The organism is Photobacterium sagamiensis, assembly GCF_050337085.1.
Classification (GTDB): Bacteria; Pseudomonadota; Gammaproteobacteria; order Enterobacterales; family Vibrionaceae; genus Photobacterium; species Photobacterium sagamiensis.
In genome coordinates this window covers 57,672-115,342 of sequence record NZ_JAKJSP010000019.1, presented here as the reverse complement: position 1 = coordinate 115,342, position 57,671 = coordinate 57,672, and the positions used below count along the sequence as shown (strand labels likewise).

The window sequence follows — 57,671 nt, the reverse complement described above, 5'->3', positions numbered from 1 at the left end:
TTGGTTGGCAAGACCAATCTGAAACAATTAACGGCTTTATTAGGGCAAGTCGATGTGGTCTTAGCCCCGGATACCGGCCCTGCGCACTTGGCCACAACCCAGGGAACACCGGTTATTGGGCTGTATGCTCACAGTAACCCATACAGAACCGGGCCTTACAACAGCCTGGATCACATGGCGAGCGTTTACGATCAACACGCCGAACAACAACACGGCAAATCGGTTGGTGCCCTGCCTTGGGGAACCCGGGTTAAGGGCGAAGACTTAATGAAAGACATCAGTGTCGAAAAGGTAAAATCCATACTCGATAGCCTGATCTCACCATCGGTTTAGCACTAAACAAATTATTTTTTTAACGGAAGATCACCATGACAACACGCGTTATCTACCCGGGTACTTTTGATCCTATCACCAATGGACATCTTGACTTAATTGAGCGGGCTGCCGCTATGTTTGACCATGTGGTGGTCGGTATTGCAGCCAGCCCCAGTAAGAAGCCACTGTTTGATCTGCAAGAGCGTGTCACACTCACCCAAGCCATCACCAAGCATTTATCCAACGTTGAAGTCGTTGGTTTTTCTGGTCTTCTGGTCGATTTCGCCAAGGAATCTAATGCTAATATCTTAGTCCGCGGCTTACGCGCGGTATCTGACTTTGAGTATGAATTCCAGCTGGCGAACATGAACCGCCGCCTGATGCCAGAATTAGAAACCGTCTTTCTGACTCCATCCGAAGAGAATTCTTTCCTTTCTTCAACGATTGTTAAAGAAGTCGCACTGCACAAAGGTGATGTGAGCCAATTCGTAGACCCCCGCATTACCGGTGCGCTTAACGCCAAGCTGCATAAAAAGTAGATCTGATACCAACTGGTATGAATCCGCATTCAAAAAAGGAGGCAATAGCCTCCTTTTTGTTTCTACACTTCATGTTATTAGATCATCAGCACTTATAAAATGCACGATACCAATCAACAAAAGCTTTAACGCCTTCTTTCACTTTCACCGCGGGTTGATAACCGGTGGCGTTAAATAAATCGTCAGTATCGGCATAGGTTGCATACACATCGCCTGGCTGCATCGGCATAAAGTTTTTCTTCGCTTCAATCCCTAACGCCTCTTCCAGCGCTTCAATAAAGTCCATCAGCTTCACCGGGCTGCCATGGCCAATGTTATACACTTTATATGGTGCCGAGCTGGTTGCGGGTGAACCCGCTTCAACCGTCCAGTCATTGTTCTTTTCCGGGATCACATCCTGAATGCGGATAATGCCTTCAACAATATCATCGATGTAGGTGAAATCACGGCGCATATCGCCATTGTTATACACATCGATGCCTTTGCCTTCGACAATCGCATTGGTAAATTTGAACAACGCCATATCAGGACGTCCCCAGGGACCGTAGACCGTAAAGAAACGCAGGCCTGTGGTGGGAACACCATACAAATGCGAATAAGTATGGGCCATCAACTCATTGGATTTCTTCGTTGCGGCATACAATGAAATCGGATGATCCACACTGTCACTGGTATTAAACGGCATCTTTTGGTTCAGACCGTATACCGAACTTGAAGAGGCATAAACCAGATGTTTGACTTTATTATGGCGACACCCTTCAAGCACAGCCAAATGGCCGACTAAATTACTATCGGCATAGGCCATCGGGTTATCAATGGAGTAACGAACTCCTGCCTGGGCTGCCAGATGAATAACACGATCAAACTGCTGCTCAGCAAACAAAGCCGCCATGCCGTCACGATCAGCTAAATCCAGCTCGATAAAGGTGAATTTTTCATGAGCCGCACGCTCAAGACGCGCATGCTTGAGTGAGACATCGTAGTAATCATTCAGATTATCGATACCAATGACATCATGGCCCTGCTCACAAAGGCGCTCAGTCACCGCGCTACCAATAAAACCAGCTGCACCCGTTACGAGATATTTCATACTTTACCTGTCTTTTCATTTGCTGCTCATCTCGATGCTATTTCATTGAACAGCAAAGAGATGAACAGTGACATTTTGTCCTTAAATCACGGGACGAATACTGTCACCGCGGCCAATCGCGTAATAACTAAAACCACGCTCCTGCATTAATGCCGGCTCAAATAAGTTACGGCCATCAACAATCACTTTTTCTTTTAACGTCGTCGCAATGAAATCAAAGTCCGGGGCGCGGAAATTCGTCCACTCGGTACAGATCACCAACGCATCGGCACCTTGCAATGCCGCTTCTTTGGTTCCCATAAGCAACAGATCGTCACGATTGCCATAAATACGCTGACACTCTTCCATCGCTTCGGGATCAAACGCCTGAACTGTCGCTCCCGCCTGCCACAGTGACTCCATTAACACGCGGCTGGACGCCTCACGCATATCATCGGTATTGGGTTTAAAGGAAAGTCCCCAAACCGCAATCGTTTTATCTTTAAGATCAGAATTAAAATGGTGGTCCAGATTCGCCATTAGCTTATCTTTCTGGCGGTAGTTAACTCGTTCTACCGCTTCCAGCAATTCAGATTGATAGCCAATCCCCTGAGACGTGCGTACGAGTGCCTGCACATCTTTCGGGAAGCACGAACCACCATAACCACAACCCGGATAAATAAAATGGTAACCAATGCGCGGATCAGAACCGATGCCTTTGCGAACCTGCTCGATATCCGCTCCCAGCTTTTCCGCCAGGTTCGACATCTCGTTCATAAATGAAATCTTGGTGGCCAGCATGCAGTTTGCAGCATATTTGGTGAGCTCGGCTGACCGAACATCCATAAAGATGATCTTGTCGTGGTTGCGATTAAAAGGCGCATACAGCTCGCGCATCAGTTTTTCAACCCGCTCAGAATCCGTACCAATAACAATGCGATCGGGTTTACGGCAATCCGCAACCGCAGCACCTTCTTTTAAAAATTCAGGGTTAGAGGCAACATCAAAACCAATCTCGGCGCCACGCTCTGCAAGCGCTTTTACCATATAGGCCTGTACTTTGTCTGCGGTACCGACCGGTACTGTCGATTTATCGATGATCACTTTGTAATCATCCATATATTTGGCAATCGTGCCGGCAACCGCTAACACATACTGCAGATCAGCAGAGCCATCTTCATCTGGTGGCGTACCGACAGCAATAAACTGCATTTGGCCATGTTTAACGCCAAGTTCAGCATCCGTGGTGAAGGTGATCCGGCCTGATTCATAATTTTCTTTGACCAGCGGTGTCAGACCCGGTTCATAAATCGGAATAATACCCTGCTTCAGGTTCTCAACCTTGTTCTGATCAATATCGACACACACCACTTCATGGCCAACTTCCGCCAGAACGGCAGCCTGAACCAGGCCAACATACCCAATACCAAAAACTGTAACTTTCATGCTCTGTTCCCAAAATAATTAAAGCGGTTTTGCACCAACAACGCTAATGGCGACTAACCAACTGGCAGCTAAACCATTGGCGACTAAGAGCAACCGACACGTATCATTTGACGTCACGACTGGCCATTAAGCGGTAGATTATACGGTGCCGACATCATGAATACATCGATAATTATCTTTGTTCATAACATCTTAAATTCTATTTTTGACAGTGACTGCAATACACCGTGGCACGCTGACCTATCTTAATGTCGCTCAATAGCTTTTCGCATCGAGGGCAAGGCTCGCCACCTTTTCCATATACCTGTAATTCTTGGGCAAAATACCCCGGCTTGCCATCCGCATTTTTAAAGTCTTTCAAGGTGGTACCACCTTGCTCAATGGCAAACGCCAATACGGCTTTAATTTCAGCCACTAAGATCGCAATACGTTGCGGCGAGATATTACCGGCAGCACGTTTCGGGTGAATTCCGGCACTGAACAGCGATTCATTGGCATAGATATTACCCACCCCGACCACGACCTGGTTATCCATGATCAATTGTTTGATCGCGGTACGCTTACCTTGCGATCTCTCAAACAGGTACTCGGCAGTAAATCCATCACTCAGTGGCTCTGGCCCCAGCTTACTGAGTACCGGATGCTGTAGCTCCGGTTGCTCCCATAACCAGGCACCGAAACGACGTGGATCGTTATAACGCAGCACTTCACCACTCGAGAGCACCAAATCTACGTGATCATGTTTTTCCGCTGGTATGGATGCCGGTAAGATCCGTAAACTGCCTGACATGCCTAAATGAATAATCGCGTATCCGACATCTGTCTGTAACAACAGATACTTCGCCCGGCGACTGATGCTGCGGATCACCTGCCCTTCAATCTGCCGAATATCTTCAGGGATCGGCCAGCGTAAACGTGAATTTCGAATAATAATTTGTGTCACCGTCTGACCTACCACATGAGGCGTGATCCCCATCCGGCTCACTTCTACTTCAGGTAATTCAGGCATAGCTGTTCTCGTAACGTCATCGGTCAGTCAGGAAATAAATAAGCATCATCGACAGAGATTGCCAGCCATCTACCTTGCCAGCCCTGCAACAACCAGAACTGAGGCAATTGATACACAGTCACACGTATCGGCTCTTCTGTCATCGTCAACCAGATCTCGACGGTACGCGGTGCTGTTAACTGAGGCTTCAACTGCGTCATGGTCTCTTGGTCGACGGCAGTACCCGCAATAGTTTGCCAGCGATTGACAACAGCCGGCAGATTCGACTGCATAGACGGTTCAGCGACCCATTGACCACCTTGCAACATAAGCTGATAGTGCGGAAGTACTAGCTGAGTGATCACCGCCTGCTCAGGCAGTAAGCGCTGTAAAGCAGGTGATGGCGAGGACGTCGTTGATGAAGATGATGCGTTTGATAAACGTTCTTTTATCAGCTCAGGAAGCTGCACCATTGCCATAAAACCAACAACGGCAACAATGATGACATTATTCCATCCACGGCGTGATAGTTTCATCCAGGCTCTCCTTGGCCCTCAGGTTCTAGGTAATAATATGATCTTGAATCATAACATTATAGCAATTGTATAAAAGCAAAGACAAAAAGGAAGGAAACTCATTTTAAGGGCAAATTTCAGGTATAAAAAAACCCAGCCTAAACTGGGTTTTTATCAAAGAATTTCAAATCAATTACTTGATTTTAGCTTCTTTGTACATAACGTGCTTACGAACAACTGGATCAAATTTCTTGATCTCAAATTTGCCCGGCATGTTACGCTTGTTCTTGTCGGTAGTGTAGAAGTGTCCTGTACCAGCAGATGATACTAGGCGGATCTTCTCACGAATGCCTTTAGCCATTTTTTAAACTCTCTCTTTAAACGTTCTCGCCGCGAACACGCATCTCTGCAAGAACGATATCAATACCTTTCTTGTCGATGATACGCATACCTTTCGCAGAAAGACGCAGTTTAACGAAGCGTTTTTCGCCTTCTACCCAGAAACGATGAGTTTGCAGGTTCGGCAGAAAACGACGCTTGGTGGCATTACGTGCGTGTGAACGGTTGTTACCCGTTACAGGACGCTTGCCAGTTACTTGGCATACTCGGGACATTGCTGTCTTCTCCAAATCGTTTCAGCTCGATATCTACCGTGGTTAATTCAATGCAAAAAAGTGTTTTCACATATAACCACAGCTATCAAAGGTCGCGCATTATACTAAGTCAAAACCAGTTGCTCAAGTCCCGAGCGATCCTTTCTCATCTTTTTCCGCAAAATTAGCTCAATTTATAGCCAACCTCGCTCTGCGAAAGAGACAATCTCTCCATCACCGACAACAAAATGATCTAGGACACGAATATCGACTAAACCTAGCGCATCGCTGATTCTTCGAGTAATTCGACGGTCTGCTTGACTAGGTTCAGCTACGCCTGACGGGTGATTATGCGCTAAAATGAGTGCGGCTGCATTAAATTCTAACGATCTTTTTACCACTTCCCTTGGATACACAGACGCAGAATCGATCGTTCCTTCAAATAAAACCTCTCCGGAAATGACCCGATGCTGGTTATCAAGAAATAAAACATAGAAGGCTTCGCGGTGCCGATCTCGCAATAGCTGGCTTAAATAATGCCTTGTCTGTTGCGGGCTAGTCAGTGCATCACCTTTCGTCAGCGTCTCTTCCAAATGACGATGGCTCATTTCCAATACCGCCTGCAACTGAGCATATTTTGCCGGACCCAGCCCCTTGTGACAGCAAAAAGCTTTTTTATCGGCCGCTAATAATGCCCTGAGTGAGCCAAACTCGTTGAGCAGGTAAGTCGCCAGCTCAATCGCATTCATCCCGGGCAGACCGGTACGTAAAAAAATGGCGAGTAGCTCGGCATCAGATAAGGCTTTGGCGCCCCGAGATAATAGTTTTTCCCGGGGTCGAGATTCGGCTGGCAGTAGCTTTAATGACATAAACACCTCTTAGGTAATCGCCTCAGAAGATGTGTTTTCATTATCAAATTCAACTTACGCATTCTGTTGTGGGAAAATCTTCGCAGTTTATTTTCACGCTTACATTACACTCGCCCTCAATCTACGATCTTGCCCGCTCATTCGTTCTTAACGTACCGGTATCCATATCAAACCCGCCATCAGAACCTTCTCTAACGATGAATCAGCCCTCCTTTAGTGTTATCTTGTGCTGCAGTATTGGGCCTGTTTATCTTTCAACATTGCAGCTGAAAGATAAACAGACCCTAGTGTTAAGCAAAGCTTTTTGGTTTAGATAAATTTTGATTTAGACAGAATTTTGATTTGGGTAAAACAATGCAAACACTGGCAGGAAAAAAAATACTTCTGGGTATAAGTGGCGGGATTGCGGCTTATAAGTGCGCAGAACTGACACGTCGCCTGATTGAGCGTGGTGCCGAAGTACGCGTGGTCATGACTAAAGCGGCACAAGAATTTATCACGCCCCTGACCATGCAGGCGGTTTCCGGCAAACCGGTTTCCGATAGTTTATTCGATCCCGCCGCCGAAGCATCGATGGGACATATCGAGCTGGCAAAGTGGGCTGACTTGGTGCTATTAGCACCTGCTACCGCAGACTTAATTGCGCGGATCAGTGCCGGTATGGGTAATGATTTGTTGGCCACTTTATGCCTTGCGACAGATTCTCCGATCGCCGTTGCGCCCGCAATGAATCAGCAGATGTACGGCAACATCGCCACCCAGGAAAATATTGCCACCTTAAAACGCCGGGGGTTCCACATCTGGGGGCCCGCCAGTGGTGAGCAAGCCTGTGGTGATGTTGGCCCGGGGCGCATGCTGGAGCCCATGCAATTAGTGCATCTTGCTGAAGATTTTTTCCAGCCAGCCGATTTAGCCGGCCTGAAAATTGCCATTACCGCAGGCCCGACCCGCGAGGCGATTGATCCGGTCCGTTACCTGACCAACCACAGCTCGGGAAAAATGGGTTATGCCATTGCCGCCGCCGCCGCTCAGCGCGGCGCTCAGGTCACTCTGATCAGCGGCCCGGTTAATCTGGCCACGCCTGCCGGCGTCACCCGTATTGATATCAACAGTGCCGAACAAATGCACCAGACGGCAATGAAGCACGCCGTTAAGCATGATATTTTCATCTCTTGCGCTGCCGTTGCCGACTTCCGCCCTGCAGACGTTGCCGAGCAGAAGGTGAAGAAACAATCTGATCAGGATGAAATGGTACTGCGGTTAGTCAAAAATCCGGATATTGTTGCCACCGTCGCAGCACTGCCCCACCAGCGCCCCTTTACCGTAGGGTTTGCAGCTGAAACCCAGGATGTGGAACAATACGCCCGCGGCAAATTAACCCGTAAGAATTTAGATTTGATTTGCGCCAATGATGTCGCCCGACAGGGTCAGGGCTTTAATAGTGACAGCAATGCACTGCACCTGTACTGGCCTGCTGGCGACAAAGCCCTTCCACTTAGCTCAAAAAGTGAACTGGGACAACAACTGATAACAGAAATCACCGCGCTTTATAAAGAGAAAAAGCATGAAAAAAATTGATCTGAAAATCCTCGACCCACGTGTCGGTAACGAATTCCCTCTGCCAGCCTATGCGACTGAAGGCTCTGCAGGTCTGGATCTGCGTGCTTGTCTGGATGAAGCGCTGGTTGTCGAACCGGGTCAGACCCATTTAGTACCAACCGGTCTGGCGATCCACATTGCCGACCAGAGCCTTGCCGCAATAATTCTGCCGCGTTCAGGTCTGGGCCATAAGCACGGCATCGTACTGGGTAACCTGGTTGGCCTTATCGACTCTGACTACCAGGGCCAGCTCATGGTCTCGGTATGGAACCGAGGCCACAGCACATTTACCATCGAAGCTGGCGACCGTATTGCCCAATTAGTTTTCGTCCCTGTGGTACAGGCTGAATTTAATATCGTCTCTGACTTTGATTCCAGCGATCGCGGCGAAGGCGGCTTCGGGCATTCAGGCCGTAGCTAACAAGCAATCTCCGGATAAAAAAACACTCGTAATGTGATTAGCAATTAAACGAGTGATATCAAATATAAAGCGCAGCCCTACAGGTTGCGCTTTTTTTGTCGATAAAGAGATCACTATCTACAGCTTGCGCTTTTCACAACGCAGCAGCATCGCTAAGATAGACGGGTTTCACGCTGTCGTAAGGCAGTACCATTCGAAAAGGAACGGTTATTCATGGCTGGCAACAAAAAAAACAATCGTCGCGAAGAGATCCTGCAAGCGCTGGCACAAATGCTGGAATCGACCCAAGGCAGCCAACGCATTACAACAGCAAAACTGGCGGCACAAGTCGGCGTGTCTGAAGCTGCACTGTACCGGCACTTCCCAAGCAAAGCTCGCATGTTTGAAGGCTTGATTGAGTTTATTGAAGATTCAATCACTACCCGCATCAACCGTATCCTGGATGACGAAAAAGATACCATGAACCGCTTGCGCATGGTGCTGCAGCTCGTTCTGGTTTTTGCTGAACGCAACCCGGGACTGACCCGCATTATGACCGGCCATGCCCTGATGTTTGAGCAAGACCGTCTGCAATCACGGATCAACCAGTTGTTTGAACGGATTGAAACCCAGATACGTCAGGTTCTGCGCGAGCGTAAACTGCGCGAAGGGAAAGGCTTTCCGGTCGATGAGAGTATTTTAGCCGCTCAGCTGTTAGGTCAGGTTGAAGGCAGCCTGAACCGCTATGTTCGCTCCAGCTTCAAATACAAGCCAACCGAAAATTTTGACGACTACTGGCAACTGCTCAGTGCGCAGCTCGGTTAGAAACAGTAGCGAGTAACGAGAGCCTAGTTACTCGATTCTCGAGATAAAAAAAGCGAGAGGTGAATGCCTCTCGCTTTTTTGTTACTGGTCCTGTGGTCAGGCTCTCCGAGCCGTCATAGGGAATCAAGCTTTAGCTCTTTCTCGAAACTCAAAACTAGAACCTCGACGCCACTTATCCATAGAGCCTCAGGGCCATAGTTCCGCTCTTCCCGCTCTTTTTATACCCCATATTCCGCGCGGTAGGCTTTCACTGTTGCTAGGTGGGCGTCCATACCGTCTTGCTCTGCCAGGTAAGTCACCACATCGCCCAGCGATACGATTGAGATAACCGCGCAGCCGAAGTCACGCTCCACTTCCTGAATCGCAGACAACTCACCTTTGCCTTTTTCCTGACGGTCAATCGCAACTAACACACCGGCCAGATCCGCACCGTTGGCCTTAATGATTTCCATCGACTCACGGATTGCAGTCCCGGCCGTGATCACATCATCAACCAGCATAATGCGGCCTTCCAGCGCGCTACCGACCAGGTTGCCACCTTCACCGTGGTTCTTCGCTTCTTTACGGTTAAAGCAATACGGTGTGTCCACATCGTGGTGATCCGCCAGCGCAACGGCGGTGGTTGTCGCAATGGGAATACCTTTGTACGCAGGGCCGAACAGCACATCATAATCGATACCCGCATCCACCAAGGCTTCAGCGTAAAAACGGCCAAGGCGTGCTAAATCACGACCGGTGTTGAACAGACCCGCATTGAAAAAATACGGACTCTGACGGCCAGATTTCAGAGTAAACTCACCAAACTTCAATACCCCTTTTTCCAGGGCAAATTCGATGAACTGACGCTGATATGCTTTCATGGTATCTCCTTAACATTGCTATCTAGGTATTTCGATTTACGCGCTAACTTTATCGAATTCATTGATTCGACAAATTTTAGACAAAAAAAAGCGACTCAATAGAGCCGCTCAATAATTAGCTTTCCAATGCCGTTCTCTGCATCGTGATAATGTCGGCAATGCCGTCTTTCGCCAGGGCGAGCATGGCCAATAATTCTTCGTGGCTGAAGGCTTCTCCTTCTGCCGTCCCCTGGATCTCGATCATCTTGCCTTCTTCGGTCATGACCACATTCATGTCGGTTTCTGCCGCCGCGTCTTCAAGATACTCAAGATCGCAAATTGCTTCACCGTTATAGATACCGACAGAAACAGCAGCCACCATGCCTTTTAACGGGCTCTTTTTCAGGCTGCCTTTTTCAATCATATAATTAATCGCATCAACCAGCGCAACCATCGCACCGGTAATAGAAGCCGTACGCGTGCCGCCATCAGCCTGGATAACGTCACAGTCTACCGTGATCATCTGCTCACCCAGCGCTTCCAGATCAACCGCAGCACGCAGGCTACGTGCAATCAGACGCTGGATTTCCATGGTGCGACCACCCTGCTTGCCACTGGATGCTTCACGGCGGTTACGCGTGTGCGTCGCGCGCGGCAGCATGCCATATTCTGCAGTAACCCAGCCTTGTCCTTTGCCTTTTAACCAGCGAGGTACATTTTCTTCCACACTTGCGGTACAGATCACTTTGGTATCGCCGAACTCGACTAATACTGAACCTTCAGCATGTGCTGTGAAGTTACGGGTGATCGTAATTGGACGTACTTGACTGGTGCTTCTTCCGCTTGGACGCATCGGGGGTTTACCTTTAGCTGGGCTATATTAACCGGCGATTATAGCCAGTTATCTAGCGCAGTGCACGCGAATCCCTACCCCTCCATACCGCAACGAAATAAGAAGCACCGTATTGCGCTTCATTTCTTTTATAATCAATGGTGAGTATAATCAGCGCTATCTGGTAACTACGCACCTATTCTTTCTATTACGCTTCCTGCTGTATGCCAGTAAGCTTAATAAGTAGTTACATTCCATCTTATAAAAAGGGCCAACAGCCAATGATCCATAGCATGACCGCCTATGCCCGTCGCGAAGTAAAAGGCGACTGGGGCACTGCCGTTTGGGAAATCCGCTCTGTTAATCAACGTTATCTGGAAACGTATTTACGTATGCCAGAGCAATTCCGTGGTTTAGAGCCGGTATTGCGCGAGCGTTTTCGTAAGCGTCTGGCCCGCGGTAAAGTTGAATGTAACCTGCGTTTTGAAGCCAATCAGGATGCAAGCAGTGAACTCACCATCAATGAAGATCTGGCTAAACAGGTCATCAAAGCTGCCAAGTGGGTAAAAGAGACGGCGGGTGAAGGCAATATTGGTCCTTTTCAGGTACTGAACTGGCCTGGCGTGATGGAAGCGCCGGAGCAAGATCTGGATGCCATCAACAAAGATTTGCTAGCAGGTTTTGATGCGGCCATCACCGACTTCATCGCAGCACGCGCCAGTGAAGGCGAAAATATGAAAGAGCTGATCGTACAGCGTCTTGACGCTATCTCGATTGAAGCCGAAAAAGTGCGTCAACGCATGCCTGAAATCATTAGCTGGCAGCGCGAACGTCTGACGACCCGCTTTGAAGACGCAAAAGTAGAACTGGATCCTAGCCGCATTGAGCAAGAGCTGGTTATGATGGCACAAAAAAGTGATGTCGCAGAAGAGCTGGATCGCCTCGATTCTCACGTTAAAGAAACTCAGAAGATCATGAAAAAAGGGGGCGCATGTGGCCGTCGTCTGGATTTCATGATGCAGGAATTTAACCGCGAAGCGAACACCTTGGCATCAAAATCGATCAGCACCGACATCACCGCATCGGCGGTTGAGCTGAAAGTACTGATTGAGCAGATGCGCGAGCAGATCCAGAACATCGAATAATCGATAGCCACAATGCTATCGCATCTTAATCGTGTAGAAGGCAGGCTGATGTACTGCCTTTTTTATTATCGCTGACAACTTTGAAATTAAAGTAAAAACCAGCCAAGCTTAAGCTATTGGCAATATGTCGCCGATTCATTTCATATTGACGACAAAAAAGATGAAATTTCAAGCAATCAGCTAATTTCAATTTTGTGCAGTTCGTGATAATCTGCGCGCCCTTCTATCACTGAGTGAAAACAGGCAATGAGCAAAGGTACTCTATACATCGTGTCGGCACCAAGTGGCGCTGGTAAATCAAGTTTGATTAATGCACTTCTTGAAACTAACCCGACCTATGACATGAAAGTATCCGTATCCCACACCACACGCGGTATGCGCCCAGGTGAGGAACATGGTGTTCATTACAATTTCATCAGCGTTGAAGAATTTACTGATCTGGCTGATAAAGGTTTATTCCTTGAACATGCAGAAGTATTTGGTAATTACTACGGTACGTCTCGTCCCTGGATTGAAGAACAGCTTAATAAAGGTATTGATGTCTTCTTAGATATCGATTGGCAGGGCGCGCGACAAATTCGCAAGCAGATGCCAGCCGCGAAAAGCCTCTTCATTTTACCTCCTTCAAAAGAGGAGCTAGAGCGCCGCCTTAACACTCGCGGTCAGGACAACGAAGCTGTCATTGCACGTCGCATGCAAGAAGCGCGTTCAGAAATTTCTCATTACAACGAATACGATTATGTGATCGTTAATGATGATTTCGATGCCGCACTGATGGACTTTAAGTCCATTATCCGTGCAGAACGATTGAAGCAAGACAAGCAAACTGCTAAATATAACAGTATGCTGAATGCACTACTGGCAGAACAGTAAGTATTTTTGTACAATTTTCCATCTTTTTATATAACCACTGGAGTCCTCCATGGCACGCGTAACCGTTCAAGATGCAGTTGATAAAATTGGCAACCGTTTCGATCTGATCCAAGTAGCTTCACGCCGCGCTCGTCAAATGCAAACTGGCGGTAAGGATCCACTGGTTCCGGAAGAAAACGACAAGTATACAGTGATTGCCCTTCGTGAAATCGAAGAAGGCCTGATCACTAAAAACATTCTCGATGCTCGCGAGCGTCAGGAAGTTCAAGAGCAAGAAGCAGCAGAGCTAGCAGCTGTTAGCGCTATTGCAGGCGACCACCGTTAATTCAGGGAACCGGGCGAATTGTATCTTTTTGATAGCCTGAAAGAAGTCGCAATCGATTACCTGCCAGAGCCTCAGATAGAGGCTCTTCGGCAGGCGTATCTCGTTGCGCGAGATGCTCACGAAGGGCAAACCCGCTCAAGTGGCGAACCTTACATTATCCACCCGATTGCCGTCTCCCGTATTCTTGCTGAAATGCGCCTCGACTACGAGACGTTAATGGCAGCCCTGCTCCACGACGTTATCGAAGATACTGAAGTTACCAAAGACGATCTCGATGGCCGCTTTGGTTCGACCGTCGCGGAATTGGTTGACGGGGTATCGAAGCTGGACAAGCTGAAGTTCCGCGATCGTAAAGAAGCACAGGCAGAGAACTTCCGCAAAATGATCATGGCAATGGCCCATGACATCCGCGTTATTCTGATCAAGCTGGCTGACCGCACGCACAACATGCGCACCTTAGGTGCCCTGCGTCCGGACAAACGCCGCCGTATTGCCCGTGAAACCTTAGAGATCTTCTCTCCCCTTGCCCACCGCTTAGGTATTCATAACATAAAAACCGAACTCGAAGAGTTAGGTTTTGAAGCACTTTATCCTAATCGTTACCGGGTGTTGAAAGAGGTCGTTGCTTCCGCACGGGGCAACCGTAAAGAAATGATCAACAAGATCCACGCTGAAATCGAGGGACGTCTCGAAGATGCGGGGATCGAAGGCAAAGTCTTAGGCCGCGAGAAAAACCTGTATTCCATCTATAACAAGATGAAAAACAAAGAACAGCGTTTCCATACTATTATGGATATCTACGCTTTTCGGGTCTTGGTCAAAGATTTGGATACCAGTTATCGCGTATTGGGCCAGGTGCACAACCTGTACAAACCACGCCCGAGCCGGATGAAAGACTATATTGCTATCCCGAAAGCCAATGGCTACCAGTCACTCCATACTTCTTTAGTCGGCCCCCACGGGGTACCCGTTGAAGTCCAGATCCGTACCGAGGACATGGACCAAATGGCAGACAAAGGGGTAGCCGCTCACTGGGCTTACAAAAAAAATGGGGAAAGCTCAGGTACCACTGCGCAGGTTAAAGCCCAGCGCTGGATGCAAAGCCTGCTTGAGTTGCAACAAAGTGCCGGCAGCTCATTTGAATTCATTGAAAATGTTAAATCCGATCTGTTCCCGGATGAAATTTACGTCTTTACCCCGAAAGGCCGCATTGTGGAGCTGCCTGTCGGTGCCACAGCCGTCGACTTTGCGTATGCGGTACATACCGACGTGGGCAATGCCTGTGTCGGCGCACGCGTTGATCGCCAACCGTACCCACTGAGTAAACGGCTGAAAAACGGTCAGACCATTGATATTATCAGTGCCCCGGGAGCTCGCCCGAATGCCGCATGGCTGAACTATGTGGTGACCTCCCGTGCCCGTACCAAGATCCGCCAGGTACTGAAAACCATGCGTCGCACAGAGTCGATCACCTTAGGTCGCCGTCTGCTCAACCATGCCCTTGGTGAACTCAGTATTGATCAAGTCGATCCTGAGACAATGACTCAGTTACTGGCAGATCAACGTCTCGATAGTGTTGATGACTTATTAGCAGATATCGGTTTAGGCGAGTTAATGAGCGTGGTCGTTGCCCGTCGTTTACTCGATAAGAACAGTGATGTTAGCAGCACCCGAGAAACCGGCCGCCGGATGGCAATTCGCGGTGCTGATGGCATTTTGCTGACCTTTGCCAATTGCTGTCACCCGATCAATGGCGACCCGATCATGGCTCACGTCAGCCCGGGTAAAGGCTTGGTTATTCACCGTGAAGAGTGCGCAAATATTCGTGGTTACCAGCGCGAACCGGATAAGTACATGCCGGCAGAATGGAGCGAAGACTTTGAGCAGGAATTCATCACCAATTTAAAAGTCGACATGCAAAACCATCAGGGTGCACTGGCGGCGTTAACCAATACTATCGCTGCAACCGGCTCCAACATTCAAGGTCTTGCGACCGAAGAAAAAGATGGTCGTCTGTACACCGTGACGGTACGCCTGACCACCAAAGGGCGGATTCATTTAGCCAATATCATGCGCCGTATTCGTGTGATGCCCAATGTGGTTCGTGTGTCACGTCAAAAAAATTAATGTCCAGGAGCGAGTTTCTAGAAACTAGAATCTAGAAACTCGCACCTAGATACTAGATATTTAAGATCTCAACCCTCGCCCCTCAAACAAAACACTAAACTGCTTATGACTCCTGATCGTTACCAACGGATCCACTCAGTTCTGGCTACCCGCCAGCCCGATTTAACCGTATGCATGGAAGAAGTGCATAAACCGAATAACGTGTCAGCCATTATTCGTACGGCTGATGCGGTCGGGGTTCACAAAGTCCATGCCGTCTGGCCAAAAGACAATATGCGGATACTCAGTCATACCTCGGCCGGGGCACGTAACTGGGTCGAATTAGAAACTCACGACAACATGGTTGAAGCTATCAGTCAGCTTAAAACCCAGGGTATGCAGGTACTGGCAACCCACCTGTCAGACACCGCGATTGATTTTCGTGACGTCGATTACACCAAGCCGACCGCAATTATTTTGGGTGGCGAGAAAAACGGGATCACCGCTGAAGCACTGGCAATAGCGGATCAGGACATCATCATTCCGATGGTGGGTATGGTACAGTCGCTTAACGTCTCGGTTGCCAGCGCCCTGATCCTGTATGAAGCACAACGTCAGCGTCAGCTTGCGGGCATGTACGAACGAGAAACCACCCTATTGCCAGACGACGTTGTTCATCGCATTCTGTTTGAGCGCGGTCATCCGGTATTAGCCAAAGTCGCCCGTCGCAAAGGTCTGCCTTATCCGCCACTCGATAGCGAAGGTCAAATTATCGCCGATGAGGCATGGTGGGCTACTATGCAGGCTATTGAGCCAAAGAAGAAAAAAACCAAATAAGGATCAGCAAGAGCAATGAGCGGAAAGTTATTAGAGACCATCGCCCTGATGGAACTGTCCGGGGTTGGCGCTAAAATGGCAGAAAAGTTGGAAAAAGTGGGCCTGTTTACGGTTCAGGATCTGCTTTTCCACCTGCCGCTCCGCTATGAAGATCGTACCCGCATCTGGCCTATCGCCAATGTCATGCCGGGTCAGCACCTTGCCGTTCAGGGCGAAGTGGTCAGTAACAGCATCAGCTTTGGCAAGCGTCGCATGCTAACGGTCAAAATTGCTGATGACACCGGCTCTGCTACCTTACGTTTTTTCAATTTCAATGCGGCAATGAAAAACAGTTTATCGGAAGGTAAACAGGTCAAAGCCTATGGCGAAATAAAACGCGGCAAATACGGGTTGGAAATCATCCATCCTGACTACTCTGTTTTTTCTGAACCAACCAAGCTTACCGTCGAAGAAACCCTGACCCCGGTTTACCCCACTACCGAAGGATTACGCCAGCTAACCTTGCGTAATCTGACGGATCAAGCGCTGAATTTACTCGATAAAGCCGCCGTCACGGAACTGTTGCCAGATGGTTTATACGATCGCCAGATGACCATGGCACAAGCGCTTCATGTGATGCACAGGCCAACACCGGATGTATCGCTGGACCAGTTGGAAGAAGGCAAACACCCCGCTCAGCATCGGTTGATTTTAGAAGAGCTGCTGGCTCAGAACCTGTCGATGCTGGCACTGCGCACGAAAAGTCAGCAACATAATGCCTGGCCGCTCGCCCCAAGCGACAACTTGAAAAATCAGCTCTTTGCCAACCTGCCATTCAGCCCGACCGGGGCCCAGCAACGCGTTGTCGCCGACATCGAAGCTGATCTGGCACAGGCCAAACCGATGATGCGCTTAGTCCAGGGGGATGTGGGATCAGGGAAAACCCTGGTCGCCGCACTGGCTGCCCTGCGGGCAATCGAACACGGCTATCAGGTTGCCTTAATGGCCCCGACAGAACTACTGGCCGAACAGCATGCGCAAAACTTTGCCCAGTGGCTGAATCCGATGGATATTCAGGTTGGCTGGTTAGCCGGTAAGCTCAAGGGCAAGGCCCGCGAAGCTGAACTGGCCCGGATTGAAAGCGGCGAAGCCAAAATGGTGGTCGGTACCCATGCCCTGTTCCAGGAACAAGTCGTGTTTAATAATCTGGCACTGGTCATTATCGATGAGCAACACCGTTTTGGTGTCCATCAGCGATTAGAGCTGCGGGAAAAAGGCGCGAATGAGGGCCGTTACCCTCACCAGCTGATCATGACGGCAACCCCGATCCCCCGGACGCTCGCCATGACCGCCTATGCCGATCTTGAAACCTCGGTGATAGACGAATTACCACCGGGCCGAACACCGATCCAGACCGTGGCTCTGCCGGATTCCCGTCGTGCTGAAATCGTTGAACGTATTCGTTCCGCTTGCCTTAATGAAGGCCGCCAGGCGTATTGGGTCTGTACCCTTATCGATGAATCAGAAGTCTTAGAAGCGCAAGCCGCTTCCGATACCGCTGACGAGCTCACGGCATTACTGCCAGAGCTAAAAGTGGGTTTAGTGCATGGCCGCATGAAGGCTGCAGAAAAACAAGCCGTGATGCAGCGTTTCAAAGTCGGTGAACTGCATTTACTCGTCGCAACAACTGTCATTGAAGTCGGTGTCGATGTCCCCAACGCCAGTCTGATGGTCATTGAAAATCCCGAGCGTTTAGGCCTGGCCCAGCTCCACCAGCTCCGCGGCCGTGTCGGTCGGGGGAAAGTCGCCAGCCACTGTGTATTGCTTTATCACGCCCCCCTTTCGAAGACAGCCCAAAAGCGCCTCGGTGTATTACGCGAGAGCAGCGATGGCTTTGTTATCGCACAACGTGACTTAGAAATTCGAGGGCCGGGTGAACTGTTAGGTACAAAACAAACCGGTATCGCTGATTTTAAAATCGCCGATCTTGTTCGTGACCAGCACCTTATTCCGCAAGTACAAAAACTGGCTCACTACCTTCATGATAAATACCCGAGCAATGCCAAGGCTATTGTTCAACGCTGGCTGGGACAGCGAGAAAACTATTCGAATGCTTAACTAAGGCAGACTACCTCATATTGAGCCAGCTTGATTTCATAGTCTGGTCGAAAACAGGAAAACAGATAGTTTTCGGCAAGTATTTAGATCCATATAAGCAACATTAATCTTCAGTGTGATCTGCATTTCCCAGTGAATATAAGCACTCTGGCACATCTATTACCATTTCTCCCACTTCACCCTAATTGCCACTAAAGTGAAATTTTATCACCACCAAACAACGCAATCGTTTGCTATTTACAGAAAGATAATTAAAATAGCGCACAAATTTCACCCACTTTCACTTCTCCTTGTGTTGGTCTGGATCTGAGTAACAGCAATCACAGAACTATCCGGCTTTCACGTATTGATGCCCATTCAGCGCATCCGATCGGGATAAAGAAGTAAATCCAAGGAAAACAACGGCCATGACCCGCCAGCACAGCAACATTGAAACACCGCGCAATTCTGATCTGATCTATCGTTTAGAAGATCGGCCGCCACTGCCGGAAACACTCTTTGCTGCCACCCAGCACCTATTGGCAATGTTTGTTGCGGTGATCACCCCGTCGCTGATCATTTGCCAGGCACTTGGCTTACCCGCCAGCGACACCAATACCATTGTAAGTATGTCCTTGTTCGCCTCCGGGATTGCCTCGTTTATCCAAATTCGCACCTTTGGCCCGGTGGGCTCTGGCTTGCTGTCGATTCAGGGCACCAGTTTCAACTTTCTAGGCCCGATCATTGGCGCCGGCTTGGCATTAAAAGCCGGCGGGGCCGATATTCCAACCATGATGGCGGCTATCTTCGGTACGATTCTGGTTGCCTCACTCACAGAAGTGTTTATTTCACGCATATTGCAACACGCCCAGCGTATTATCACCCCGCTAGTCTCAGGTATTGTGGTCACCCTAATCGGTCTCACCCTGATCCAGATCGGCTTAACCTCTATGGGCGGTGGCTATGCTGCCATTGAAAACGGCAGCTTCGGCAGCCCGGATAACTTAATGCTGGCGGGTACGGTATTAGGCTTCATCGTATTGTTGAACCGAGTAAAGAACCCCTACCTGCGCGTATCGTCCATTGTGATTGCGATGGCAGCCGGCACTTTGCTGGCATGGTTTACCGGCATGCTGGACACTTCTCGCACAACAGAAAGTGCTTTAATCGCAATTCCGATGCCAATGCAATACGGCTTAGGGTTTGACTGGGGTCTGCTGATCCCACTGGTTATTGTTTTCGCCATCACTTCGCTGGAAGCGATCGGTGATATCACGGCAACCTCAGAAACTTCAGAGCAACCTGTGGCTGGTCCGGTTTATCTTAAACGCATCAAGGGCGGCGTACTGGCTGACGGTATTAACTCGGCCCTGGCATCGGTCCTGAACAGCYTCCCTAATTCAACCTTCAGCCAGAACAACGGTATTATCCAGCTGACGGGTGTTGCCAGCCGCTATATCGGTTACTTCGTGGCAGGAATGCTGGTACTGCTTGGCCTGTTTCCGGGAGTCGCGAACTTAGTGCAGCTGATCCCGGAGCCGGTATTAGGCGGTGCAACCATCGTAATGTTCGGCACCATTGCCGCTTCCGGGATACGTATTATCTCGCGCTGCGAGCTCGACCGTCGCGCCATTCTGATCATGGCGCTGTCATTTTCTATGGGGCTGGGTATTGCTCAGAAACCTGAAATTCTGCAGTTCATGCCCGATTGGGTGAAAGGCATCTTATCTTCCGGCATGGCTGCCGGCGGGATCACTGCGATTATCCTGAACCTGGTGTTGCCGGAAGAGCAGTAAGATTAATAAAAAGCGAGTGTCGAGATCCCAGGATCTCGACACTCGCAACTTGTCTCTCTACTTCTTCGCTATCAGCGGCAGGCTGATTTGTACTTTCAGCCCCCCTTCACTGCGGTTGCTCACCACAATGCTACCTTCATGCTGATCAACAATGCGTTGCACAATGGCTAACCCCAGTCCGGTTCCTTCCGCCTCACTGCCGCGGGCAGAATCGCCACGGGTCAGCGGCTGGAACATCCGTGAAACCTGATCCGGTTCAATCCCCGGCCCATCATCTTCAACACTGTACCAGACTGATTTACGATCAGCAGAAGTACCACTGGCTATCTTAACCCAGCCGTTACCATAGCGGATCGCATTGACCACCAGGTTAGCGGCTAATCGCTTCATCGCAACACTATTGGCTTCGACGATGCCGGGAATATCATCCAGATCAAGCTCAATTTCCCGCTCGTAGCCCCCTTCGCTTTCCGCCACTTCTTGCAGCAAGTCATTTAAGTCAATCGCTTCGACCGCCTGCTTTTTGGTGGATTTCAGATAGTCCATAAACTGACTGATGATGTCATTACACTCTTCCGTGTCTTTGATCATACTGTCGGCAAGGTAGCTATCTTCGGGCGACATCATTTCCGTGGCCAGACGAATACGGGTCAACGGCGTACGTAAATCATGACTGACTCCGGCCAGTAACAAGGCCCGGTCATCTTCCAGCTGTTTAATCCCTTCCGCCATCCGGTTAAAAGCTTTGGTCACCGCGCGGATCTCCGACGCTCCTTTCTCCGGCAAATGTGGCGGGATCTCCCCTCGTGCCACTTGCAACGCCGCTTTTTCCAGCGCCACCAGCGGCCGGTTCTGCATCCGGATAAACAGCCAGCCACCGGCAATCACCATAAAGGCAATCATCAGGCTGTAACGAAACAGTGGCGAGAAATCCTCTTCCTGCAATTCCGAGAGCGGGATCCGCATCAGAAAGCCCGGCATCGCATCACACTTCATCCACAGCACATAACTCTCTGCACCCAGCACTAAGCGTACTTCGGTCGGCGCATTCAGTTCACGGCTCATCTCTTCACTCAGGTATTCCACTTCGGTCGCCTGATGGTACTCAGCATTATCAGGGCCATCGACAGCATGCAGGGTAACCCCGAGCTGCTCAAGCAACTGGCGGCGTACCGGCGTATCAAGATGGAAAGTATTACCGTCGGCTAAATCCAGATCTTCTTTGAGCATCAGCCGCACTTCATAGGCAATAATGCGATTGAACTGCTGCAGACCGGGTAGCAACGCGTAGTTCACTACCGCGAGGTAAGAGAAAATCTGGCTTGCGATAAGCAAGCCTGTAAGCAAAATGATGGTACGGGCAAACGTACTGCGGGGAGAGATCCGCATGGATTACGCCTCATCACCATCAGGAACAAATACATAGCCTAAACCCCATACGGTCTGAATATAACGCGGACGGCTCGGGTCTTCTTCAACCATGCGGCGCAGACGTGAGATCTGGACGTCAATCGAGCGTTCCATTGCCGAGTATTCACGACCACGTGCCATGTTCATCAGCTTATCGCGCGACATCGGTTCACGCGCATTGGTGACCAGCGCCTTCAGTACCGCGAATTCACCCGAGGTTAATGGCATGGGTTCTTCGTCACGAAACATTTCACGCGTGCCAAGATTCAGTCGGAAGTCACCAAATTTAATCACTTTGCTATCAACACTTGGCGCACCCGGCGCTTCAATCGTCTGACGGCGCAGTACCGCACGAATGCGCGCCAGCAGTTCACGCGGGTTAAACGGTTTCGGCAGGTAATCATCCGCCCCGACCTCAAGGCCGACAATACGGTCAACCTCGTCACCTTTCGCGGTTAGCATCAGGATAGGCAACATGTTGTTGGCATTACGCAGGCGGCGACAAATCGACAGGCCATCTTCACCCGGCAGCATTAAGTCAAGCACCATCAAGTGAAAGGTTTCACGGGATAACAGACGATCCATTTGCTCACTGTTCGCTACGCTGCGCACCTGGAAACCTTGTTCCGACAAGTAACGCTCCAGCAAGGCACGTAAACGCATGTCATCATCAACAACCAGAATCTTATAATTTTCCTGCATATTTCACCTTACCTGCATCGATCTTGTTATCGAGCTCAGCTGCTATTTTACTCAACTCCAGCGCCTTGGTGCTGAATCGATCGCTAAATCACGGTCAAAAATTGTTACTGATTATGTCCGGCGGCTCATCGATATCATAGTACCGAAGCAAACCTGCGTTCTAAGCTACCTTAATTTATGGAAATTATCCAAATCACTCCTCATACTATTTCCTATCGCAATGATTGACGCCCTCGGCAAACCGTTACAATATCTATCCAGGAAAAAACAGAGACTCAGGATCAGACAATGAAAACCAACTTAATCACCCGCGAAGGGTACGACAAGCTTAAACAAGAGCTGGACTACCTCTGGCAAGAAAAACGTCCTGAGATCACCAAAAAAGTCACTTGGGCGGCCAGCCTTGGTGACCGAAGTGAAAACGCAGACTACAAATATAACAAGCAGTTACTGCGAGAAATAGACCGCCGTGTACGTTACCTGCGCAAACGCCTCGACATCGTCAAAGTGGTTGATTACTCCCCCCAGCAAGACGGCAAAGTATTCTTTGGTGCCTGGGTTGAAATTGAAAATGAAGACGGTGACAGCAAAGCGTTCCGTATCGTGGGCCCCGATGAAATCTACGGCCGTAATGACTACATCTCTATCGACTCGCCTATGGCCCGCGCGTTATTAAAAAAAGAAGTCGATGAAGAAGCCGAAGTCAATACACCCCAGGGGAAAAAACTGTGGTTCATCAACAGCATCAAATATAACTAAGCGCTGCAGCCTATAAATGGTTTGCCCGGGTCGATGCGCCCGGCCCCCCCGCCACCTGCCACCACCAATGAAAAATACATCATCTTCGCTATCCTTAGTTCAGGCATATCCCTTGCTGTTTGCCCGCAGTGATGAACCGGATGCGTAATGGTCACCAAAAGCCATGACGTTTATGCGTATGCAAATCCGATAACGTTTGGAGACATGAGATGTCCGACTTAACGAACATTGTGAAAGCAGAACATACACCGATACAGCAATCGACCACCGAAAAACTGGGGCTGGATAATCCAGCACTGTGGATGAGCGGCGGTTTCATTGCGTTATTTGTCGTACTGGCTCTTTACGACAACGTACTCCTGTCATCCATCGTCAATTCAGGATTCACCTGGGCCGTTAAGGTGTTTGGTCCTTACTGGCAAGTGCTGCTACTGATTACTTTTCTGATCAGCGTGGTATTAGCCGCTGGCAGAACCGGCCATGTCAGGCTTGGCGCGCTGGACAGCCCCGAAATTGACGGCTTTCGCTGGATGGCCATTATTCTTTGCACCCTGCTGGCCGGTGGCGGGGTGTTCTGGGCTGCCGCCGAACCGATTGCGCATTTTGTCAGCCCACCGCCGCTATATGGTGCGCAGGAGAATCTTCAGCAAGCCGCGGTTAATGCCCTGTCGCAATCATTCATGCACTGGGGATTCCTCGCCTGGGCAATCCTCGGCAGCTTAACCTCCATCGTATTAATGCACCTGCACTATGATAAAGGCTTACCACTACAACCGCGTACGCTGCTTTATCCAATATTGGGAGAACGCGCGCTTAACGGCTTAACAGGGGCATTCATTGATGCCTGCTGCATCATCGCGGTGGCTGCCGGTACAATTGGTCCCATTGGCTTCCTTGGTCTGCAAATCAGCTTTGCCCTCAATGCGTTGTTTGGCATCCCGGACGGTTTTACCACGCAATTCATCGTTGTCCTTTCTGCTATTGCTATCTATACCATTTCGGCATTGAGCGGATTAAACCGCGGTATTCAGATCCTCAGCCGTTATAACGTGATCCTCGCGGTCGGCCTGATGGCATATATCTTAATCTTCGGCCCGACCAGCTTTCTCGTTAACAGCTACCTGCAGGGCGTTGGCACCATGCTGGATAACTTTATTCCTATGGCCACTTATCGTGGTGATGAAAGCTGGCTGGGCTGGTGGACCGTCTTTTTCTGGGGCTGGTTCATTGGTTACGGTCCGATGATGGCCATTTTTATTGCCCGTATCTCACGCGGCCGCACCATTCGCCAGCTGGTGATGGCAATCAGTATTGTGGCACCGTTTATCACCTGTTTCTGGTTTACCGTGGTCGGGGGATCAGGGGTTGCATTTGAAATTGCCGAACCGGGCTCAGTCAGTAAGGCCTTTGAGGGGTTTAACTTACCCGGAGCACTGCTTGCGATCACCCAGCAACTGCCCATGCCAATGCTGATCTCTATTCTGTTTTTGATCCTGACCACCATCTTCATCGTGACCACGGGAGATTCGATGACCTACACCATCAGCGTTGTGGTCAGCGGTGATACCGAGCCCAATGCCATTATTCGGATTTTTTGGGGGGTGATGATGGGAGTAACGGCAATCATCCTGATCTCCTTAGGCTCTGGCGGCGTTTCGGCACTCCAGTCCTTTATCGTCATCACCGCGGTCCCCGTTTCTTTGATCTTACTGCCATCACTTTGGAATGCTCCGCAGATGGCAATAAAAATGGCGAAGGAACAAGGTTTATAACGATCAGTATTGTTCGTAGCCTAATCCTCCGTAGAATGGAGCGGTTAACGACAACCAAGAGATACCAACGGATGAGCAACTCTATCAATCAGATAATTGCCAGCGAACTGAATGTTCGTCACGAGCAAGTTACCGCGGCAGTTACTCTGTTGGATGACGGTAATACCGTTCCTTTCATTGCCCGTTACCGTAAGGAAGTCACCAACGGGCTGGATGATACTCAGTTACGTAATCTGGAATCCCGTCTGGGCTACCTGCGTGAACTGGATGACCGCCGTAAGGTAATCCTGAAATCCATTACCGAGCAAGGGAAGCTAACCCCGCAGCTAGAAGCTGACATTCACTCTGCTGACAGCAAAACCCGGCTGGAAGATCTGTACCTGCCTTACAAACAAAAGCGCCGTACCAAAGGTCAGATAGCTATTGAAGCGGGACTGGAGCCGCTGGCAGATACCTTATGGCAGCAACCAGAAAATGACCCTGCAGCCACCGCCGAGCAATATCTCAGTGCCGACAAAGGCATTAGCGACACCAAAGCAGCCCTGGATGGCGCACGTGCCATCCTGATGGAGCGCTTTGCCGAAGATGCCGGCCTGCTGGACAAGATCCGTCGCCAACTGCAGGCCAATGCCGAACTCACTTCACGCATGGTCGATGGCAAAGAGCAGGAAGGTGCGAAGTTTAAAGATTACTTCGAACATAACGAACGACTGACAAACGTCCCGTCACACCGCGCACTTGCCATGTTCCGCGGCCGTAATGAAGGCTTCCTCCAGTTATCTCTCAACGCTGATCCAAATCAGGACGAAGGCGTGCGAAGCTCATACTGTGAAGTGATTATTGCCGATCACTACGGTGTGAAACTCGGCACCCAGCCAGCTGATGTCTGGCGCAAACAGGTGATCAGCTGGGCATGGCGCATTAAGATCTTAATGCACATGGAGACCGAGCTGATGAGCGCGCTGCGCGAAAAAGCCGAAGAGGGCGCCATGCAGGTCTTTGCCGACAATCTGAAAGATCTGCTGATGTCGGCACCTGCGGGGCCCCGTACCACACTGGCACTCGATCCTGGCCTGCGTACCGGTTGTAAAATCGCCGTGATCGATACCACCGGCAAGCTGGTTGATATCGCGACCATTTATCCCCACCAGCCACAGCGCCAGGTCGCGCAGTCAGAAGCAGCAATACTGGCACTGCTTAATAAGCATCAGGTCAATCTGATTGCCATCGGTAACGGTACGGCTTCACGTGAATCAGACAGCTTTATCGCCAAGCTACTAAAAGATAACGATCTGAAAATTCAGAGCGTCATGGTGAGCGAGGCCGGAGCATCGGTATATTCCGCCTCCGAACTGGCGGCAAACGAGTTCCCGAACCTCGATGTATCAATACGGGGTGCCGTCTCTATCGGCCGCCGTCTGCAAGATCCACTGGCAGAACTGGTGAAAATCGACCCAAAATCAATCGGTGTGGGCCAATACCAGCACGACGTCAGCCAGAGCATGCTGGCAAAACGCCTCGATGCGGTGGTGGAAGACTGTGTAAACGCCGTCGGTGTGGATGTGAATACCGCCTCTGCGGCTCTGCTAACCCGGGTCGCCGGTTTAAGCAAAACCATGGCTAAGAACGTGGTGGATTATCGCGACGAACACGGCCGCTTTGAAGCCCGGACTACCCTGAAAAAAGTGGCACGTTTAGGCCCTAAAGCCTTTGAACAGTGCGCGGGTTTCTTGCGTATCATGAACGGCAAGAATCCTCTCGACAGCTCTGCGGTACACCCGGAATCATATGCCGTGGTCAAAACGATTGCAGCGAACAACAGCAAACCGATGGATGCCATTATCGGTAATACCGAGTTCCTGCGCAGCCTGAAAGCTGCTGATTACGTAGATGATAAATTTGGTCTGCCGACCGTCACCGATATTATCGGCGAGCTGGACAAGCCCGGCCGCGATCCACGCCCTGAGTTCAAAACGGCCACGTTTGCTGAAGGCGTCAATGAGGTGAAAGATCTGATCCCGGGAATGGTTCTGGAAGGGGTGATCACCAATGTCACCAACTTCGGTGCCTTTGTGGATGTCGGCGTCCATCAGGATGGTCTGGTTCATATCTCTGCGCTGTCAGACAAGTTCGTCTCTGATCCCCGTGAAGTGGTCAAAGCCGGTGACATCGTTAAAGTCAAAGTGATGGAAGTGGACTTAGCGCGTAAGCGCATTGCCATGTCGATGCGGATGAGCGATGAACCAGGGCAAGAAAAACCGGCTCGCAAGCCACAAGCTCAGCGTCAGGAGCACAATCGCTCGAAGCCAAACAATGGCAACCACAGCAGTAATAACAGTAATAACGCTAACAACGCCTCAGGCAATGCCATGGGCGGTGCCTTTGCTGCCGCGTTTGCTAAAGCGAAGAAGTAGTCTCAGTAACGAGTATCTAGAGGCGAGGATCGATAATTCTAGTCTCTAGATATTTCTAGGTTTAGGTTTTTAAATCTAGAAACTAAAAACTCGAATCTCGAACCTAAAGCACCACAAGATAATCGGTCGGCGGGTTGGGTACCGTAGCCTGGGCATAGCGATGGGCTATCACCCCGCGGGTACGTTCAGTCTGGTTGATTTGTTCTAGCTGTTCGAGTAGTTCGCGTGGCAGTTTAATATGCATCGAATAGCCTAAATCCGTCACCTCGGCCAGGTAACTATCAGCCGATAACGCTTTAACCAGCAGTTCAAATTCAGCCTGATAGCCATACTGTTTTTCAGCTGTCGGTGGCAACTCGCTGTAATCAGGGTGCTCACTCGGATCCCAGGAGGGCTTTTTAAGTTGCTTTTCTTCGCTGCTTAATGGCTTTTCCCGAGGCGATTCGGGACTTTGAGTTGGCGGGACAATTTTTTCACGCACGCGATTATCCCGAGCAGTCTGCTCGGTTGGTGGGTTAACAGAAGGAGCAATGGCCGGTGCTCCCGCATTCACAGGTGAAAAAATCATGCTGATGTGGCTCTCCGAACATCAGCTAATGGTTTAAACGATAGCGAGCAGCACTGCGCCAACCGTTCCTATCGCAGACAGGACTTGCCCGGCAGTATAGAAATCATCGGTATTGCTTTTCACTTCGTCGGGGTGATCCATCCCCAATGCACCATAGGTAAAAGACTCGGCTATACCGGCCGTTTCAGTCTCAGTGGTACCATCAGCTTTTGTTGCCTGTGTACCCGTTTCCGCCGCTTGTTGACGTTTCGCTTCCTCTGAAATAGAGACCGTCGTTTTCGCTGCTTTACCGGTACTGGTTTTATCCGCCGCTTGATTCCCTTCTTCAGTTTTCACTGAGACCGCAGCCGACGCGTGTAATGATGCTGGCGAATAAGTTGAATTATTGCCAACGCTTCCTATTGTCATTATGGCCTCTCTAGTCGAATAAACAGAGCAACTCCATGTTTTTACTATCGGCAACCGCTGTAGAAAGTTTAAACATTAATTGCCGATAACCCACGCACATGACAAAAATCAGACCTAGTCGATAAATTTACGCAACGCTTGCACAAACTCCTCAGGATGAGAAATAAAAGGTGCATGCGATGCCGAGGCAAAGACTTGCCGCTCTGACCGCGGTGCCAGCTGATCTAATTCCGTCGCAATTTTCACCGGCACCAGGCTATCTAACCGCCCGTACAACCGTAACCAGGGCTGGGAGATCTGCTCGACCTGTTCCCGCAAATCGACTTCAGCCAGCAGGCGCAGGCCAACCGATAAGGCTTCCGGATTCGGCGGCGGACGTGACAGCACCGCTTGCTTAAGCTGCTTAATATCCTGCCTTGCCGTTGGGCTGCCCATGGCCTGCAACGCCATAAAACGATCTACCGTTAACTGGAAGTCTTTTCCTAACTGCTGCCGAAAATCATCTAACACCTGAGGTTTGATCCCTCGCCATCTGTTCTCTGCCGCAAACCTCGGGGAACTCGCTACCGTAACTAGACGCGAGACCCGTTCCGGGGCTAACAAGGCTGCCTGAGTTGCTACCAAACCGCCCAGTGACCAGCCCAACCAGGTTGCTGACATTGGTGATTTATTAAGCAATAGGTGTGCCATTTCTTCAATACTATCAACCTGCATCTCATGACTGTGACCATAGCCCGGCAAATCCAGCCAGTGCACCCGAAAATGCGGCGTCAGCAGCGGCAGTACCTGTTGCCAAACGGCACCGTTCATTCCCCAGCCATGAATGAGAACCAGATCCGAACCTTGCCCTTTTGTTTGCCAATGTAGCGTGGTTGTCATTTACACTTCCTTTCTTCGAGACACAAATAGGATGGCAAGGATGTTATCCCCTTCATCGCTAAGATCAATCTTTCAATGGACCAACCAGCAATGCCAGCTGTGCCATCTGCCATTATCACCCGGTGAACGGGTATGGTGTCATCATTGCCAGGCCAATTTTCCCCAGCCGCCTTATTGCTCGCATTGTGGGGCCACCACCCTTGCCCCCGTCAGCCATTGCGGCCAGTGCCTCGCATCCCCGCCGCCATGGCAGCGGTTATACCGGCTGGGCGAATATGATTTTCCGTTGCGCCAACTGATCCACCAGCTTAAGTTCGGCAAAAAGTTCTGGCTGGCACAACCTTTAGGCCAGCTGCTGGCACAGCAAATCGATGAGCCTGCACCGGTCATCTTACCGGTTCCACTGCACCCTTTTCGCCGCCTTTCCCGAGGTTTCAACCAAAGCAGCGATTTGGCCAGGGCTATCGCCAAAAGTACCCATAGCCGGTGTTTTCCCCATGGCTTTTGCCGCATACGCCACACTAAAGTTCAGAAACAGCTAACGAAAAAGGAGCGCGAGAAAAACCTGTATCGAGCCTTTATACTTAAAGCAAAGCAGTTGCCTGACCATGTCGCCATTGTCGATGATGTGGTGACCACCGGCAGCACGGTCACTGAACTCACGCACTTGCTGCAACACGAGGGTGTTAAGCGGGTTGATATCTACTGTATCTGCTATACGCCAACGATGAAATGATCACAAAAATCACCCAAACCGATGGTGAAATCATAGTTGCAGAGAATAAGGGGATGATAGAAAGTACGTCTAAGAGTAGAATAGGTTAAATCTTACTAAATAAGTCAGGTATTACGTTGTGTCTATGATCACTATTTCTGAAAGCGCTCAGCAGCACTTCGGCAAGCTTCTTGCCCAGCAGCCTGAGGGTACCAATATCCGAGTTTTCGTGGTTAACCCTGGGACTCAAAATGCAGAGTGCGGTGTCTCTTATTGCCCACCAGAAGCGGTTGAAGCGAGCGATACTGAAATTAAGCTCGAATTATTCTCTGCTTATCTTGATGAGCTAAGTCTGCCTTTCCTGGATGATGCTGAAATTGATTTTGTTACTGACAAAATGGGTTCACAGCTGACGTTGAAGGCACCTAACGCCAAAGTGCGTAAAGTGTCTGACGATGCCACACTGATGGAACGCGTTGACTATGTTATCCAGACTCAGGTTAACCCGCAGCTAGCCGGTCACGGTGGTAACGTCTCCCTGGCAGAAATCACTGAAGACGGTGTGGCCATTCTGCAGTTCGGCGGTGGTTGCAATGGCTGTTCAATGGTTGATGTCACCCTCAAAGAAGGGATTGAAAAAGAGCTGCTGGCTCAATTTGAAGGTGAACTTGCCGGTGTGCGTGATATTACCGAGCACGCCCGTGGTGAGCACTCGTATTATTAAGTGACCAGAAGCAGAAGCCAGAAATCTTCGATTTGTACGCCTCTGCTTTTATCCACAAAAAAAAGCCGCATCATGCGGCTTTTTTTGTAATTTGATTCGTTCACGAGTCAAGCAAGGTGATAGTCACTGAACGGCGTCCCCAGTTTCTGGCCGCCTGAATATCTTTGCCCATGTAGATATCAATCTTCCGTGACCAACGCTTGTTCATTTTATCCAACACCACGTACTCCCCAGGCAGCCCAGAAATTTTCACTTTCGCGCCACGGGTCAGTCCCATTCCCAGCAAATCACGGGAGACGGCGATCACTTTCATTCCGGGTTTTAACTTATCACCCCAGGCCGCTTGCGTTGGATTGGAATTCGTTTGTGCACGTACCGAATTGTACGCTGTCGCTGTCACTTTAAGGTTTTTTACTTGCCCGTGAGCCAAGGCATTGGCTCCCCATCCAAACGCCATCACGGTCAGTAAAAAAACAAATATCGTTCGTTTCATCTAAATCACCCACTCAACAATTGTGCACATTTTAAACAGATCGATAAGCGGATGTGTAGAATTTTTTGTCGTAAAAATAATCAATAGCAGTTGAATAATTCTAACTAATTGTTTGCACTAGCGGGTTCCAGGAAAATATTTTTTTGCCACTGGTAAGCAAATATGACAGCCAGGCCAATTCCGCGCATTGCCATGAAACCCAGCATCGCCCCCCACAGGGCGTGGTTGCCAAAATCACTCAACCACCACCAGATAGCAAAGAAACAACATACCGCGACAAACATGCTATTACGCATTTCTTTGCCCCGGGTCGCGCCAATGAAAATACCATCCAGCAAGAAACACCACATCGACACTAACGGCACTGCCGCCAGCCATGGTAAATACAGCATCGCCTCTTGCTGTACCGCCGGAAGATCTGAAATCACCCCGATAATTTCACGGCCAAACACCGTAAAGGCCAGCGTCAGCAAGAGAGAGATGATCAGGCTCCAGAACGTGGTACCAATCAGGAAACGTCCCAGGGCGTCACGATCTTTAGCCCCGATGGCTTTGCCCACCAAGGCTTCCATGGCGTAAGCAAAACCGTCCATTGCATACGACACCAGCATCAGAAAGCTCATTAGTACCGCATTGGCCGCCACCACGTTGTCGCCCAGCGTTGCGCCCTGAAACGTCATAAAGACAAACGTCAGCTGCAAACACAAGCTACGCAGAAAAATATCCCGATTCAGTTTCAGCAGCCGTCCCATGCCATGGCGCACACTACTGATTTTATCTCTGAGTGAGGGCAACATCTGCGCCAGCCAATGCCGGTAGACAAACCACAGCCCGAGTAACAACCCGCTGTAATCGGCCAGAACCGAAGCCGCTGCAGCACCTTGAACCTTCCAGCCAAACCCGAGCACAAACAACACATCGAGGATGATATTCACCAGATTCGTAACGATCAGCAGCCACATCGGGGAGCGGGCATTCTGCGTTCCCAGCAGCCAGCCCATGATGACAAAGTTGGCGAGTGCCGCCGGCGCGCCCCAGATACGGATGGAGAAATACTGCTCGGCGTAAAACTTCACTTCCTCACTGGCACTGCTGAGATGAAACACCAGCGAGGCAATCGGTTGATGGAACACAATCAGCACGAATGCCAGCAACCAGGCCATGGCAATGCCCTGAACGAACACCCCGGCCTGCGCATCTTTATCACTGGCACCATAGGCCTGAGCACATAATCCGGTCGTGGCCATCCGTAAAAAACCCAGCAGCCAGAACGTCATGTTGATCATCGTGCCCCCCACGGCCACCCCACCCAGATACCAGGCCTGATCCAGGTGGCCGATCACCGAAGCATCAACCAGCCCCAAAAGCGGCACGGTAATATTGGATAACACCATAGGGATCGCCAGCGCAAAAACCTGACGATGTAATGAGACATTCTTTAACGCTGCTAGCACTGCAAACCCCAAGCCTGATAACGATCCATTTCAACCGGCATCAGTGAATAATTCTGTTTAAAATATACCCAAACCACCTCAAGATGCGAGATTCAGAGCTTCCTCTGGGAATTCAATTCGAACGAAATGTGTGTAGGAATGGCGTTCCCTTTCAAACACATTTTGTGAAGAAGTGATTTTCCAGAGGAGCTCCCAAAGGGCGAGTGTCATTGGCTTTTATTCTGTGTTACCCATTATCTAAATAGAACCACTATTCACTCAAATGGCTGCCTTGACTAAAAGCCAATGAGTTCTCGCTGAACTCTGTATCTTGAGGTGGTTTGGGTATAACACCACAGTGTAGCGACTTGCTGCCGGTGACAAAAGCCACCGGCAGTGATTAGAGGAAGAAAATTAACGGGGAGTTACCACCATTACAGCAATGCCGTTAGCCAATGATCGGCCAGCAGCACCACAAACAAGGCTAAGAGATGCCAGATTGAATACTTGAAGGTGGCCCAGGCATGGCCGACCGTATCGGCAAATTTCAGCTTCACTGCATAACCAATAAACCCGGCATTCAGTAAACTGCTGCCAATCAGATATAAGCCTCCGCTCATGCCTGTCAGCCAGGGCAGCAAACCAACTACAAACAGGATCACGGTATAGAGCAGCACCATTGTTTTAGTAAATTCAATACCGTGCGTCACCGGCAACATCGGAATACCAGCTTTGGCGTAATCATCTTTGCGGTGGATCGCCAACGCCCAAAAGTGCGGCGGGGTCCAGCTAAAGACCAGCATCACCAGTAACAGGGCGTGCGGATCAAGCAGCCCGGTCACCGCCGTCCAACCCAGCAACGGTGGCGCTGCCCCTGCCAAGCCGCCGATCACGATATTCTGGGGGGTGGCATGTTTTAACCACACGGTATAAACCACCGCATACCCCACCAGACTGGCCATGGTTAACCAAGCCGTCAGAGCGTTTAATGCCAGCAGCATAACAAAACCCAGCACCATTAAGCTGGAGGCAAATAACACCGCTTTATACGTCGCTACCCGTCCTTTGGCTAATGGACGATGATAAGTACGCGCCATTTGAGCATCTAAACGGCGATCCAGTACATGATTAAACACCGCTGCCGCCGCTGACTGAAAACCGATCCCCATCAACCCGAGTACAACCTCTTTTGCGGGAGGGATCCCAGGGACCGCCAGGCACATTCCAACCAAAGCGGTCAGCAGCAACATTGCCACCACTTTCGGTTTGGTCATGGTGAGATAATCACGCCATAACGCCGGTTTTGCCCTCTTTAAGGGTGCCGCCCTGGATTGAGCGGTGGGTTTGCTGGCAGCTGTGCTCCCGGCATTTCCTAACAGCTGAGATTTAGCCATGGCTTCTGCCCTCCGGTGCTAATTTGTCCGAGTAGCGCTGAACATCGCGCCAGCAATAAAGATGATGATTAGTCGCGACCAGGATCAGTAACAGGATCGCCCCGACCAGATTATGTCCTACGGCCACCAACAGCGGCAGACTCGCCACCACATTGGTGATCCCCAGACAAAGCTGCAAGGCAAGGGCAATACCTACCCCCACCCCATACCGACGCGGTACTGATTGCCGCCATAAACGCCACATCAACAGCACAAGGACGATGGTCGTCACCATGGCACCGATCCGGTGGGCGACATGGATCGAGACGCGCTGATGGTAATTCAGTACCCCATATTGATAACTGTCATGTTCCGGCTGGATCGGTTCAAAGGCGCTCATATCAAAGTGCAGCAGCCAGTCCACTTCACAAATCGGCAATTGAGTACAGGCGACGGCGGCATAGTTTGCCGCTGTCCAGCCCCCCAGGGCGATCTGCCCTGCGACCATCAGCAACGCCACCAGCGCCATAGCCTGTAACGCCGGCAATGACTGTGATTGCGAAAGTAATTGCGGCGACGAAAATGACTGGCGTGATAAAGACGCTCGCGGTAACTGGTGCAGGATCTCTTGCTGGCGGACTCTTAACGCCAGTAGTAGCAATAAAGAAGCGGTGGTAAAGCCGCCAAGCAGATGCCCCATCACCACCACAGGCATCAGAACCAGAGTGACCGTCCACATTCCCAGCAAAGCCTGGAAAATAACGGTGCCCAGTAGCAAGGCGGGTAACAGTTTTGGCGTCGCGGGACGTCGCCAGGCAATGACATTTATCACCAGGATCAGCAGGCCTAAGCAGCCCGCAAAATAGCGATGAACCATTTCATTCCAGGCCTTGTCCACCTCAACATGTGCATCCGGAAAGGCCAGCTGAGCCAGCAATTGCTGCTCACTGCTTTGTGGTACCGAAAGAAAGCCATAACAGCCGGGCCAGTCAGGACAGCCTAGTCCGGCTTCCGTCAGACGGGTATAGGCGCCCAATGCGATAACGCACAAAGACAAGATAAAGGTCAGATAGATGAGAGACTTGAATCTGAATAATGGCATGGGCTTAACCTATCCTTGAGACTTTCAACAGCCGTTTCAAATCGCGCAGCAGATCTTTTCCCTGCGCCAGAATAGCCGTTTTGCCTTGCGCTAACGGGTAGGCCATCATCACGTTCCCGAGGGGATCGGCGAGATAAATCGCTGCGGTACCATATTCCAGCGTCTCGATCTGAGCCACCACATGATCAGGTACCCTCATCAGCTGCAAGCCCTCGGTTAGCGCCTGTGTATCTGTTGGATCCGGCATAACCGTCTGCTTTCGGTTCGCAGCCTGAGATTGAACCACTTGGTCTGATATAAATGAGGCTGGCTGCTCAGCCACCAGCACCACACTGCTGACGCGGTCCCGATCAGCGCCGATAGCCTGCGGAACCTGGCGCAGATTAAACAGCGCCCCCTGACATAACTCATCACATGATTGTGGCAACAAATATACCAGCTGCCATTTACCGGGTTCCGTCAGCCAGTTGGATGCCAGCGGGGAAGCCAGCAGCTGACCGCGATTGGTAACTCCCCCCTGATACCAATTGAGATCCAGTACTATTTTGGCCAGCAGCAAGGGCAGCAGAAAGACCCCGAGTAGCAGCAATAACATTCCATGTTTCTTCATACACGACTCCTTTTTAGCCACCAGAACGCCAGCCCTGAAACTGCAACTGCCAGCAGGAACCACTGCAAAGCATAGGCATAGTGCTTTTGCGGTCCCATCACGACCGGGATCCAGGTTTGTTGTAATGCCACCGCATTGTCGGGATCGATCTGCAATATCCACGGTAGCAGCGGCAATTGCATCTGATGTGAGAGTTGGTCAAGATGAAGATTTTGTACCCGCAGCGGCCAGCTCTCCCCTAATGGCTCTGCCGCCAGTTCAATGAGCTGTGAGGGCGGAGCAATGACACCGGAAATACGTAACTCTCCATGATGCTCAGGCAGGATCGGCATTTGTTCACGGTAAACCGGTGCCGCAATCCAGCCCAGGTTCACCAGCAGCCAGCCATCATCAACAACAAATGGATACAACAGGTGGTAACCCGGCTGACCGCGATATAACTGATTATCAAGCAAGACGGCTTTGCTGTGATCGAACCGGCCATGAAGGGTTAAGCCATACCAGCGCGGATCATCCGGCAAGCTGGCCAAACTGTAATAAACCTGTTCACTGCGACGTTCCAGCACGGTATTCAGGGCTTCTTTTTCCTCGGCGCGAGACAATTGCCACCAGCCTAACTTGACCAATGTCAGCATTACCGCCACAGTAAAAAGTATGAATCCGATCCTTCGCATACTTATCCTTATGTTCCGGAGACGCCATGCTCATCAAAGCCATCATCGTCTGCCAGCTGATCTTCATTGTGCTGAATCTGTTCCGGGCCTTGCCGGTGATGCTAAAAAGCAACCCGGCAAAAAAACCTTCCTCACATTATCTGGGCCGCCGAATCGTCTTTTCCGTCATCGCATTTGCCATTCTGTTGGTTGCCTTGGCCACTGGCGTTATCGAGCCAAACCCAAGGCCATATTGAGTTCAGAATCGAGGATCTAGTACCGAGAATCGAGAGTCGAGAAGTTAGAAACTCGCCCCTAGAACCTAGAATCTCGCCCCTAGAAACTAGTCACTCGCCACTCGCCACTCGCCCCTAAAGTATGTAAACAAACACAAACAGGCACAGCCAAACTACATCGACAAAGTGCCAGTACCAGGCGCCAGCCTGGAAGGCAAAATGCTGCTCTGCAGAAAAATGGCCTTTCAATATCCGGCACCAGACAATGAATAAAATGATGGTGCCTAAGGTCACATGCATACCGTGGAAACCGGTCAGCAGGAAGAAGGTGTTGCCATAGATCCCGGCATCAAGGGTCAGCCCCATTTCATGGTAAGCATGGACATACTCGATACCCTGCAGGTAAACAAATAAGCCGCCTAACAGCACCGTTAACAATAAAAACAGGGTGACCCGGGAGCGTTTATCTTGCTCCAGGGCTGTATGAGCGATGTGGACGGTGACAGAGGAAATAAGCAGGATTAGGGTGTTATACAACGGCAGACCGATCGGCCCCATGGCCTGGGTTTGTGTGCCGCCCGGGGTGGTCAGCAACGGCCACTGCGCGATAAATTCCGGCCACAATATTGCGCTGGTCATCTCATTATTACCGGCCCCGCCGAGCCAGGGCACGGCAATCATCCGGGCATAGAACAACGCGCCAAAAAAAGCGGCAAAGAACATCACTTCCGAAAAAATAAACCAGCTCATGCCCTGGCGAAACGAGCGATCCATCTGGGCACTGTACAGTCCGCCCATCGACTCCCGGATCACATCGCGGAACCAGCCCGTTAGCATAAACAGCAGTAAACCCACCCCTGCCAGCAGGATCCATGGCCCCTGGCCACCGAACAGACCACCGACCGTTGCCCCGGCGCCGAGGGCGATAAGAAACAGCGCCACCGCCCCGACGATCGGCCAGATACTCGCTGCCGGCACATAATAATGCTCATGGGGCTGATGGATGGATTGATCATGCTCTGTGTCTGGATTGGACATCTTCAACCTCATTGCGTTTGTGCCGTGCTCTCCGGCTGGGCGTTATAGAGCGTGTAAGCCAGGGTCAGGGTGCTTATCTCTTCCGGCAATTCCGGATCGATATAAAAGACCAATGGCAGCTCGGCAGATCCCCCTGCCTCCAGTGGCTGATGGTTAAAGCAAAAACACTCAATCTTATTGAAATAACGGGCTGCCTGGCCGGGCGATACCGAGGGTACCGCCTGCCCAACCGAGCTGTTCGCCGTCAGATTACGGGCCGTATACTTAATGGTCTGGATCTGACCCGGGTTAACCACCACACGGGTGATTTGCGGCTCGAATATCCAATCCATCCCCGGATTGATATAAGCGACAAATTCCACCGTGACTTCCCGCCCGCGATCAACTTGCCGGATCTGGGTTGTCGGCGTATTCGCCGTTTTGCCATTGATCCCGGTAATATCGCAAAACACGTCATACAGCGGCACCAAGGCAAAGGCAAAACCAAACATCAACACCGCCATCAGCACCAGGGACCACAGCGAGCGTTGTTTTCCGCGATGGCCTGACGGCTTCTCATGATCAGGTGGGATCTGCTCTGGCTGCTGGCTCATATCACGTTCCTTTACTTAATCGATTTTGGGCGGGGTCGAAAAAGTATGGTGCGGCGCGGGTGAATCCACCGTCCATTCCAGCCCTTCGGCACCTTCCCAAGGCTTGGCGGCGGCTGGCTCTCCGCCCCTGACGCATTTAATCACCACCCACAAAAAGATCAGCTGCGACAGGCCAAACATAAAGCCGCCGATACTGACCACCGCATTCACATCGGCAAACTGCAACGCGTAATCAGGAATACGGCGCGGCATCCCCGCCAGCCCCAGGAAATGCATCGGGAAGAACAGAATATTGACCGACACCACCGAGCACCAGAAATGCCACTTCGCCAGCCGTTCATCGAACATGTGACCGGTCCATTTCGGCAACCAATAATAAGCCGCCGCCATGATCGAGAAGATGGCGCCCGATACCAGCACATAGTGGAAGTGGGCCACCACAAAATAGGTATCGTGATACTGGAAATCGACCGGAGTAATGGCCAGCATCAGGCCGGAAAAGCCACCGATGGTAAACAGCACGATAAAAGCAATGGCAAACATCATCGGGATTTCAAAGGTCAGCGAGCCGCGCCACATCGTGGCGACCCAGTTGAAGACCTTTACCCCGGTCGGCACCGAGATCAGCATGGTGCAGTACATAAAGAACAACTCGGCAGCAACGGGCATACCGGTCGTAAACATATGGTGCGCCCAGACCAGGAAGCTCAGCCCGGCAATCGAGGCGGTGGCATACACCATCGAACTGTAACCAAACAGCTTCTTACGGGAAAACGCAGGTACAATCGCCGATATGATGCCGAAGCTGGGTAAAATCATGATGTAGACTTCCGGGTGACCGAAAAACCAGAAGATATGCTGGAACATCACCGGATCGCCCCCGCCGGCGGCATCAAAAAAACTGGTTCCAAAGAACTTATCGGTCAGTATCATGGTCACCGCACCAGCCAGTACCGGCATCACCGCAATCAGCAGAAACGCGGTGATCAGCCAGGTCCAGACAAACAGCGGCATTTTCATATAGGTCATGCCCGGTGCCCGCAAATTGATAATCGTGACAATCACATTGATTGCCCCCATGATCGAGCTGATCCCCATAATATGGACAGAGAACACAAACAGCCCGGTACTTTGCGGGCTGAATGTCGTCGAGAGCGGAGCATAGAAGGTCCAGCCGAAGTTTGGCCCGCCCCCTTCAAGAAACAGCGACGACAGTAACATGGCAAAGGCAAAAGGCAGGATCCAAAAGCTCCAATTGTTCATTCGCGGCAGTGCCATATCCGGCGCGCCAATCATCAGCGGGATCATCCAGTTTGCCAGCCCGGTAAAGGCCGGCATTACCGCCCCGAATACCATGATCAGACCATGCATAGTGGTCATCTGGTTAAAGAAGTTAGGCTCAATCAGCTGCAGACCCGGCTGGAATAACTCGGCCCGGATCACCATCGCCATCGCCCCGCCAGTCAGGAACATGGCAAAGCTGAACATCAGGTAGAGCGAACCAATATCTTTGTGATTGGTGGTAAACAGCCAGCGCTTAAAACCGGTCTGATGAGGGGCGTGGGTGTGATGGGTTTCCGTTTCTTTTACTTCCGCCTGCTCGCGTAACATATCCGTCATCAATCATCGCCCCTTATAGATCTTCACCGTTAAGCACTGCCTGCACTTCGGCAGCTTGTACCGTATCGCCCGTATTGTTACCCCAGGCATTACGCTCGTACGTGATCACCGCAGCCAGCTCCTTCAGACCTAATTGCGGACCAAAAGCCTGCATTGCAGTACCGGCACGACCATGAACTACCACACTGATATGTTCTAATTGCTTGTCCGCATCGGCCGCCACACCCTCGCCCGCCAGCGCCGGGAAAGCCCCGGGAATACCCTGACCATTTGGCTGATGACACATGGCACAACGTGCGATATAGGTTTTTTCTCCTACTCCCATCAGCTCATCCATTGACATTTCCATCGCCAGTAAGCGCTGCTCTTCTTCACGGGTTTGCTGCTGAGTCACTTTGGTCATTTGCAGCCACTCTTCATACTCAGCCTGAGGTTTTGCAATCACCACAATCGGCATGAAACCATGGTCTTTACCGCACAACTCTGCACATTGGCCACGATAAATGCCCGGCTTATCAATGCGGGTCCAGGCTTCATTGATAAAGCCTGGATTGGCGTCTTTCTTAACAGCAAAATCCGGGATCCACCAGGAGTGGATCACATCTTGCGAGGTGATCAGGAAGCGCACTTTCTGGCCAATTGGCAACACTAACGGACGATCCACTTCCAACAAATAATTTTCACGTTTCTCGCGGGTATTATCGATTTGCGCCGGAGATGTCGCGAGAAGTGAATAAAAATCAATATCTTCGTTGAAATAGCGGTAATGCCACTTCCATTGCGAACCGGTAATTTGAATGGTGAGATCGGATTTGGAGATATCTTCCATGGCTAGCAAGGTTTTCGTTGCCGGAACAGCCATCACGATCAGGATGACAAAAGGAATAATGGTCCAGATGATCTCGACCTTGGTACTTTCGTGGAACGAAGCAGCAACGGCACCGCGGGATTTACGATGATGAAGAATGGCCCAGAACATGACACCAAAAACCACAATCCCTATGACGACACAGATGTAGAAAATGGTCATATGCAGATCAAACACTTGCTGGCTAACCTGAGTTACCCCTTGCGTCATGTTCAATCGCATACTTTCCGTTTCGGCAGCAGCGGGTAGTGCCCAAAAACCTACCATCATTGTGCTGATCAGTTGGCGAATTATCACCCTGATCCCTCCCTCTGTCATCCTGACATTCATCAAGAACTGGTCAAAGAAAACATTCACCCATAAGACACCATGGATAAATAAGTGCATCAGCACATCAAGTGGCATTTAACACTTTATTTACATTCAACTTAGGACAAGATCAGAGAAATGAGCAAAGAATTGCCGACAAATAATAAAACGGGGATAACAGAGGTATGCGTGTGCCAATCGATGATAAAGCAGAGATAAATGAATGGAGCGAGGGAGATCTACAGACGAACATGGATCAGAACAGGTGTAAGTCGGTATTTAAATTTGGGCATTTTGGCGATCCAACGCTGCCAAGAAGACCAGCGTGGACAATGATTATCCAATGGACAAAAGCAACTCATGGACTCACCCAGGGCAAGTCCATTACCGAGCCGTTACGCATGGCGTAACGGGAAGCATTAGTCATTAGTCTTGCAACGAACTACATCCAGTCAGCGTTACGTATAACACCGACGGCAATGCCTTCGATCGTTAGCTGCTGGTGCTCAAGATCGACAACAATCGGCTCGAACTCTTCATTCTCAGCGTGCAACAGCACCTGAGCACCTTGCTTATCCAGCCGTTTTACGGTGACGTCATCGTCAACACGGGCAACCACCACCTGGCCATTATGGACGTCCTGGGTTTTATGTACAGCCAGTAAATCACCATCCATAATACCGATATCTTTCATGCTCATGCCATTGACCCGCAACAGAAAATCGGCGCGAGGTTTGAACAAGGCCGGATCGACATCGTAATGGGTTTCTACATGTTCCTGAGCCAGGATCGGCTCACCGGCAGCAACACGGCCAATCAAAGGCAACCCGTGCTCTTGTGGCTCATTATTGTTGACCAGCACCCGAATACCCCGGGAGGCACCCGGTATGATTTCAATCACTTCTTTACGTGCCAGGGCTTTTAAATGCTCTTCAGCTGCATTAGCAGAACGAAAGCCAAGTTCACGAGCAATTTCAGCACGTGTTGGCGGCATCCCACTATCTTCAATTTTTGCTTTGATTAAATCAAAGACTTCTTGTTGGCGCGGCGTTAACGGCTTCATGACTCACCTGTTTGTTTATACAGTTCACTGTGAGTATATCCAGTGTTTACGAGCTTGAAAAGGCAATTGTTTACGAAAAGAACAATTTGGCGAAGAAGCATAAACAATCGCCCGGTTAGAACCCGGTCCATCGTTGCAAACATCCGTCCTTGCTAACCTCGTCATGTCCCCAATCGGGAAGAGTGGATTAACGGAATAAATAATTAACGGGAAACATCATTAATATGATGACTTTACGATGATATCTCGCATTTTCGCTGCATGAGAGTCATTATTTTCTGCTATCCTAGCCACGCATTAAGAATTCGAGGCTAGTAAAAGATATGTCAAGTTGGCAGAAAATCTACCAAAAATTACTGAATTTGCCGCTTTCTCTGCTGGTTAAAACCAATTCAATTCCCTCTGATCCGGTCAAAGATCTGGAGTTGGACTTAGAGCGACCAATTATCTACATATTACCATTTCGGTCTAACACCGATTTGATGACCCTGCGCAGCAGTACCCAGGAGCTGGGATTACCGGATCCGCTATCTCCGCTGGTGATTGGCGACCGACAATTCCCCCGCTATGTGTATATCGCCAATGGCCCCAGTATTTTTGGTACCAATGGTGAATTACCGCAAGAATCTATCGATCTTTTTATCGAGTTGCTGGAGCAGCACAAACAGGATGCTGAGCTGGATATCCAGCTGGTGCCTGCATCGATTTTATGGGGGCGTAAGCCCGGTAAAGAAAGTCACCGCGGTCCTATCCTGCATCCGCTCAACGGCCCGGAAAAATTCACGGCCATTCTAGGTCATGGCCGTGACTGCCTGGTACGCCTGAGCACGCCGGTATCATTGCGTTACATGGCAGACAACCACGGCACCGATGACGCTATTGCCCATAAACTGGCGCGGGTCGCAAAAATTCATTTCTCTCGTCAGAAAATTGCCGCTTCAGGGCCCCGCCTGCCTGATCGCCAGGCACTGTTTAAGCGTTTGCTGGCTTCAAAAGCGATTGAGAAAGTCGTAAGAGAAGAAGCCCAGAGCCGGGATGTGCCGATTGAAAAAGTCCGTAAAGAAGCCATCGATATGATGGAAGAAATTGCGGCTGATTTTTCTTATTCACTGATCAAACGAGCCGAACGCTTCCTTGGCTGGCTGTGGAACAAACTGTATCAAGGGCTCAATATCCACAATGCCCAGCGGGTGCGTAAATTGGCACAAGACGGTCATGAAATCGTTTATGTACCTTGTCACCGCAGCCATATGGATTACCTGCTATTGTCTTATGTACTGTATGAGGAAGGTCTGGTCCCTCCACACATTGCGGCGGGCATTAACCTGAACTTCTTCCCGGCAGGTCCTTTTTTCCGCCGTGCTGGCGCGTTCTTTATTCGCCGCAGTTTTAAAGGAAATCGCCTCTATTCCACCGTGTTTCGCGAATACCTGGCTGAACTTTTTTCCAAAGGTTACTCGGTAGAATACTTCAGTGAAGGTGGCCGTTCCCGTACCGGTCGTTTGCTGCCTGCTAAAACCGGCATGCTGTCGATGACTATTCAGGCCATGCTGCGCGGTCTTAACCGTCCGGTCACCTTAGTGCCGGTCTATATCGGTTACGAACACGTGATGGAAGTGGCAACCTATGCCAATGAGCTGCGCGGTAAACGCAAAGAAAAAGAAAACGTCGGTCAGGTTCTGCGTACTTTGCGTAAGCTACGTAATCTGGGGCAGGGATATGTAAACTTTGGTGAGCCTATCCCGCTTAACCAATATCTCAATGATAATGTACCTGACTGGCACAATGACATTGATCCCATCGAGCCGCAAAAACCTAGCTGGATGAACCCTGTGGTCAATCAGCTGGCAACGAAGATGATGACCCATATCAACGATGCGGCAGCAACCAATGCCCTGACCTTGTGTGCACTGGCACTGTTGTCATCGCGCCAGCGCGCATTAAGTCGCGAAGAGCTGGAACAGCAGATCGACAGTTATCTGCAAATTCTGCGCAATACGCCGTATTCCAGCCAGAGCACCGTTCCGGAAGACGATGCCAAAGCACTGGTCGAGCATGCTCTCGCGATGGATAAATTCATTGTTGAACGTGACAGTTTGGGAGATGTCGTCTCGCTTAACCGTCAGCAATCAATATTGATGACCTATTATCGCAATAACATCATTCACCTGTTTGCGCTGCCATCACTGATTGCCCATATTGTAATTCAATATCAAAGTCTGACTGTTGATGAAATCCATCAACAGGTTGGACGGCTGTATCCGTTCCTCAAGGCAGAACTGTTCCTGCGCTATGAAACACAAGAGCTGGATGAGGTAATTGATTCGCTGATCCAGGAGCTGGTTCGCCAGCGCCTGCTATTAAGTGATGGTCTGAATATTTCACTCAATAGTGCCCGTATCGGACCACTACAGCTGTTAGCCCGTACGATCACCGAGACGTTGCAGCGCTATAGCATTACCCTGACCCTGTTATGTGCCGAACCGCAGATGATGAAGAGTGAATTGGAACAGCAAAGCCAGATGATGGCCCAGCGTCTGAGCCGCTTGCACGGCATCAATGCCCCCGAGTTCTTTGATAAAGGGGTATTTGCCATTCTGGTGAAGACCCTGCGCCGTGAAGGCTACCTCAACGATGAGTGCCATGCGGTATCTCGCCCCGTTGAAAACCTGGCCGATCAGTTAGCCGCACTGGTATCGCCAGAGGTGAAGCTCACGATTCAGGCAGTCATCAACCGGGATGAGAAGCAAGTAAATAACGAGTAGAGGGTGGCAAGATTCTAGAAGCTCGATACCGAGAATACCCTTTCAAAGCTGGCTTACTGCCAGCTTTTTTCTTGCCGTTAACGTCCCACATCCTCTGGGTTATTCAGCTTTTGACTTACTGGTGACCCAAAGCTCTGTAAGGTGTACAGCTATATAAGCTTTTGACCTGCAGCAACCCCAAAGCCCAATAAGCTGAACACCTTCCCAACCTTTTGACTTGCTGGTAACCCCAAGCTCATAAAGCGGTCCCCATCCGCCAAACCAGAAGACCTGGCACAAAAAAAGCGCCATAAGGCGCTTCTTCATCGAGTTAACTGGCTATCAGCCGAGGTACACACTGATCCCCATACCGCCGCAAATCAGCATACCAACGTAATTATTGTTTAAGAAAGCCTTGAAGCATGATTCTCTTTCACGACTGCGGATCAACATCTGCTGATACACAAACAGCGCAGCGGCAGCAAGCAGGCACCAATAATAAGTCTGATTCAAAGCCAGCATCTGACCAATAGCAATCAGTACCACCAAGGCGCTTAACTGCAGCAAGCCAATGATAATTTTATCAAAACGTCCGAACAATATGGCGGTCGATTTGATCCCGACATTGATATCGTCATCACGATCAACCATCGCATACTGAGTATCATAAGCAATGGTCCATAGAATATTGGCAATGAACAGCAGCCACGCTGCGGCAGGTAATTCACCCGCTTGCGCAGCATAAGCCATTGGGATAGACCAGCCAAAGGCCATGCCCAGGATGAGCTGAGGCAGGTGGGTATATCGTTTCATAAACGGATAAGCCGCCGCCAGAAATAATCCGACAAATGACAGCATAATAGTCAGGGTATTCATGGTCAGCACCAGCATGAACGACACTAAGACCAGCAGACCAAACAGGCCTAACGCTTCACGCTCTGACACCTTGCCCGACGGCATCGGCCGGTTAGCTGTACGTTTCACATGACCATCAAAATTGCGATCGGCAAAGTCATTGATCACGCAGCCTGCGGCCCGCATAAAGATCACCCCGAGCACAAATACCACCAGCACCTGCAGATCCGGCAATCCATCGGCAGCCAGAAACAAGGCCCATAGTGTTGGCCAAAGCAGCAGCAAGCTCCCGATCGGGCGGTCAAATCGTGCAAGCTGCCAATATACTCTCGCTTTGGTCATCGCTAACATTGGCTCTCCTTTGAGTAAACCGGTGCCTGCGCCAGAAATAATTCGGCCACCAGCAAAGGTTTATCATTTATCCATAAACGCGAACGCCGTGCCCACAGAGGCTTATCCTCAGTGCCAACATTTGCCACCACAAGCGCGTCACGACGCGCACTGCTATCAGTAAAGACTCTGAACCCTAATGGTATCTCGCCTAACTGCTCAAGATCACGCTCCTGCCCGGTCAGTGTTGATAGCGGGATTAAGGTACGAGCAAACACCCACGGCTGGCCATCGCCCCGCAACACAACCTTACGCATCAGGCACTCAGTATCCCCGAGCAAGGCTCGCTCATCATCTGATAAGAAAGATTTATCTATTTTCTGCTGTTCGAGCAGAGAAACAGTAAATGTGTCACAATGTCGCTCAAAACGACGCGATAATGAATCAGGTTCAAGCAACCAATGCCCAAACTCTGTCCCCTCTAGTGCCACGGCCTCTGGAGACTGCCAACGGGCGCTATCCAACAAGGGTTTATACAACTGTTTGAATTTCGACATCTTTCCAATACAAATTCTACCAGCCGAACATGAAAAGAACTTGGTAGAATGCTGTTAATTTATTACCATGAAGAAACACTATTGTAGCAAGCTGTAACGGATACGAATATCGTTACGATCGAAAGATAGCAATTCATTGCGGCAAATTAAGATAACCCTATGAGTGTAATGATGAAATCAAAAGTCTTCGGCTTAACTTTACTTCTTGTCAGCTCCCTGGCTTCTCATCATGCTGCGGCGGAAGATGCGACGCCACTAATGCCACAATACAGCTATTACACGTTATCACCCGACATCACGACCAACTACGTGACTCAGGGTAAGAAGCTCGGTTATCTGCGCTTACAAATTGATTTGATGGTGTCAGATCCGGATCTCATATCAAAAGTGGAACACCATTCCCCCCTGATCCGCGATGCCATCATTCACATCATCGGCCAGCAGCCAGAAGTAAAAGTGAAGTCTTTGGCTGGACGTGAAGAGATCCGCCAGGAGTGCCTGAACAAGGTCAATGAACTGTTGATCCGCGAGACGAACCAGAAGCTCCTGACCGAATTGCTGTTTACGAAATACCTCTATCAGTAACGTTTTCAGTATTCAACATACCAAGCAAACACAAAAAAGCGCTCAGTGAGCGCTTTTTTTATCATAATAACGACAGGTAACGAGACCAGCGAGGCTATACCAGCAATAGCTAGGCAGCCACTTCCGGCCGGATTTTACCCTTTGCCCCGCTATCCCGGACTTTCTCGGCAATATATTGTGTCACGGCACTGATCTGCTCTTCATTGAGATACAGGCCAAGCTTGCTGCGGCGCCATAACGCGTCGATTTCAGACAGCACAAATTCGTGCTCAATCATGTAATCCAGTTCTTTGGCATATAAGCCTTCACCAAAGTGCTGCCCCATATCAGCTTCGCAACCCACCCCTTCCAGCAATGCTAATGCGCGAGTACCATAGTTAGTCGCCATCCGCTCGCTGGTGAGTGCCGTTAACCATGGGCATTGCTGCAGCAACTGGCGGGCCAGCTGCTGACCATCAAAATTCGCTTCACCACCCGGCAAGTATGAACTTGCAGTCCAGGCTTGTCCTACTTGCGGAAAAAACGGGGTCAGTTTGGTCATTGCCGCTTCAGCCAGCTTGCGATATGTCGTCAGCTTGCCGCCGAAGATTGACAGTAAGGGCGCATTGCTCCCTTCCTGATCTAATTCCAGCGTGTAGTCACGGGTAATGGCTTGTGGCGAGTCGGATTCATCATCACACAACGGACGCACGCCGCTGTAGGTCCACACCACATCATCACGGTTTAATGTCTTTACGAAGTGTCCGTTATAGACCTTCAGCAAATAGTCGATTTCATTGTCATCAATCGCAACTTCACGTGGGTCACCCTGATACTCCACATCGGTGGTGCCAATAATCGAGAAGCGATCAAGATACGGGATCACAAAAACAATGCGGTTGTCTTCGTTCTGCAGAATATATGCCTGAGGTTCATCATGGGCACGCGGCACGACGATGTGCGAACCTTTAATCAAACGGATATTGCGCGGGGAATTTTCTTCCATGCTCTGATCAAAGAAAGCTTTCACCCAGGGACCCGCCGCATTCACCAAAGCATGTGCCTTACGAACAAAGGTTTGGTTGGTCAGCACATCGCGCACTGTCACTACCCATAAATCCCCATCTCGTACCGCTTTTTCAACTTTGCAGCGGTTGCGCACTTCCCCGCCTTTTTCCGCCACTTCCATCGCATTCAGTACCACTAACCGCGCATCATCAACCCAGCAGTCAGAGTATTCAAAGCCTTTGGTGATTTCAGGTATTAAGACCGAATCTGGGCCAAACTTCAGGCCGTGGCTGCCAGGTAAGGTAGTACGTTTGCCCAGGTGATCATAAAGAAACAGACCGGCGCGGATCATCCAGGCCGGACGAAGATGAGGACGGTGCGGCAAACGGAAACGCATCGGACGAGCAATATGCGGGACTTTACGTAATAGTACTTCACGCTCGGCCAGGGCTTCCCCGACCAAGCGAAACTCATAATGCTCTAAATACCGCAGACCACCATGGATCAACTTAGAGCTGGCAGACGACGTGGCAGACGCGAAATCATCAGCCTCATATAAGCCGACATTCAGTCCCCGGCCGGCAGCATCGGCAGCAATACCTGCACCATTGATACCACCACCCACAACAATTACATCTAAGATATGTTCGTTTTCTGCCGTCATGCCGTTACCTTTCTCATCACACTGACAATTCGAAATCAAACGAGCCCAAAATGCTCGATTAAGTTCACTTTCGAGCATAATAGCGAACATCCCATTAAAGATCACCATTTTTGTTTTCGATTTGTTACATGAACGTAGCGAGTGAATATTTCAATTATAGTGGTTCTGTATTGATCCTAATGCAGAGTAGTATGGCGAAAAAAAACGGGCCACCATCTCTGGTAGCCCGTTTCTTCATAAATACCGTTAATCGTTCGCACTGGCATTCACTAATAATGTGCACATTCGATCATGGTGTCATCGACCAAACCGACTTCCTGACATGAAATAGCAAGGTATGGGTTAGTTAGCCAACAATTTCAGTATGAACGTCATTTTCCTGCAGGTGCTTGATCAGCTCTTCAGGCGGTTGATCATCGGTGAATAGCATATCAATCTGGCTGATATCCCCCAGGTTGACCATCGCATTACGACCAAACTTGGTATGGTCAACACCCAGCATGACACAGCGGCTGTTTTCAATAATCGCTTGTTTTACACGTACTTCGTGATAATCAAAATCCAATAATGAGCCATCAAGATCGATACCGCTGATCCCCATAATGCCGAAATCGAGACGAAACTGAGAAATAAAGTCCAGTGTCGCTTCACCGACAATACCACCATCCCGGTTACGCACTTCGCCACCCGCCAGAATAACCCGGAAATCCGCCTTGCCGGTCAGCACACTGGCGACATTGAGGTTATTGGTCACAATGCGTAGATCATTATGATTCAGCAAGGCACGCGCAACGGCTTCCGGGGTGGTACCTATATCAATAAACAGCGTCGCTCCGTCAGGGATATGTTTAACCATCGCCATCGCGATGCGATCTTTTTCCGCCAACTGCATGACTTTACGGGTTGTGTAGGAGGTGTTTTCGGAACTGGATGGGATCGTCGCACCGCCATGGTGACGGCGAATTTTATTTTCCGAAGCCAGATCATTGAGATCACGACGAATAGTTTGAGGGCTTACCTTAAAACGTTCAACTAGGTCGTCAGTGCTGACATAGCCTTGGGTTTTAACGATATCGATGATTTCCTGATGACGTTTGCTCTGCTTCACGGCTAACGCAGCTCCTGGTTGCAACAAGGCTCCGCGAATGCGAAGCCCTGTCATATTACCTACAGCATTAGCAAGATGCCAATGACGGCGATCTCAATCATGCATTTTGCTGTGCATTCTCAAGGTCGCGCTTAGCATGAACACTGTTCTCGCCAACCATTGCCAACACCAGGAAGAAGATGGCTAAGCCACATGCTGAAGTCAGCACCATGAAACCGCCATCCCAGCCAAAGTGGTCAACGGTATAACCTAATACGATATTTGCCACTACCGCACCACCAAGATAGCCAAACAGACCAGTAAGGCCTGCAGCCGTACCCGCCGCTTTCTTCGGAGCCAGCTCAAGTGCATACAGACCGATAAGCATAACCGGGCCATAAATAAGGAAGCCGATAGCAACAAGTGCTGTCATATCGATAATTGGATTGCCCGGAGGGTTAAACCAATAAACCAATACCGCAATCGTCACCAGTGACATAAATAAGATACCTGCTGGTGCACGGCGACCTTTAAAGAATTTATCTGACATCCAACCACACAGTAATGTGCCAGGAATACCAGCCCACTCGTATAAGAAGTAAGCCCAAGATGATTTATCTACCGTGAAATCTTTGACTTCACTCAGATAGACCGGTGCCCAGTCCAATACCCCATAACGGATCAGATAAACGAAGGCATTAGCAATCGCAATGAACCACAATAATTTATTGTTAAACACATACTTGAAGAAGATTTCCTTACCGGTCATCTCTTTCTCATGTGATTCGTCATAGTTATCAGGATAATCGTTTTTATGCTCTTCAATTGAAGGCAGACCACAAGACTGCGGTGTATCACGCATTGCGATTAATGTGAAAGCTGCAACCAACAACGCGAAGAACGCAGGCACGTAAAACGCGGTGCGCCAGTCATCATTGAAGGCCCATAAACCCAACAGGAACATCGGGCCAATCAAACCACCACCCACGTTATGCGCGACGTTCCAAACCGAAACTAATTCACCACGCTCTTTACGTGACCACCAGTGCACCATCGTCCGACCACAGGCAGGCCACCCCATGCCCTGGAACCAACCGTTCAGGAACAACAGAATAAACATCGCGGTAATACTGCTGGTTGCCCATGGCATAAAACCAAAGCACAACATCACCAGGGCCGACATCGTCAAACCGGCAGCCATGAAATAACGCGGGTTAGAACGGTCTGACACACTCCCCATCAGGAACTTGGACAAACCATACGCAATGGAAACAGCCGCAAGAGCCACACCCAGATCACCGCGGCTGTAACCGTATTCTTCAATTAAGAAAGGCATTGCCAGACTGAAGTTTTTACGTACCAGGTAGTAACCGGCATAACCAAAGAAAATACCGAGAAAAAGTTGCCAGCGCATGCGCTTATATACAGAGTCTGTCTGCCCGTCAGGCAGACGCTCTGTATGAGCAGCGGGACGAAATATGCCAAACATAAAATGTTCCTTAAAAGGTTGTTGTTGTTTTTAGCGATGGTTTGCGCGAACGCAAGATGTAGGGCGAGGGAAATAATCGATTTCGCTCAATACGGGCAAATTATTGCGCGAATAGAGATGAAATAATGTGAAAACAATCAAAAACGAAGATTTATTTATCAAAAATAGATGTTTTACTCTAGATTTTTGGCAAAATTCCGACCTGATAGCAAAATCAACAAGTAAAGTGAATACCAATCGTCATAAATCAAACCAACCGGAGCCATTACCCCGATTGGTATTCGCGAATTCTTATGATTATTTAATTCAGCGGGTCTTTATTATCTTGGTATCGACCAAAGCCATCGCACAGCCACTGATCAAACCAAACAAGTGGGCCATATTGGCCACTGACATACCTAGAGGCCCGGCAAAGCCGATCACCAGCCAGGCCAGCATGAAAACAACATAGGGTTTAGGGATAGATAAGCCCCTCTTCGGTGCTAGCCAACCTGACCACCAGATATAACCCAGCAGGGCATACACTACTCCTGACAAACCGCCAAAATTAGCGCCATGGAGCCAGAACTGGGCTAAACCTGAAATGAGTGCCGACACCAGAAAAACCTGAACCAGTTTGCCGCTACCACTGTGACGTTCCAGCTGCCCCGCTAAAATCCACCACCAGAGGCAGTTAAATATGATATGCAAGGTCGAGAAGTGGATCAGGCCGTGGGAGAAGAAGCGCCAGACTTGCCACTGATCACCGTCCATCAGCGGAAAGTGGAGCGCATCGAATATCGGTTGCTGCAGCCCAAAGAACCACAGCAGATAAATGCCTATGACCACCACCACGACTGACAGGCTGAAAGGGCCAGCCTGGGATTTGATCATGGCCATCAAACTCGGACTGCCATAATGAAACTTGGCCGTACGGCTTTCTGCCACTTGCCACGATGCTGCCTGATACTTTGTATTGTGAGGATTGGCCAGAAACGCCGTTAATTCCGCTTCCGCTTCTATCAGGTGTTGTGGATCCGTTAACCAGAGTGCAAACACACCCTCCGGTTCGGACGCCAGCGTTAACGCAATACCCCGTGAGGCCATGTAATCAATAAAAGACTGTGCTTGGCGAGGGTTATTAAATCCGGCTAACCGATGCATCTGTTACTCCGCTGAAAAGGACCAGACAGGCTGGGCGTCATGGACTAACCCGTCTGTTGAGTACAAGGCAACGCCTGACGGCGCCAGCCTTCAAAACCACCATCAAGACTATACACTGTTTCATAACCTTGATTAATCAGATATTGTGCCGCACCCTGGCTACTTACTCCGTGATAACACATCACAATCACAGGCTGCTCAAAATCAACCCGATCCATAAATTCAACCATTGTATCATTGGTAAGATGAAACGCCTGTTCCGGATGAGCCAAAGCAAATGACTGCGGATCCCTGATATCAACCAGTACCGCTTCAGATCCTGCCTGCCGTAATAAAGTGTACGCCTGCTCTACCGAGATATGTTCAAACTGCTCCATTGATTGCCCCATCTGTTGTTGATCTATATGTCTAGTATATGAAGTCACCATTACCGCAAAAATGTGATGATCATCCGCAACGGGATCCTATCGCTTTTAAAGCGGCACATTTTTATACGGCGCTTATTGTACCTCACTCAGTTACTCACAACCTTGCACAGAATGTAAGGTCTTATCCACACTTGAAACTCACGCTGAAACTCAACAATTACAGGGCTTAGCGATCAGACGCTCCATCTTACCGCATCACCACTGATCATAATTCAACCAGCTGTGGATAAACCTGTGAATTGCGTTGATAATGTGTCTTACTGAAAAAGGATCCACTATATATAGATTGGATCCATCACAAGCTGTGGATAACCAGCCGGATAATTCACAGTGATACCCACAAGTGTGAGTTATCTCTCAATATTCAGGCGTAAAAAAACCGGCTCCTGGCCGGTTTCTCATCGTCATCCGTTGTGGATAGCTAAGCAGGATCCTCAGAACACGTCGCCAACTGCTTGCTTCAGTTTTTTCATCGCGTTTTTCTCCAGCTGACGGATCCTTTCCGCCGACACACCATAATGATCAGCCAGATCCTGCAACGTGGACTTCTCTTCGGCTAACCAGCGAGAACGGACTATGTGCTGACTACGATCATCCAACCCCGCCAAGGCATTCGACAAACGGTTATTGGCGTGGCTTTCCCAGTTATTTTCTTCATAACTCAGGGCGACATCAGAAGATTTATCTTCAAGGAAAAAGACGGGAGCTGTATAGCTGATATCGCGATCATCATCTTCCGCCGGCATCTCAAATGCCGGATCCTGTGCCGCCAGACGGGATTCCATCTCACGCACTTCAGAGGCATTCACGCCAAGTTGCTCTGCAACCATTTCAACTTCGGCATTGTTAAACCAGCCCAGGCGTTTCTTCGCCTTGCGCAGGTTAAAAAACAGTTTACGCTGGGCTTTCGTCGTCGCAACTTTTACGATACGCCAGTTACGTAACACGTATTCATGAATTTCAGCTTTAATCCAATGCACCGCAAAAGAGACTAACCGTACCCCGACTTCAGGGTTGAAGCGTTTTACCGCTTTCATCAGGCCGATGTTACCTTCCTGCACCAGATCAGCCATTGGCAAACCGTAACCAGAATAGCCACGGGCAACATGCACAACAAAACGCAGATGAGACATCACTAAGCCTTTCGCAGAGTCAATATCACCCTCGTAATGCAGACGTTCAGCTAACTCTTTCTCTCGCTCCGCTGACAACATAGGATAGCGGTTGACGGTCTGGATATAACTATCCAGGCTATCTGCAGAAACCAGAGTCATTGAAGACATCGCTTTTGTCATGCAAAAACCTCATGTATTTTTTATACCAATGCAACGTTATGTGAACATCCATAACGTCATATGAACCTGCTATAATGCCAAGAAAACGGGTCACTTTGCAAGCGGGCCGCATAATCTACACCATTTGTAGACTCAAAAATGTCAGATAGGTTCAATTTCTTTCAAGTGACGTCCGGCAGAAAGCCGCGCCGCTAACAAACCAAGAAAAGAAGCGGTCATCAGTAAAATCAAGCTTTCATCCCAGCTCAGGCCGACTAACCGGAAGCTGTTATCATAAAGCGCAGCCAGTTTAGCAACGGCGCCGTCAAGAAGTATAGTCACTATCGCAGTCAGTACCCACGCGATAATCGCCCCAATTAATCCGTACCACACGCCGACGTACAGATAAGGGCGGAGAATAAAACTGTCTGTCGCCCCGACCATTTTCATCACTTGTATTTCATCTTTCTGATTCAGAACCTGCAGGCGCAAGGTGTTACCGACGATTAAGAAGACGGCAAACAGCATTAAGCCAGACATCAATAACGCCAAGGTTACCGCCAGCTCTTTGATTGCAGCCAGACGTTGCAGCCAGTCACTATCCAGCCGCACTTCATCAACGCTTGGCTGGGTACGAATTTTTGCTGCCAGCTCTGTGGCTTTCTCACTGCTCTGCCAGGCGGGAACCGGTCGCACTATCACCACCGCCGGCAACGGATTTTCATCCAACAGGCTTAACGCCTGTTCAAAGCCGGCATGCTCGCGAAAATCCAGCAAGCCTTGCTGCGGGGATACATAATCGACCGCCTCAATTTCAGGCCAGTCCTGGAGTTGTTCCGTAAAGCGTATGGCCACTGGCTCAGCCGCTCCACGCTCTAAATACAGCGTCAGTTGCGTGGGGTTCTGCCAGGGCTGTGCCACCAGCGTGATATTTTTCGCCAGCAAGTAAAAACTGGCCGGCAGGGTTAAGGCAAACGCCAGCACGGCCAGGGTTAAGATATTGCCCAATGGCCGCTTGATCAGATCGTTGAGCGCCTCGATACCGTGCTGTTTATGAATCGCAAAAAAGCCAATCTGATTACGCGCCATGAGACGTCTCCCGCAGGTGGCCTTGCTGTAAGTCTAATCGACGATAATTACGGCTCGATAACAATGAGGTGTCGTGAGTCGCCATCAGCACACAGACACCGACCCGATTAAATTCTTCGAACAGACGCATCACTTGCTGTGATAGCTCTGCATCCAGATTACCGGTGGGTTCATCAGCCAGTAGCAACATAGGTTTATTGACCACGGCACGGGCAATCCCCACCCGCTGCTGCTCCCCCCCCGATAACTGGATCGGCAGACAACGCGCTTTGTCGAGCAAGCCGACTTTATCAAGCGCGGCAGATACCCGGCGCTTAATATCATTTTCAGGCACTTGCTCTACCCGTAAAGGTAACGCCACGTTGTCGTAAACCGTGCGGCTCATCAGCAACTTATGGTCCTGAAAAATAATCCCGATATTACGCCGTAAAAACGGGATCTGTTTATTGTCGATCCGGGTAATATCATGGTCATTAAAATAGATGCGGCCATCACTTGGCCGCTCTATCGCGCAGATCAGTTTCAGCAAGGTACTCTTACCCGCACCGGAGTGCCCGGTTAAAAACGCCATATCTGCCGGCTGCAGATGAAAATCTACTTTTTGCAGGGCTTGCCTGCCGCCACGATAGGCTTTACTTACCTGCTGAAACCGAATCACACTCTATTCCTCGTCACTAAACAGCGCTTCAATAAACTCATCCGCGGCAAATGGTCGCAGATCATCAATACCTTCACCAATACCGATATAGCGAATAGGGATATTGAACTGATCAGCGACGGCAAAGATCACCCCGCCCTTGGCTGTACCATCCAGTTTGGAAATAGTAATACCTGAAACCGGCGCCACTTCACTGAACAATTTAGCCTGACTGATAGCGTTTTGACCAGTCCCCGCATCAACTGTCAGCATAATTTCATGCGGCGCAGCAGGATCAACCTTCTTCATTACGCGGACAATTTTGCGCAATTCTTCCATCAGGTGGCCTTTGTTCTGCAGACGACCGGCAGTATCAGCGATCACGACATCAACATTGCGCGCTTTCGCCGATTCTATCGCATCATAGATAACAGACGCACTGTCCGCCCCGGTATGCTGGGCGATCACTGGCACATTATTACGCTCACCCCATACCTGAAGTTGCTCTACCGCCGCCGCACGGAATGTATCACCGGCAGCCAACATGACAGACTTGCCTTCACCCTGGAACTGCTTCGCCAGCTTGCCGATGGTCGTGGTTTTACCGACCCCGTTTACGCCCACCATCAGAATAACAAAAGGTTTCTTGCTGGTATCGACAACCAGAGGCTGTTCAACCTGCGCCAGCATGCTGGCTAATTCTTCTTTTAGTAAACCATAGAGAGCATCACCGTCTTTGAGTTCCTTACGGTTCGCTTTTTCTGTCAGGTTTTCGATGATTTTCAATGTGGTATCCATCCCCACATCGGCTATCAGTAACTGCTCTTCCAGCTCTTCAAACAAATCATCATCAATTTTCTTGCCACGAAACAGGCCCGAAAAACCAGAACCAATATTGGTTTTGGTTTTCTTCAAACCACGTATTAAGCGGGTAAAGAAGCCTTCTGTTTTGGGTTTCTCCTGTTCGTGCACCACAGCTTCAGTTGTCGCCTTGGCCGCTGCTTGCGTTTCAGCTTCTTCTTCAGTCGCCTTCGCCACAGCTAACGCTTCCGCCTCTTCTGCCGCCTTCGCCGCCGCTAACGCTTCTGCTTCTTCTGCCGCCTTCGCCGCCGCTAACGCTTCTGCTTCTTCTGCCGCCTTCACCGCAGCTAACGCTTCCGCTTCTTCTGCCGCCTTCACCGCAGCTAATGCTTCCGCTTCTTCTGCCGCCTTCGCCGCAGCTAACGCTTCCGCCTCTTGCCGGGCTGACGCCTCTGTTTGCTCCTTTTGTTCAGTTGATTGCTGAGAATCAACATCCGTTTCTACAGTCTGTTTTTCTGTCGTTTGGTCGGTTTGCTCGGTTTGTTCTTCAGAACCAAAACCCAGCCACGAAAATAATCCGCGTTTCTTTTTCTCTGCCATTGGCAAATCCTAGCCCTTGATTGGTACAATTTGCAGTCTAAAAACAGGTGTATACTATCATTTTCTAAACGGTCGAAAAAAGTTATGACGAGACACAGGCAACAAACGGGACGAAATGTGCAAAATAATCGCCGGGAAGGGTTCATCAGAATCATCAGTGGGCGTTTGCGCGGACGAAAACTCCCGGTCCATGATGTCGAAGGACTCAGACCCACAACCGACCGGGTAAAAGAGACCGTTTTCAATTGGTTAGCACAAGATATCTATCAGGCTAAATGCCTCGATCTGTTTGCAGGAAGTGGCAGTTTAGGGTTTGAAGCCCTGTCACGTGGTGCAGAAAACATCACCATGCTGGAATTAGATAAAAAAGCAGCCAATCAGCTGCAACAGAACCTCGCCACTGTCGGTGCTACCAATGCTGAGGTGATCAATACTGACAGCCTGAAGTATTTAGCGCAGCCAGGTACACCTTATGATGTGGTGTTTATCGATCCGCCCTTCCGTAAAGATTTGATACAAAATGTCGTCGATCTGTTGGAAGCCAACAACTGGCTTACTCCCCATGCAATGATTTATATTGAAGCGGAGAAAGAATTGGGTGAGCTCACGACGCCGGCACACTGGCGTTTACACCGTGACAAAACAGCCGGTCAGGTCTGTTATCGTTTATTC

General features: G+C 49.9%; 57 protein-coding genes (2 of these 57 cut by a window edge). 21 read left to right on the top strand and 36 right to left on the bottom strand.

Annotated elements, in window-relative coordinates:
• Window positions 1-333: the 3' portion of a glycosyltransferase family 9 protein gene (locus L4D76_RS09285; RefSeq protein ID WP_428440624.1), read on the top strand. It extends 714 nt beyond the left edge of the window; 333 of the gene's 1,047 nt are visible here — the last part of the coding sequence; its start codon lies off the left edge, out of view; the stop codon is at window positions 331-333.
• 35 nt (window positions 334-368) lie between these two features.
• The gene (gene coaD / locus L4D76_RS09280; protein ID WP_428440623.1) at window positions 369-854 is read left to right on the top strand and encodes a pantetheine-phosphate adenylyltransferase; all 486 of its coding nucleotides are present in this window, start codon (window positions 369-371) and stop codon (window positions 852-854) included.
• A gap of 85 nt (window positions 855-939) precedes the next feature.
• Here coaD and L4D76_RS09275 read toward each other — a convergent pair whose 3' ends face one another.
• From L4D76_RS09275 to radC, 7 genes are all read right to left on the bottom strand, one after another.
• Window positions 940-1,944, bottom strand: a complete 1,005-nt coding sequence (locus L4D76_RS09275; protein ID WP_428440622.1) for an NAD-dependent epimerase — start codon at window positions 1,942-1,944, stop codon at window positions 940-942.
• An 81-nt stretch (window positions 1,945-2,025) separates the two neighbouring features.
• The gene (locus L4D76_RS09270; RefSeq protein WP_428440621.1) at window positions 2,026-3,369 is read right to left on the bottom strand and encodes a UDP-glucose dehydrogenase family protein; all 1,344 of its coding nucleotides are present in this window, start codon (window positions 3,367-3,369) and stop codon (window positions 2,026-2,028) included.
• A 199-nt stretch (window positions 3,370-3,568) separates the two neighbouring features.
• Entirely contained in the window at window positions 3,569-4,378 is an 810-nt protein-coding gene (gene mutM, locus L4D76_RS09265) for a bifunctional DNA-formamidopyrimidine glycosylase/DNA-(apurinic or apyrimidinic site) lyase (RefSeq protein WP_428440620.1), read from the bottom strand.
• Between the two features lie 23 nt (window positions 4,379-4,401).
• Window positions 4,402-4,893, bottom strand: a complete 492-nt coding sequence (locus tag L4D76_RS09260; RefSeq protein WP_428440619.1) for a hypothetical protein — start codon at window positions 4,891-4,893, stop codon at window positions 4,402-4,404.
• Between the two features lie 172 nt (window positions 4,894-5,065).
• A complete protein-coding gene (gene rpmG, locus L4D76_RS09255; protein WP_004405486.1) occupies window positions 5,066-5,233 on the bottom strand; it encodes a 50S ribosomal protein L33 in 168 nt (55 codons plus the stop codon).
• A gap of 16 nt (window positions 5,234-5,249) precedes the next feature.
• On the bottom strand, window positions 5,250-5,486 hold the full coding sequence (gene rpmB, locus L4D76_RS09250) for a 50S ribosomal protein L28 (RefSeq protein ID WP_107283510.1): 237 nt from the start codon (window positions 5,484-5,486) through the stop codon (window positions 5,250-5,252).
• 173 nt (window positions 5,487-5,659) lie between these two features.
• A complete protein-coding gene (radC, locus tag L4D76_RS09245) occupies window positions 5,660-6,334 on the bottom strand; it encodes a RadC family protein (protein ID WP_428440618.1) in 675 nt (224 codons plus the stop codon).
• A gap of 354 nt (window positions 6,335-6,688) precedes the next feature.
• Between radC and coaBC the strand changes: the two genes are divergently transcribed.
• From coaBC to slmA, 3 genes are all read left to right on the top strand, one after another.
• Window positions 6,689-7,912, top strand: a complete 1,224-nt coding sequence (gene coaBC / locus L4D76_RS09240; protein ID WP_428440617.1) for a bifunctional phosphopantothenoylcysteine decarboxylase/phosphopantothenate--cysteine ligase CoaBC — start codon at window positions 6,689-6,691, stop codon at window positions 7,910-7,912.
• Window positions 7,899-8,354, top strand: coding sequence for a dUTP diphosphatase (gene dut / locus L4D76_RS09235; RefSeq protein ID WP_428440616.1), 456 nt, complete (start codon window positions 7,899-7,901; stop codon window positions 8,352-8,354). The genes coaBC and dut overlap by 14 nt, the downstream gene beginning before the upstream one ends.
• Window positions 8,355-8,567: 213 nt before the next feature.
• Window positions 8,568-9,158 (top strand): nucleoid occlusion factor SlmA, encoded by a 591-nt coding sequence (slmA, locus tag L4D76_RS09230; RefSeq protein ID WP_428440615.1) that lies wholly within the window; start codon window positions 8,568-8,570, stop codon window positions 9,156-9,158.
• 218 nt (window positions 9,159-9,376) lie between these two features.
• Here the strand turns inward: slmA and pyrE are convergent, their stop codons facing one another.
• Complete coding sequence (gene pyrE, locus L4D76_RS09225; RefSeq protein ID WP_428440614.1) at window positions 9,377-10,018, bottom strand: orotate phosphoribosyltransferase; 642 nt, start codon at window positions 10,016-10,018, stop codon at window positions 9,377-9,379.
• A 115-nt stretch (window positions 10,019-10,133) separates the two neighbouring features.
• Entirely contained in the window at window positions 10,134-10,850 is a 717-nt protein-coding gene (gene rph, locus L4D76_RS09220) for a ribonuclease PH (protein WP_428440613.1), read from the bottom strand.
• A gap of 260 nt (window positions 10,851-11,110) precedes the next feature.
• On the opposite strand from rph, the gene L4D76_RS09215 reads away from it, so the two are divergent.
• From L4D76_RS09215 to L4D76_RS09185, 7 genes are all read left to right on the top strand, one after another.
• Window positions 11,111-11,974 carry a YicC/YloC family endoribonuclease gene (locus L4D76_RS09215; protein WP_428440612.1) on the top strand — a complete coding sequence of 288 codons (864 nt, stop codon included), beginning with the start codon at window positions 11,111-11,113 and terminating at the stop codon, window positions 11,972-11,974.
• Between the two features lie 246 nt (window positions 11,975-12,220).
• On the top strand, window positions 12,221-12,847 hold the full coding sequence (gene gmk / locus L4D76_RS09210) for a guanylate kinase (protein WP_428440611.1): 627 nt from the start codon (window positions 12,221-12,223) through the stop codon (window positions 12,845-12,847).
• A 49-nt stretch (window positions 12,848-12,896) separates the two neighbouring features.
• Window positions 12,897-13,172, top strand: a complete 276-nt coding sequence (rpoZ, locus tag L4D76_RS09205) for a DNA-directed RNA polymerase subunit omega (protein WP_107283518.1) — start codon at window positions 12,897-12,899, stop codon at window positions 13,170-13,172.
• Window positions 13,173-13,190: 18 nt separating this feature from the next.
• Window positions 13,191-15,299 (top strand): bifunctional GTP diphosphokinase/guanosine-3',5'-bis pyrophosphate 3'-pyrophosphohydrolase, encoded by a 2,109-nt coding sequence (spoT, locus tag L4D76_RS09200; protein ID WP_428440610.1) that lies wholly within the window; start codon window positions 13,191-13,193, stop codon window positions 15,297-15,299.
• Window positions 15,300-15,404: 105 nt separating this feature from the next.
• Window positions 15,405-16,115 (top strand): tRNA (guanosine(18)-2'-O)-methyltransferase TrmH, encoded by a 711-nt coding sequence (gene trmH / locus L4D76_RS09195; RefSeq protein ID WP_428440609.1) that lies wholly within the window; start codon window positions 15,405-15,407, stop codon window positions 16,113-16,115.
• A gap of 15 nt (window positions 16,116-16,130) precedes the next feature.
• Window positions 16,131-18,212 (top strand): ATP-dependent DNA helicase RecG, encoded by a 2,082-nt coding sequence (gene recG / locus L4D76_RS09190; RefSeq protein WP_428440608.1) that lies wholly within the window; start codon window positions 16,131-16,133, stop codon window positions 18,210-18,212.
• Between the two features lie 407 nt (window positions 18,213-18,619).
• Entirely contained in the window at window positions 18,620-19,987 is a 1,368-nt protein-coding gene (locus L4D76_RS09185; RefSeq protein ID WP_428440607.1) for a uracil-xanthine permease family protein, read from the top strand.
• A gap of 57 nt (window positions 19,988-20,044) precedes the next feature.
• Here L4D76_RS09185 and envZ read toward each other — a convergent pair whose 3' ends face one another.
• Window positions 20,045-21,376 (bottom strand): two-component system sensor histidine kinase EnvZ, encoded by a 1,332-nt coding sequence (gene envZ, locus L4D76_RS09180; protein WP_428440606.1) that lies wholly within the window; start codon window positions 21,374-21,376, stop codon window positions 20,045-20,047.
• Window positions 21,377-21,379: 3 nt separating this feature from the next.
• Complete coding sequence (gene ompR / locus L4D76_RS09175; protein WP_428440605.1) at window positions 21,380-22,099, bottom strand: osmolarity response regulator transcription factor OmpR; 720 nt, start codon at window positions 22,097-22,099, stop codon at window positions 21,380-21,382.
• Between the two features lie 288 nt (window positions 22,100-22,387).
• On the opposite strand from ompR, the gene greB reads away from it, so the two are divergent.
• The 3 genes from greB to L4D76_RS09160 all read left to right on the top strand — a co-directional run bounded on the left by greB (window position 22,388) and on the right by L4D76_RS09160 (window position 27,044).
• Window positions 22,388-22,858 carry a transcription elongation factor GreB gene (gene greB, locus L4D76_RS09170; protein WP_428440604.1) on the top strand — a complete coding sequence of 157 codons (471 nt, stop codon included), beginning with the start codon at window positions 22,388-22,390 and terminating at the stop codon, window positions 22,856-22,858.
• A gap of 209 nt (window positions 22,859-23,067) precedes the next feature.
• Window positions 23,068-24,630 carry a BCCT family transporter gene (locus tag L4D76_RS09165; protein WP_428440603.1) on the top strand — a complete coding sequence of 521 codons (1,563 nt, stop codon included), beginning with the start codon at window positions 23,068-23,070 and terminating at the stop codon, window positions 24,628-24,630.
• Between the two features lie 71 nt (window positions 24,631-24,701).
• Complete coding sequence (locus L4D76_RS09160; protein WP_428440602.1) at window positions 24,702-27,044, top strand: Tex family protein; 2,343 nt, start codon at window positions 24,702-24,704, stop codon at window positions 27,042-27,044.
• Between the two features lie 103 nt (window positions 27,045-27,147).
• On the opposite strand, the gene L4D76_RS09155 is transcribed toward L4D76_RS09160, so the two are convergent.
• The 3 genes from L4D76_RS09155 to bioH all read right to left on the bottom strand — a co-directional run bounded on the left by L4D76_RS09155 (window position 27,148) and on the right by bioH (window position 28,899).
• On the bottom strand, window positions 27,148-27,612 hold the full coding sequence (locus L4D76_RS09155; protein WP_428440601.1) for an ATP-dependent Lon protease: 465 nt from the start codon (window positions 27,610-27,612) through the stop codon (window positions 27,148-27,150).
• A gap of 33 nt (window positions 27,613-27,645) precedes the next feature.
• Entirely contained in the window at window positions 27,646-28,020 is a 375-nt protein-coding gene (locus tag L4D76_RS09150) for a hypothetical protein (protein WP_428440600.1), read from the bottom strand.
• Window positions 28,021-28,134: 114 nt separating this feature from the next.
• Window positions 28,135-28,899: a pimeloyl-ACP methyl ester esterase BioH gene (gene bioH, locus L4D76_RS09145; RefSeq protein WP_428440599.1), complete on the bottom strand. Its 765-nt coding sequence runs from the start codon at window positions 28,897-28,899 to the stop codon at window positions 28,135-28,137.
• A gap of 40 nt (window positions 28,900-28,939) precedes the next feature.
• On the opposite strand from bioH, the gene L4D76_RS09140 reads away from it, so the two are divergent.
• Both L4D76_RS09140 and nfuA read left to right on the top strand, forming a co-directional pair.
• Entirely contained in the window at window positions 28,940-29,635 is a 696-nt protein-coding gene (locus L4D76_RS09140) for a ComF family protein (RefSeq protein WP_428440598.1), read from the top strand.
• A gap of 124 nt (window positions 29,636-29,759) precedes the next feature.
• A complete protein-coding gene (nfuA, locus tag L4D76_RS09135) occupies window positions 29,760-30,338 on the top strand; it encodes a Fe-S biogenesis protein NfuA (protein ID WP_428440669.1) in 579 nt (192 codons plus the stop codon).
• 100 nt (window positions 30,339-30,438) lie between these two features.
• Here nfuA and L4D76_RS09130 read toward each other — a convergent pair whose 3' ends face one another.
• The 6 genes from L4D76_RS09130 to L4D76_RS09105 all read right to left on the bottom strand — a co-directional run bounded on the left by L4D76_RS09130 (window position 30,439) and on the right by L4D76_RS09105 (window position 36,023).
• Entirely contained in the window at window positions 30,439-30,795 is a 357-nt protein-coding gene (locus L4D76_RS09130; protein ID WP_428440668.1) for a 3D domain-containing protein, read from the bottom strand.
• 140 nt (window positions 30,796-30,935) lie between these two features.
• Window positions 30,936-32,285, bottom strand: a complete 1,350-nt coding sequence (gene dinF / locus L4D76_RS09125; protein ID WP_428440597.1) for an MATE family efflux transporter DinF — start codon at window positions 32,283-32,285, stop codon at window positions 30,936-30,938.
• 413 nt (window positions 32,286-32,698) lie between these two features.
• Entirely contained in the window at window positions 32,699-33,658 is a 960-nt protein-coding gene (gene cyoE / locus L4D76_RS09120) for a heme o synthase (protein WP_428440596.1), read from the bottom strand.
• Window positions 33,651-34,739 (bottom strand): COX15/CtaA family protein, encoded by a 1,089-nt coding sequence (locus tag L4D76_RS09115; RefSeq protein ID WP_428440595.1) that lies wholly within the window; start codon window positions 34,737-34,739, stop codon window positions 33,651-33,653. The genes cyoE and L4D76_RS09115 overlap by 8 nt, the downstream gene beginning before the upstream one ends.
• A gap of 4 nt (window positions 34,740-34,743) precedes the next feature.
• Window positions 34,744-35,349: a cytochrome oxidase gene (locus L4D76_RS09110; protein ID WP_428440594.1), complete on the bottom strand. Its 606-nt coding sequence runs from the start codon at window positions 35,347-35,349 to the stop codon at window positions 34,744-34,746.
• Window positions 35,346-36,023: an SURF1 family protein gene (locus L4D76_RS09105; RefSeq protein WP_428440593.1), complete on the bottom strand. Its 678-nt coding sequence runs from the start codon at window positions 36,021-36,023 to the stop codon at window positions 35,346-35,348. The genes L4D76_RS09110 and L4D76_RS09105 overlap by 4 nt, the downstream gene beginning before the upstream one ends.
• 26 nt (window positions 36,024-36,049) lie before the next feature.
• On the opposite strand from L4D76_RS09105, the gene L4D76_RS09100 reads away from it, so the two are divergent.
• A complete protein-coding gene (locus tag L4D76_RS09100) occupies window positions 36,050-36,259 on the top strand; it encodes a DUF2909 domain-containing protein (protein ID WP_428440592.1) in 210 nt (69 codons plus the stop codon).
• 114 nt (window positions 36,260-36,373) lie between these two features.
• Here the strand turns inward: L4D76_RS09100 and L4D76_RS09095 are convergent, their stop codons facing one another.
• The 5 genes from L4D76_RS09095 to lexA all read right to left on the bottom strand — a co-directional run bounded on the left by L4D76_RS09095 (window position 36,374) and on the right by lexA (window position 41,729).
• Complete coding sequence (locus tag L4D76_RS09095) at window positions 36,374-37,276, bottom strand: cytochrome c oxidase subunit 3 (RefSeq protein ID WP_428440591.1); 903 nt, start codon at window positions 37,274-37,276, stop codon at window positions 36,374-36,376.
• Window positions 37,277-37,284: 8 nt separating this feature from the next.
• Window positions 37,285-37,869, bottom strand: a complete 585-nt coding sequence (locus L4D76_RS09090; protein ID WP_428440590.1) for a cytochrome c oxidase assembly protein — start codon at window positions 37,867-37,869, stop codon at window positions 37,285-37,287.
• A 15-nt stretch (window positions 37,870-37,884) separates the two neighbouring features.
• The gene (gene ctaD / locus L4D76_RS09085; RefSeq protein WP_428440589.1) at window positions 37,885-39,489 is read right to left on the bottom strand and encodes a cytochrome c oxidase subunit I; all 1,605 of its coding nucleotides are present in this window, start codon (window positions 39,487-39,489) and stop codon (window positions 37,885-37,887) included.
• A 13-nt stretch (window positions 39,490-39,502) separates the two neighbouring features.
• Window positions 39,503-40,627 (bottom strand): cytochrome c oxidase subunit II, encoded by a 1,125-nt coding sequence (gene coxB / locus L4D76_RS09080; protein ID WP_428440667.1) that lies wholly within the window; start codon window positions 40,625-40,627, stop codon window positions 39,503-39,505.
• A 481-nt stretch (window positions 40,628-41,108) separates the two neighbouring features.
• On the bottom strand, window positions 41,109-41,729 hold the full coding sequence (gene lexA, locus L4D76_RS09075; protein WP_428440588.1) for a transcriptional repressor LexA: 621 nt from the start codon (window positions 41,727-41,729) through the stop codon (window positions 41,109-41,111).
• A 323-nt stretch (window positions 41,730-42,052) separates the two neighbouring features.
• Here lexA and plsB point away from each other — a divergent pair, with 323 nt between their 5' ends.
• Window positions 42,053-44,494, top strand: a complete 2,442-nt coding sequence (gene plsB / locus L4D76_RS09070) for a glycerol-3-phosphate 1-O-acyltransferase PlsB (protein WP_428440587.1) — start codon at window positions 42,053-42,055, stop codon at window positions 44,492-44,494.
• Window positions 44,495-44,815: 321 nt separating this feature from the next.
• On the opposite strand, the gene ubiA is transcribed toward plsB, so the two are convergent.
• Both ubiA and L4D76_RS09060 read right to left on the bottom strand, forming a co-directional pair.
• The gene (gene ubiA / locus L4D76_RS09065; protein ID WP_428440586.1) at window positions 44,816-45,679 is read right to left on the bottom strand and encodes a 4-hydroxybenzoate octaprenyltransferase; all 864 of its coding nucleotides are present in this window, start codon (window positions 45,677-45,679) and stop codon (window positions 44,816-44,818) included.
• The gene (locus tag L4D76_RS09060; protein WP_428440585.1) at window positions 45,673-46,215 is read right to left on the bottom strand and encodes a chorismate--pyruvate lyase family protein; all 543 of its coding nucleotides are present in this window, start codon (window positions 46,213-46,215) and stop codon (window positions 45,673-45,675) included. Before L4D76_RS09060 ends, ubiA begins: the two co-directional genes overlap by 7 nt.
• Before the next feature lie 168 nt (window positions 46,216-46,383).
• Here L4D76_RS09060 and L4D76_RS09055 point away from each other — a divergent pair, with 168 nt between their 5' ends.
• The gene (locus L4D76_RS09055; protein WP_428440584.1) at window positions 46,384-46,800 is read left to right on the top strand and encodes a flagellar basal body-associated protein FliL; all 417 of its coding nucleotides are present in this window, start codon (window positions 46,384-46,386) and stop codon (window positions 46,798-46,800) included.
• A gap of 109 nt (window positions 46,801-46,909) precedes the next feature.
• Here L4D76_RS09055 and glpD read toward each other — a convergent pair whose 3' ends face one another.
• From glpD to ftsY, 9 genes are all read right to left on the bottom strand, one after another.
• The gene (glpD, locus tag L4D76_RS09050) at window positions 46,910-48,451 is read right to left on the bottom strand and encodes a glycerol-3-phosphate dehydrogenase (protein ID WP_428440666.1); all 1,542 of its coding nucleotides are present in this window, start codon (window positions 48,449-48,451) and stop codon (window positions 46,910-46,912) included.
• Window positions 48,452-48,797: 346 nt separating this feature from the next.
• Window positions 48,798-49,559, bottom strand: a complete 762-nt coding sequence (locus tag L4D76_RS09045) for a DeoR/GlpR family transcriptional regulator (RefSeq protein WP_428440665.1) — start codon at window positions 49,557-49,559, stop codon at window positions 48,798-48,800.
• A gap of 97 nt (window positions 49,560-49,656) precedes the next feature.
• On the bottom strand, window positions 49,657-51,027 hold the full coding sequence (gene glpT / locus L4D76_RS09040) for a glycerol-3-phosphate transporter (protein WP_428440583.1): 1,371 nt from the start codon (window positions 51,025-51,027) through the stop codon (window positions 49,657-49,659).
• 306 nt (window positions 51,028-51,333) lie between these two features.
• Window positions 51,334-52,170, bottom strand: coding sequence for a rhomboid family intramembrane serine protease GlpG (gene glpG, locus L4D76_RS09035; RefSeq protein WP_428440582.1), 837 nt, complete (start codon window positions 52,168-52,170; stop codon window positions 51,334-51,336).
• Between the two features lie 44 nt (window positions 52,171-52,214).
• Entirely contained in the window at window positions 52,215-52,547 is a 333-nt protein-coding gene (glpE, locus tag L4D76_RS09030) for a thiosulfate sulfurtransferase GlpE (protein ID WP_428440581.1), read from the bottom strand.
• Window positions 52,548-53,032: 485 nt separating this feature from the next.
• On the bottom strand, window positions 53,033-53,893 hold the full coding sequence (gene rpoH, locus L4D76_RS09025) for an RNA polymerase sigma factor RpoH (RefSeq protein ID WP_428440580.1): 861 nt from the start codon (window positions 53,891-53,893) through the stop codon (window positions 53,033-53,035).
• 141 nt (window positions 53,894-54,034) lie between these two features.
• Window positions 54,035-54,961 carry a permease-like cell division protein FtsX gene (gene ftsX / locus L4D76_RS09020; protein WP_428440579.1) on the bottom strand — a complete coding sequence of 309 codons (927 nt, stop codon included), beginning with the start codon at window positions 54,959-54,961 and terminating at the stop codon, window positions 54,035-54,037.
• Window positions 54,951-55,619 carry a cell division ATP-binding protein FtsE gene (gene ftsE / locus L4D76_RS09015; RefSeq protein ID WP_428440578.1) on the bottom strand — a complete coding sequence of 223 codons (669 nt, stop codon included), beginning with the start codon at window positions 55,617-55,619 and terminating at the stop codon, window positions 54,951-54,953. Before ftsE ends, ftsX begins: the two co-directional genes overlap by 11 nt.
• 3 nt (window positions 55,620-55,622) lie before the next feature.
• A complete protein-coding gene (ftsY, locus tag L4D76_RS09010) occupies window positions 55,623-56,999 on the bottom strand; it encodes a signal recognition particle-docking protein FtsY (protein ID WP_428440577.1) in 1,377 nt (458 codons plus the stop codon).
• A gap of 84 nt (window positions 57,000-57,083) precedes the next feature.
• Between ftsY and rsmD the strand changes: the two genes are divergently transcribed.
• On the top strand, window positions 57,084-57,671 hold the 5' portion of the coding sequence (gene rsmD, locus L4D76_RS09005) for a 16S rRNA (guanine(966)-N(2))-methyltransferase RsmD (RefSeq protein WP_428440576.1). The gene runs 18 nt beyond the window's last position; 588 of the gene's 606 nt are visible here — the first part of the coding sequence; the start codon lies at window positions 57,084-57,086; its stop codon lies off the right edge, out of view.

What these genes read in the sequence shown, in the direction of transcription:
- L4D76_RS09260 (WP_428440619.1), bottom strand. Translation starts at nt 4,893, where the DNA reads ATGAAACTATCACGCCGTGGATGGAATAATGTCATCATTGTTGCCGTT.
- ubiA (WP_428440586.1), bottom strand. Translation starts at nt 45,679, where the DNA reads ATGTTAGCGATGACCAAAGCGAGAGTATATTGGCAGCTTGCACGATTT.
- bioH (WP_428440599.1), bottom strand. Translation starts at nt 28,899, where the DNA reads ATGACAACCACGCTACATTGGCAAACAAAAGGGCAAGGTTCGGATCTG.
- L4D76_RS09105 (WP_428440593.1), bottom strand. Translation starts at nt 36,023, where the DNA reads ATGCGAAGGATCGGATTCATACTTTTTACTGTGGCGGTAATGCTGACA.
- glpE (WP_428440581.1), bottom strand. Translation starts at nt 52,547, where the DNA reads ATGGAGCAGTTTGAACATATCTCGGTAGAGCAGGCGTACACTTTATTA.
- rpmB (WP_107283510.1), bottom strand. Translation starts at nt 5,486, where the DNA reads ATGTCCCGAGTATGCCAAGTAACTGGCAAGCGTCCTGTAACGGGTAAC.
- rpmG (WP_004405486.1), bottom strand. Translation starts at nt 5,233, where the DNA reads ATGGCTAAAGGCATTCGTGAGAAGATCCGCCTAGTATCATCTGCTGGT.
- cyoE (WP_428440596.1), bottom strand. Translation starts at nt 33,658, where the DNA reads ATGGCTAAATCTCAGCTGTTAGGAAATGCCGGGAGCACAGCTGCCAGC.
- L4D76_RS09060 (WP_428440585.1), bottom strand. Translation starts at nt 46,215, where the DNA reads ATGTCGAAATTCAAACAGTTGTATAAACCCTTGTTGGATAGCGCCCGT.
- L4D76_RS09275 (WP_428440622.1), bottom strand. Translation starts at nt 1,944, where the DNA reads ATGAAATATCTCGTAACGGGTGCAGCTGGTTTTATTGGTAGCGCGGTG.
- L4D76_RS09140 (WP_428440598.1), top strand. Translation starts at nt 28,940, where the DNA reads ATGTTATCCCCTTCATCGCTAAGATCAATCTTTCAATGGACCAACCAG.
- rph (WP_428440613.1), bottom strand. Translation starts at nt 10,850, where the DNA reads ATGCGTCCAAGCGGAAGAAGCACCAGTCAAGTACGTCCAATTACGATC.
- L4D76_RS09095 (WP_428440591.1), bottom strand. Translation starts at nt 37,276, where the DNA reads ATGTCCAATCCAGACACAGAGCATGATCAATCCATCCATCAGCCCCAT.
- dut (WP_428440616.1), top strand. Translation starts at nt 7,899, where the DNA reads ATGAAAAAAATTGATCTGAAAATCCTCGACCCACGTGTCGGTAACGAA.
- L4D76_RS09100 (WP_428440592.1), top strand. Translation starts at nt 36,050, where the DNA reads ATGCTCATCAAAGCCATCATCGTCTGCCAGCTGATCTTCATTGTGCTG.
- glpG (WP_428440582.1), bottom strand. Translation starts at nt 52,170, where the DNA reads ATGCATCGGTTAGCCGGATTTAATAACCCTCGCCAAGCACAGTCTTTT.
- ftsY (WP_428440577.1), bottom strand. Translation starts at nt 56,999, where the DNA reads ATGGCAGAGAAAAAGAAACGCGGATTATTTTCGTGGCTGGGTTTTGGT.
- glpT (WP_428440583.1), bottom strand. Translation starts at nt 51,027, where the DNA reads ATGTTTGGCATATTTCGTCCCGCTGCTCATACAGAGCGTCTGCCTGAC.
- slmA (WP_428440615.1), top strand. Translation starts at nt 8,568, where the DNA reads ATGGCTGGCAACAAAAAAAACAATCGTCGCGAAGAGATCCTGCAAGCG.
- L4D76_RS09155 (WP_428440601.1), bottom strand. Translation starts at nt 27,612, where the DNA reads ATGATTTTTTCACCTGTGAATGCGGGAGCACCGGCCATTGCTCCTTCT.
- plsB (WP_428440587.1), top strand. Translation starts at nt 42,053, where the DNA reads ATGTCAAGTTGGCAGAAAATCTACCAAAAATTACTGAATTTGCCGCTT.
- glpD (WP_428440666.1), bottom strand. Translation starts at nt 48,451, where the DNA reads ATGACGGCAGAAAACGAACATATCTTAGATGTAATTGTTGTGGGTGGT.
- L4D76_RS09090 (WP_428440590.1), bottom strand. Translation starts at nt 37,869, where the DNA reads ATGAGCCAGCAGCCAGAGCAGATCCCACCTGATCATGAGAAGCCGTCA.
- nfuA (WP_428440669.1), top strand. Translation starts at nt 29,760, where the DNA reads ATGATCACTATTTCTGAAAGCGCTCAGCAGCACTTCGGCAAGCTTCTT.
- lexA (WP_428440588.1), bottom strand. Translation starts at nt 41,729, where the DNA reads ATGAAGCCGTTAACGCCGCGCCAACAAGAAGTCTTTGATTTAATCAAA.
- radC (WP_428440618.1), bottom strand. Translation starts at nt 6,334, where the DNA reads ATGTCATTAAAGCTACTGCCAGCCGAATCTCGACCCCGGGAAAAACTA.
- L4D76_RS09270 (WP_428440621.1), bottom strand. Translation starts at nt 3,369, where the DNA reads ATGAAAGTTACAGTTTTTGGTATTGGGTATGTTGGCCTGGTTCAGGCT.
- greB (WP_428440604.1), top strand. Translation starts at nt 22,388, where the DNA reads ATGAAAACCAACTTAATCACCCGCGAAGGGTACGACAAGCTTAAACAA.
- L4D76_RS09055 (WP_428440584.1), top strand. Translation starts at nt 46,384, where the DNA reads ATGATGAAATCAAAAGTCTTCGGCTTAACTTTACTTCTTGTCAGCTCC.
- L4D76_RS09160 (WP_428440602.1), top strand. Translation starts at nt 24,702, where the DNA reads ATGAGCAACTCTATCAATCAGATAATTGCCAGCGAACTGAATGTTCGT.
- rpoH (WP_428440580.1), bottom strand. Translation starts at nt 53,893, where the DNA reads ATGACAAAAGCGATGTCTTCAATGACTCTGGTTTCTGCAGATAGCCTG.
- L4D76_RS09215 (WP_428440612.1), top strand. Translation starts at nt 11,111, where the DNA reads ATGATCCATAGCATGACCGCCTATGCCCGTCGCGAAGTAAAAGGCGAC.
- L4D76_RS09115 (WP_428440595.1), bottom strand. Translation starts at nt 34,739, where the DNA reads ATGCCATTATTCAGATTCAAGTCTCTCATCTATCTGACCTTTATCTTG.
- mutM (WP_428440620.1), bottom strand. Translation starts at nt 4,378, where the DNA reads ATGCCTGAATTACCTGAAGTAGAAGTGAGCCGGATGGGGATCACGCCT.
- coaBC (WP_428440617.1), top strand. Translation starts at nt 6,689, where the DNA reads ATGCAAACACTGGCAGGAAAAAAAATACTTCTGGGTATAAGTGGCGGG.
- ompR (WP_428440605.1), bottom strand. Translation starts at nt 22,099, where the DNA reads ATGCAGGAAAATTATAAGATTCTGGTTGTTGATGATGACATGCGTTTA.
- trmH (WP_428440609.1), top strand. Translation starts at nt 15,405, where the DNA reads ATGACTCCTGATCGTTACCAACGGATCCACTCAGTTCTGGCTACCCGC.
- coxB (WP_428440667.1), bottom strand. Translation starts at nt 40,627, where the DNA reads ATGATGGTAGGTTTTTGGGCACTACCCGCTGCTGCCGAAACGGAAAGT.
- envZ (WP_428440606.1), bottom strand. Translation starts at nt 21,376, where the DNA reads ATGCGGATCTCTCCCCGCAGTACGTTTGCCCGTACCATCATTTTGCTT.
- ftsX (WP_428440579.1), bottom strand. Translation starts at nt 54,961, where the DNA reads ATGGCGCGTAATCAGATTGGCTTTTTTGCGATTCATAAACAGCACGGT.
- L4D76_RS09110 (WP_428440594.1), bottom strand. Translation starts at nt 35,349, where the DNA reads ATGAAGAAACATGGAATGTTATTGCTGCTACTCGGGGTCTTTCTGCTG.
- recG (WP_428440608.1), top strand. Translation starts at nt 16,131, where the DNA reads ATGAGCGGAAAGTTATTAGAGACCATCGCCCTGATGGAACTGTCCGGG.
- pyrE (WP_428440614.1), bottom strand. Translation starts at nt 10,018, where the DNA reads ATGAAAGCATATCAGCGTCAGTTCATCGAATTTGCCCTGGAAAAAGGG.
- gmk (WP_428440611.1), top strand. Translation starts at nt 12,221, where the DNA reads ATGAGCAAAGGTACTCTATACATCGTGTCGGCACCAAGTGGCGCTGGT.
- coaD (WP_428440623.1), top strand. Translation starts at nt 369, where the DNA reads ATGACAACACGCGTTATCTACCCGGGTACTTTTGATCCTATCACCAAT.
- rpoZ (WP_107283518.1), top strand. Translation starts at nt 12,897, where the DNA reads ATGGCACGCGTAACCGTTCAAGATGCAGTTGATAAAATTGGCAACCGT.
- L4D76_RS09150 (WP_428440600.1), bottom strand. Translation starts at nt 28,020, where the DNA reads ATGACAATAGGAAGCGTTGGCAATAATTCAACTTATTCGCCAGCATCA.
- L4D76_RS09130 (WP_428440668.1), bottom strand. Translation starts at nt 30,795, where the DNA reads ATGGCGTTTGGATGGGGAGCCAATGCCTTGGCTCACGGGCAAGTAAAA.
- ctaD (WP_428440589.1), bottom strand. Translation starts at nt 39,489, where the DNA reads ATGACGGATATGTTACGCGAGCAGGCGGAAGTAAAAGAAACGGAAACC.
- L4D76_RS09165 (WP_428440603.1), top strand. Translation starts at nt 23,068, where the DNA reads ATGTCCGACTTAACGAACATTGTGAAAGCAGAACATACACCGATACAG.